Origin of the sequence: Streptomyces luteolus (assembly GCF_029968015.1) — a bacterium.
In the GTDB taxonomy this organism is placed as follows: domain Bacteria; phylum Actinomycetota; class Actinomycetes; order Streptomycetales; family Streptomycetaceae; genus Streptomyces; species Streptomyces luteolus.
In genome coordinates, this window is sequence record NZ_JASCIS010000027.1 from 1 (window position 1) to 57,671 (window position 57,671).

Consider the following 57,671-nt stretch of genomic DNA (forward strand, 5'->3'; position numbering starts at 1 on the left):
TATTTGTTGGGGAAGCCCCGCACCTGATGGTGTGGGGCTTTCCTGTTTTCAGGACCCTTTCGTTGCCCCTTTGTATTTCTGGGCCAGGTTGCCGTGGTATTCAGAGGCGACCAGAAGCCTTCAAGGTTAGGTACGCGTCCGCTAGTGCGGGAGCCAATTCGTTCGGGGGCGCGTCGACGACGGTTACCCCATGGCGGGTCAGACGTTCTGCGGTCTGCCGACGTTCTTCTTGTGCTTGTGCGGCTGCCGCGGCCCCGTACACGGCCTCCGTCCCGCCACGACCTTCTGCCATTCGTTCGACCTGAGGGTCTGAGACTGAAGCCGCCATTACTACATGGCGCTTGGTGAGGCGTGGGAGAAGAGGCAGAAGGCCCTCCTCTACGGGTGCAGCGTCCAGACTGGTGAGAAGGACGACCAACGAGCGGCGCGGAGCGGTCTGCAGAATGGTGGAGGCGAGGCCTCGAGCATCGGTTTCGACGAGCTCCGGTTCGAGAGATGCGAGGGAACTGACCAGTGCCGGAAGCAGGTCGTTTGCGGATCTCCCCTGTACGAGCGCGCGGACGCGGCGGTCGTAAGCCAGGAGATCGACGCGGTCGCCGGCTTTGGCGGCCAGGGTGGCTACCAGCAGGGCAGCGTCCATCGATGCGTCGAGACGCGGAGCGTCACCGACCCGTCCCGCGGACGTGCGGCCCGTGTCGAGGACCAGGAGGATGCGACGATCGCGTTCAGGGCGCCACGTACGGACAGAGACAGCCGAGTGGCGGGCTGTCGCGCGCCAATCAATGGACCTTGTGTCATCGCCTGGAACGTAGTCACGGAGACTGTCGAACTCTGTACCTTCGCCGCGGGTGAGAACGCTGGTGCGGCCGTCGAGTTCGCGCAGGCGTGAGAGCTTCGACGGAAGGTGCTTGCGGCTGTGGAACGCCGGTAGGACGCGCAGCGTCCAAGGCACCTTCTGGCCACCTTGACGCGAGACGAGCCCCAGCGGGCCGAAGGAGCGCACCGTGACGCGGTCAGCTTGGTGGTCGCCGCGGCGAGTGGGGCGGAGCCGGGTAGTGATCCGGCGCCGCTCCTTGGGCGGGACCACGACTCGCCGTCGTGAGTCGGTGGCGTCCGCGCCGGGGCTCCAGCTGCTCGGGGGCCAGGCGTCGCGGAGCTGCGCCCGCAGCGGGCGGTTGGAAGGGTTCGTGATGGTCAGGTCGATGTCTGCGAACTCGCCGAGGCGAACATTTGTGTCACCAGATCGAGTGAAGCGCAGCGTTCGCACTGGCGCGGCGAGGGCGTAGTCGCACATCATTGCGAGTGCGAGAGGGGAATTGACGGCGAGGATCCCCGTCCAGCTCGGCTCGATCAAGCCGACGGGGAGAGAGCCGAGAGCCGCGAGGAAGGCGGCGCGTCCGGTGGGGGGCATGAGCAGCGGCCTCAGCGGGGCACGGGGACGTTGGAGAGGATCGCGCTGATGACTGAGTCAGCGGTGACCCCCTCCATTTCCGCCTCGGGACGCAACTGGACCCGATGTCGCAACGTAGGCAGGGCCAGGGCTTTGACGTCGTCCGGGATCACATAGTCCCGGCCGGTGAGCCAGGCCCAAGCACGAGCAGTGGACAGCAGCGCAGTAGCCCCACGGGGAGAGACGCCGAGTGTGAGAGACGGCGATTCGCGCGTAGCACGGCAGATGTCGACGACGTAGCTGGTGATTTCTGGGGAGACGGATGTTTTGGCGACCGAGACGCGTGCCGCTTCCAGGTCCGCGGGGCCCGCGACGGGCTGCAGGCCGGCAGCCTGAAGGTCGCGCGGATTGAAGCCCTCTGCGTGACGCGTGAGTACGGCGATCTCGTCCTGGCGGGACGGCAAGGCGACGTTGAGCTTGAGAAGGAAACGGTCGAGCTGAGCCTCGGGGAGAGGGTAGGTGCCCTCGTATTCGACCGGGTTCTGAGTCGCCGCCACAAGGAACGGCTCGGGGAGCGGACGGGGCGTGCCGTCGACCGTGACCTGGCGTTCCTCCATTGCCTCAAGGAGGGACGACTGCGTCTTCGGTGGGGTGCGGTTGATCTCGTCGGCGAGCAGCAAGTTGGTGAACACCGGGCCCGGCTGGAAGGAGAACTCGGTGGTGCGCGCGTCGTAGACGAGTGAGCCGGTGACATCGCTCGGCATCAGGTCGGGAGTGAACTGGACGCGTTTGGTGTCGAGTTCGAGGGCCGCGGAGAGGGCTCGTACGAGAAGGGTCTTGGCGACCCCGGGGACGCCCTCGAGCAGGACGTGACCGCGGCACAGCAGAGCGACCACGAGGCCGGTGACTGCAGGGTCCTGGCCGACCACGGCCTTGGCGATCTCGGTGCGCAGGGCCTCCAGGGAGGAACGGGCGGTGTCCGCGTTCCCTGCGGAGTCTGCGATCGGGGCGCTCATGAGGTGCGTACCTCTCTTTCGAGGGCGTCGAGTCGGTCGGCGAGGGTGATCAGAGCTGTGTCGTCGGGTGGGGGAGGCCCGAAGAGCAGGGTGCGCAGATCCCTGGAGGTGTCGGGGAGTCGGGCGGAGACTGCGGGCAGCAGTGATTCGGGTGCGTGGGCTCTGGCATGGGGCACGCCGACGAGTGGTGCCAGGCGGGTGCGGGTCGCCGAGCGAAGTGCCTTCGCTGCGCGGTCGCGGGCCCTTGCCTTGCTGTAGAGGCGGGCTCTGCCTTCCACGGTCTCGGAGGCGCGGATGGTGACGGGGATGCGTTCCTGGACAAGGGGGCCGAGGCGGCGACCGCGCCACAGGGCGGCGAGTACGGCGGCGATGGAGAGCTGGAAGGCAGCCCAGTTCCAGCCGGAGGGGATGAGTTCGAAGAAGCTGCGGTCACCGCTGTCGGCCGCTGACGAGTCGCTGACCGAAGGGAGGTACCAGACCAGATGGGGACGGGAGCCGAGCAGTTGAAGGGCGAGCGAGGCGTTGCCGTGTTCGTCGAGGCGGTCGTTGTAGAGGATGTCCGGTGCGCCGAGCAGCACGGTGTCCCCGGCCCCGGCGCTGATGTGCAACAGGGTGGGGAGGCCGCCGCTCGTGTAGCAGGAAGTCGTACGCGGAAGGTCCGAGGCGTAGCGGATGCCGCCGGTGTCCGCGTTGCCGGCGCGTTGTGCCGCCGGGAGCGAACAAGCCGGCCGCAGGGTGGTCTTGTTGCTCGGCTGTTCGGCGCGTACGCCAGGGGTGAGGGTGCCGACGGAGGGTTGCCCGGGGGCTACCAGGAGAGTGCGGCCGGACGATCGCTTCGTCGCATCGTGCAGCGAGGATTGCTGCTTCTTCGTGAGCAGGTCGGGGGTCGCGATCAGGAGTGTGGTGTCCGGCCCGGCGGCGGCTTCGGCGGCCTTGCTCGTGGTCACCACGCGTGTGGAAACGCCTCGGTCGGCGAGGAGTTCGGAGACCGCGCGGCTGCCGTAGGGGTCGGCGGAGCGTGGGTCGAGCCGCCCGTGGTGGGCGCCGGAGCGGACAGCGGCGATGGCGATGCCCGCGGCGAGCAGGATGACGAAGCCGAGGAGCAGACCGCGCGTACGGGTCCACACCTGGCGGGCAGTGGTGGCGACCGAGGTGGACGCGGAGGCTCCGCTCATTCGGGGGTTCCCGGAGCCGAGGCGAGCACGGGCTCGGTGTGCTCGATGTCCTGGTCGAGGGAGGCGACCCGGCGGTATGCCTGCTCGTCGGCGCTGCGTCCGCCGTACGTGACGTCGTCGAAGTCGCGGGCGGCTGTGTGGAGCCGGTCCTTGTGGGAGGGGAGGGACCGGGCCGCTTCGGAGGCTGCCTCGTCGGCGGTGCGGCCGGGGCGCGGGTCGAGGAGGGCGCGCTCCTCGAGGGACCGCACGACGGCGCGCATCCGTTCCTGGAGTGCCTGGCTCCACTGCCCGTCCGCGGCATGGGCCTCGGCGGCTGCCCGGTGCTCGGCGGCGCTGCGCGGCCGGTCGTCGAAGACAGGCGCGGATGTCGACGGGGAGCGGCGAGGCGTCCCCAGGCGCCACCACAAAGCGCCGAGGAGGAGCAGGACCACCAGGACGAGCACCACGAGTCCGAGCCCACCGCCGGGTGTTGCTCCCGAGGCGGCGTCGAAGAGGTCGCCGACCCACTCCCAGAAGCGGTCCAACGCGCGCTGGAGGAGGCTCGGATCGTTCTCGTGGTACATGGGCCTGGACAGCTCGCGCTCCGCGGCCTCCCGTGCTGGATCGCGAGGGATCGTCACCGGAGGTTCGTCGTCGGACAGCGGCAGCGCGGCCCACACCCCGCGGAATCCCCCCGTCGTCACCGCATCAACTCCCCGATGTGGCGCCGGGGGTGTGGGGGCCGTAGTCCTGGATGCCGGCGGCGCGGGCCAGTTCCAGGTCGAGTGCCTCGCGGCGGATCCGCAGGTCGATGTAGAGCAGGACCGTGACGCCCGCCGTGATGGGGAAGGCGAGCATGGAGCCGATGACGGAGCCGATGCCCGTGATGATCAGGAACGTCCAACCGACGTTTCCGACGCCGCTGCTGAGGAAGCCGCTGAAGCCATCGCCGCTGAGGGCGACGGCCACGGCGGTGAACGGGATCAGGATGATCGACACCACGATGTTCACGAGGATCGCGGCGAGCAGCTGGATGCCGAAGACCCGCCACCACGAGCCCTGGACGAGCTTCGCGGAGCGCCCGAGGGCCTTGCGTACGGTCTGCTTCTCGAGCATCAGCGCGGGCGAGGAGAGGGAGAACCGGACCATCAGCCAGATGGCGACGATCAGTCCGCCGAGACCGCCCAGGAAGGCCAGCGAGGTGCCCGCCGCGGACGCGCCCGCGATGGCGACGAGGATGCCGGGAAGAGCACCTACCGTGACGAGGGCAGCGGCCAGGAGCGGCAGCAGGAAGGTGAGCCCGAAGAGGCGCGGGAGCTGGGGGCGTGCGTCGCGCCAGGCCTCGGCGGTCGTCACCGGCTTACCCAGGACGGCGCGGCTGGTGACCATGGTGAGCAGCGCGGTGACCAGGAAGCTGCCGAGCAGCGACACCAGGAGGATGACGCCGGAGTCGAGCAGGGTCTGGTACAGGGCGGTGGTCAGTTCCTCGACCGTGGCGCTCGGGTCGCTGAGGGCGTCGGTGGTGGTCTGAGTGTTGAGGACCAGGCCCTGCAGCAGGACGATGACGATCTCCGTGACCGTGGCTACAGCGAGGGAGATGCCGAGCACCGTGCGCCAGTAGGTGCGCATCGTGGAGACCGCGCCGTCGAGGATCTCCCCGATGCCGAGAGGACGGAGCGGGATGACACCGGGCTTCGCCGCGGCGGGCGGCGTGCCCCAGCCTCCGCCGCCCCAGCCGCCGCGGGGCTGACGAGGAGGTACGCCAGGGCCTCCGCCCCAGCCGCCGTGGCCTCCCTGGCCCGGAGGCGGAGGTGTCTGGCCGGGTGCTCCCGGGGCGGACCACTGGGCGGGCGGCGGCTGTTCCTTGGACCACTTCGAGGCCGGGCCGTCCTGCGGGGCGGTCGGCTCGGTGGGGCGGGGCGTCTCCCCGTCCGGTCCGTCGGAGGGGGCAGATCCGGGCGAGGCCCAGCCCGGAGTGTCATTCATCGTCGCTCCTTCACGGTGCACGACCGCGGTCGCGGCGGCAGGTTGGCTGCCATCGTGCCACGGTGTGCTCGTTCGGGGACCGGGTGCCGGATGAGCTGCGTACCTTCAATTGTCCGACAGGGAAAGGGCAGACTGGGCGGATGGCTGATCAGTACGCGCAATCCCACGAGGGCGGCGGGCGGATACGGACGCCTTCGATCCGTTGGGGCGAACCACCTGAAGGCCCTGCGGTGGTCCTCCTCGACCAGACGCGGCTGCCGAGCGAGGAGGCCGAGCTGGCCTGCAAGGACGTGCCGGCGCTGGTGCGGGCGATCCGGTCGCTGGCCGTGCGGGGGGCGCCGCTGCTGGGGATCACGGGGGCGTACGGGGTCGCGCTCGCCGCCGTACGAGGAGAGGACGTGGACGAGGCGGCGGAGGCGATCGCCACCGCACGGCCCACGGCGGTCAACCTGGGGCGCGGGGTGCGCCGGGCGCATGCCGCGTACCGGGCCGCGGGCGGGGCCGGGCAGGCGGAGGCTGCAGCGGCGGCGTTGGCCGAGGCCAAGGCACTGCACGCCGAGGACGCCGAGGCGAGCCGGCGGATGGCCGGGCACGGTCTGGCTCTGCTCGACGAGCTGCTGCCCGGAAACCGTCACCGGCTGCTGACGCACTGCAACACCGGGGCGCTGGTGTCCGGGGGCGAGGGCACGGCGTTGGCGGTGGCGATCGCCGCGCACCGGGCGGGGCGGCTGCGCCGGCTGTGGGTGGATGAGACGAGGCCGCTGTTGCAGGGCGCCCGGCTCACCGCGTACGAGGCGGCTCGGCATGGGATGCCGTACACCTTGCTGGTGGACAACGCGGCGGGTTCGCTGTTCGCTGCGGGGGAGGTGGACGCGGTGGTGATCGGAGCGGACCGGATCGCGGCCGATGGTTCGGTGGCGAACAAGGTGGGGAGCTACCCGCTCGCCGTGCTCGCCCGCTACCACCATGTGCCGTTCCTCGTGGTGGCGCCTGTGACGACGGTGGATCCGGATACGCCCGACGGCGCTTCCATCGAGGTCGAGCAGCGGGCGGGACAGGAAGTGACGGAGTTCATGGCACCGCGGGTGCGGGGGGTTGGCGGGGTTTCGGAAAGCCGGTCTGTGGCGCCTGCGGGGACGCAGGCGTACAACCCGGCGTTCGATGTGACCCCGCCGGAGCTGGTGACGGCGATCGTCACCGAGTACGGGGCCGTCTCGCCGGTGACCACCGACGGACTCGTGGAGCTGTGTGCCAGGTCACGTCAGGTAACGATGAGCTAATGGGATGATGTCAGTCATGAAGGGACGAGTCCTTGTCGTCGACGACGACACCGCACTGGCCGAGATGCTCGGCATCGTGCTTCGTGGTGAGGGTTTTGAGCCGTCGTTCGTAGCAGATGGCGACAAGGCGCTGGCTGCCTTCCGTGAGACCAAGCCCGATCTGGTGCTGCTCGATCTGATGCTGCCCGGTCGGGACGGCATCGAGGTGTGCCGCCTGATCAGGGCGGAGTCCGGGGTGCCGATCGTGATGCTCACGGCCAAGAGCGACACCGTGGATGTGGTGGTGGGCCTCGAGTCGGGCGCCGACGACTACATCGTGAAGCCGTTCAAGCCGAAGGAGCTGGTGGCCCGGATCCGGGCACGGCTGCGGAGATCGGAGGAGCCGGCTCCGGAGCAGCTGGCCATCGGTGACCTGGTCATCGATGTGGCCGGTCACTCCGTGAAGCGGGACGGCCAGTCGATCGCGCTGACGCCGCTGGAGTTCGACCTGCTGGTGGCGCTGGCCCGTAAGCCGTGGCAGGTGTTCACACGTGAGGTGCTCCTGGAGCAGGTGTGGGGCTACCGGCACGCGGCGGACACGCGGCTGGTCAATGTGCATGTGCAGCGGCTGCGTTCCAAGGTCGAGAAGGACCCTGAGCGCCCGGAGATCGTGGTGACCGTCCGTGGCGTCGGTTACAAGGCCGGGCCGAGCTGACATGTCCCGGGACAGTGCTGCCTCGGCGCCCGGGGAGCCGGGGAACCGCCAGGGGCGGCCGGTGAGCCCGTCGGGGCGCACCTCCCGGTTCGGGCGGCTGATCGACGGCGGTCTGGTGCTGCAGGACGGTGTGCAGGGCAGCCCGGTGCTGCGGCTGTTCACGCGTTGGGTGCGGCGGCCGCTGCTGCCGGTGATGAGGCTGTGGCGGCGCAACATCCAGTTGCGGGTGGTCGCGGCCACTCTGGTCATGTCGCTCGGTGTGGTGCTGCTGCTCGGCTTCGTCGTCATCGGGCAGGTGCGTAACGGCCTGCTCGACGCCAAGGAGAAGGCGGCACAGATCCAGGCCACCGGCGGGTTCAAGGTCGCCCAGGAGAACACGGCGAACAGCCAGGGCGCGGGGGGCGGTGGCGCCGCGAACGGCGATCTGGGGAAGCGGAACGCCGGCCTGTGGCGCTCCGAGATGGTCACGCAGCTGTCGAGTGGTGGCCAGAGCGCGTTCCACGTGGTCGCGTTGGCGGCGGGCAGCGACGCCGGACCGGGGCGTGCACCACGGGCCTCGGGCTATGTCGTAGGGCTGAAGAGCGTCCCGAACGAGCTGCGCAAGCAGGTCGACCGAGGCGACGGCGCGTATCAGAGCTTCTCGCGGATCGTGTACACGGAATCGGGGCCCGATCCGGTCGCCGGGCTGGTGATCGGCAAGCGGATGACGGACATCAACAACGATCCGTACCAGCTGTACTACCTCTTCCCGCTGACGCAGGAGGAGAAGTCGTTGAGCCTGGTCAAGGGCACCTTGGCCACGGCTGGGCTGTTCGTGGTGGTGCTGCTCGGGGCGATCGCCTGGCTTGTCGTGCGCCAGGTCGTCACGCCGGTGCGGATGGCGGCCGGGATCGCGGAGCGGCTTTCCGCCGGGCGGTTGCAGGAGCGGATGAAGGTCACCGGCGAGGACGACATCGCACGGCTCGGTGAGGCCTTCAACAAGATGGCGCAGAACCTGCAGCTGAAGATTCAGCAGCTGGAGGACCTTTCGCGGATGCAGCGCCGGTTCGTTTCGGACGTCTCTCACGAGCTGCGTACGCCGTTGACGACGGTACGGATGGCGGCCGATGTCATCCATGAGGCGAGGGTGGACTTCGATCCGGTGACGGCTCGGTCGGCCGAGCTGTTGGCGGATCAGCTGGACCGGTTCGAGTCGCTGCTCGCGGATCTCTTGGAGATCAGCCGGTTCGACGCGGGCGCTGCGGCGCTGGAGGCGGAACCGACCGACCTGCGGGACGTCGTACGCAGAGTGGTCGGTGGAGCCGAGCCGCTGGCCGAGGCGAAGGGTGGCCGGATCCGCATGGTCGGTGACGAGCAGCCGGTCGTGGCGGAGGCGGATGCGCGCCGCGTGGAGCGGGTCCTGCGCAACCTGGTCGTGAACGCGGTGGAGCACGGCGACGGCAAGGACGTGATCGTACGGCTGGGCGCTGCCGGAGGGGCGGTGGCGGTCGCGGTGCGTGACTACGGCGTGGGCCTCAAGCCGGGGGAGGCGACGCGCGTCTTCAACCGGTTCTGGCGCGCCGACCCGGCACGCGCGCGTACGACCGGGGGGACCGGCCTCGGCCTGTCGATCGCGCTCGAGGACGCGCGGCTGCACGGTGGCTGGCTGCAGGCCTGGGGCGAGCCGGGAGGCGGTTCGCAGTTCCGTCTGACGCTGCCGCGCACAGCGGACGAGGCGCTGCGGGGATCGCCGATACCGCTGGAGCCGGAGGACTCCCGTCGTAACCGCGGGCTGCACGAAGCGGGCCTGGCGGGCGGTGCGCAGGGCAAGCAGGCGACGGTGCCGGCGCAGCCGGTGACCGAGCGCGGCCGTGTGGCCGTGCCGCCGACCCCTTCGTCGCTGCGCGTGACCTCACCGAGCGCCGATCCGACGGCGTTGCCGGGCAGCGGCGCGCGTGTGGTGCCGCGCCAGGTGGGTTCGCCGGAGGGGCCGAGGGGCGGGAGTGCCATCGGCGGACCGGCTTCCGAGCGTGCTGGGGAACCGGCGACGGAGGCTGTCACCGGCCCGTCCGCCGAACCGGCAACCGAAGTGGCCACCGAGCCGGCAGCGGAGGCCGCGGCCGAATCGACGGCCATAACTGTCACCGAGCCGGCAGCGGAAGCCGCCACCGAACCGACAGCCATAGCTGCCACCGAACCGACAGCGGAAGCCGCGGCCGAACCCGCCTCCGCACCCGCACCAACCACCACACCCGCACTAACCACCACACCCGCACCAACCACCAGCAGACAACCGCAAGTTGAGGCACAGCCAGGAGCGCAGGCCGCACCGGCACCGGCGGAAGAGGAGAGCACGCGTGGGCGCTGATCGTGGACGGTCCGGCCTCTTCCGTTCCTCGCGTACCGCGGCGGTGCTGGCGTGCTCGGCGGTCGTGCTCGCCGGGTGTGCCTCCATGCCGGACAGCGGCGGCGTGGAGCACGTGGACGCCTCCCCGCAGGAGCCGCAGGTGCAGGTCTTCGCTGTGCCGCCGCAGAAGGACGCGAGCCCCTCGGAGATCGTCGAGGGCTTCCTCGAGGCGCTGACCAGCGACGATCCGGAGTTTTCGACGGCGCGCAAGTATCTGACCGAGGAGGCGTCGGAGCGCTGGGAGCCGGAGAGGTCCACCACGGTCCTGGCCGACGGTCCCAGCGCGGACTCGACGCGTACGCGGACGGACCCTGACGGCGGCGGGTACTTGTACGCGCTGACCGGCCGGATGATCGCGACGGTCGACGACGAGCACGCGTACCGCTCCGAGCAGGGGAAGTACTCGTCGCTGGTGCATCTCGTCCGGCAGGACGGTGACCAGTGGCGGATCGACGTGCCGCCGAACGGTGTGGTGCTCGCGCAGTCCGACTTCGAGCGCCTGTATCTGCCGGTCAGCAAGTACTTCTACGCGTCGCCGTCCTCGTCGGACGGTGGGGAGGCGCCGTCGGCGCCGGCGATGGTCGCCGATCCGGTGTACATCCGTAAGCGGATAGACCCGGTGACGGAGGCGGTGCGTTCGCTGCTCGACGGCCCGACCAACTGGCTGGACAATGTGGCGTCCTCCCGCTTCTCTACGGGCATCGCGCTGGCGGAGGGCACCAAGTCGCTGGCGCCCGACGATCAGAACCATCTGAAGATCCCGCTGAACGAGCGGGCCAATGCCGTGAAGCCGGACCGCTGCGCGAAGATGGCGGCCCAACTCTTCTTCACTCTGAGGGACTTGACGCCCGCGGGCATCGAGCAGGTGGAGCTGCAGCGCGAGAACGGCTCGAAGCTGTGCGCGCTTGACGCCGACCAGGCCGAGGCCAGCGCCCCGAACCGTTCGCTGAGCGGCGCGGATTACCAGTACTTCATCGACGAGAAGCACCGCCTGGTACGGATGCCGAAGAACGGTGACGAGGTGGAGCCGGTTCCTGGCCCGCTCGGCAACGGGGAGCGGGAGCTGCGCTCGGCCGCGGTGTCGCGTGCGGAGGACCGCGCGGCGGGGGTCTCGAACGACGGCCGTTCGCTGTACGTCGGGTCCCTGCTGTCCGACGAGCGGCTGGAGAAGACGGAGATCCGCAGCGAAGCGAAGCAGGAGAAGGACCGCCTGACCAAGCCGAGTTGGGACGGCCGCGGCGATCTCTGGGTCGCCGACCGGGATCCGCGCGATCAGCGGCTGCTGTGGCTGGCGCAGGGCGGCGGCGACCCGGTGGAGGTCAAGGTCGTCGGGCTTGACGATGCCCGGATCAACGCCGTGCGGGTGTCGGCGGACGGGGTGCGGGTCGCGCTGATCGTCGAGCAGGACGGCAGGACCGAGCTGAAGATCGGCCGCGTGGAGCGCCAGGGAACGTCCGAGGACCCCGAGGTGTCGGTCGTCGAACTGCGCCCCGGGGCACCGCAGATGGAGGAGGTCACGGCGATGTCCTGGGCCGGTGGCAGCCGCCTCGTGGTGGTCGGCAAGGAGGCGGGCGGGGTGCAGCAGCTGCAGTACGTGCAGAGCGACGGCTCGGTCCTCCAGGGCTCGGCGCTGCCCGCGCTCACCGGCGTGACGGACATCGCGGCTTCGGAGGACGAGCGGTTGCCGATGGTGGCGCGCTCGGAGGAGGACGGGATCGTCCGGTTGCATCCGGGGGCGAACTGGCGGCCGGTGGTCAAGGAAGGGACGTCTCCGGTCTATCCGGGATAGCCCGGCCAAGAGCCGCAGTGGCTGTGAGTGGGAGCCGCAGTAGTCGTGACCGGGAACCTCAGTAGTCGTGACCGGGAGCCTCAGTGGTTGTGAGCCGGAGCCGCAGTAGTCGTGACCGGGAGCCCCAGTTGTCGTGACCGGCGAGAGGTGCCCGCCGGGATGCACCACCCATAGCCGACTGCCCGTCAAACCCCGCGGATGCAGGCCGATTTGGCGTGCCATACGGTCCTCTCGCCGCGTCCCGCCCACCCCCTCCCGAGAGTTATCCACAGGGGTGGCAGGGAGCCGTGCGCCTTGGCACAGTGAGGGTCATGCGGGGTTGGTGGCGGGACCTCGCCGACCTGGTGCTGCCTGCCGACTGCGCGGGCTGTGGGCTGCCCCGCACGCTGCTGTGCGAGACCTGCGGGGCGGAGCTGTACGGCAGTGAGCCGCGCCGCGCACGTCCCCACCGCGAGCCGGCCGGGCTGCCTGCCGTGTACGCGGCTGCGCCGTACGCGGACGGGGTGCGCTCGGTGCTGCTCGCGCACAAGGAGCGGGGCGCCCTGGCGCTCGCCCACGCCCTGGGCGTGGCGCTCGCGGGTGCGGTGGGTACGGGGCTTCGGGCCGGCGGGGACGAAGTGTGGGGCGGCGAGAACGGGGGACACGGAGAAGACGATGGGGGTGATGCGTACGAACAGGAGAGTCCGCTTCTGCTGGTACCCATGCCGTCGGCGAGGCGGGCGGTCGCCGCTCGAGGACACGACTCGGTGCGGCGCGTCGCCCGCGCGGCCGCCCGCGAGCTGCGGCGCTCGGGCATCGCGGCCCAGGCCGTCCCGGTGCTGCGGCAGCGGCGCCGCGTCATGGACCAGTCGGGGCTCAACTCCCGTCAGCGGATGGCGAACATGAGCGGTGCGCTGGAGGTGGTACCCGGCGCGGAGCGGCTCCTGGCGGGGCGGCGCGTGGTCCTGGTCGACGACCTGATGACCACGGGTGCGTCCCTGGCTGAAGGGGCCCGGGCTCTGACCGCCGCGACTACAAGATCAGGCGCCGCCGGAAGGCGAGTACGTGTTACGGGAACGCAAGTAACGCCGCGAGCAAGGCGGGCCGGGGCGCCGCAAGCAAGGCAAGCCGGGGCGCCGCGAGCAAGGCAGGCCGGGTCGCGGGGGAGAGCCCGGGGCGAAAGAGTGGATGGAGGCACATCCGACGTCCGGTCGGGAGCGTCGAGAACGATCGAACAGCGGGGAATGTTCCCCATGCCGTTCCCGCTGGCCGCCGCGGTGATCGCCGCAGCACCTGATTCCTTCGAAATAAACCGGAACTGAGCGAGAACTTGCATCGTTGCAGGTAGTGAGAGTGCAAATGCACCTGAACGGAGGTACGCCGCAGTAGAGGGTGACGCCATCCGTCCGGGCGAGATATGTTCGGTTGTGAGGAAAGGCAGGTGCCTGACCTCGTATATCGGAATGACGGTGCACGGGTTTTCTGCAATCACCCGCACCGGTGGGGTGGAGATCTTGCCCGCGGGGGAGGAGGAGGTGGAAGTCACCGAGTCCGAGACTCCGGGGTCACCGGGGTCTGGTGCAAAAAGGGAGACGCTCCGCCCGAGTATGCGGGGCGATCCGGGAACGGAGTTCTGCGTGGACATCGTCGTCAAGGGCCGCAAGACAGAGGTGCCCGAGCGGTTCCGCAAGCACGTGGCCGAGAAGCTGAAGCTGGAGAAAATCCAGAAGCTCGATGCCAAGGTGATCAACCTCGACGTCGAGGTGTCCAAGGAGCCCAATCCGCGACAGGCCGACCGTTCTGACCGCGTGGAGATCACTCTGCGCACGCGCGGCCCGGTGATCCGGGCAGAGGCCTCGGCCAGCGATCCGTACGCTGCGCTCGACCTGGCCCAGGAGAAGCTGGAAGCACGACTGCGCAAGCAGCACAGCAAGCGCTCCACGCGCCGTGGCAACGGCCGCCTCTCGGCGGCCGAAGTGGCCGACCGGGTGCCCGGTGCGGCGACGCTCAACGGCGACGGCACGCCCGTCCCGACCGATGAGGACCAGGGCGTACCGACGAAGCGGATCGGTTCACTCGAGATCCAGGGCGAAGGCCCGATCGTCGTGCGCGAGAAGACCCACGTCGCGACACCCATGTCACTCGATCAGGCGCTCTACGAGATGGAGTTGGTCGGGCACGACTTCTACCTGTTCGTCGACTCCGAGACCAAGGAACCCAGCGTCGTCTACCGACGCCACGCCTACGACTACGGCGTCATCCACCTCAGCACGGACCCGATGGTGTCGAAGGCCCAGTCGACCGCGCCCGGCGGCTCGCTCGGCGGCTGACCCTCGATGACCACGACGACGGTGCCCCTGGAGCGCATGTGCGCCCCCAGGGGCACCATCGTGCGACCCCTTCCGGCGCCGGTGCGCCGCCGGGGCATGAAATCATGGCCGAGCAGGCCAACCCGTGGGCCACGGAAGCGGGTTGCGGCATCTTGAACAGGCCTCGGCCTTCAGGGGGAGGAACGATGGCGGGCACGTTTGGACCGTTGCGTGACGAGGATGCGGACGACGGTGTCGTAGGCATCGGAATGGAGGCCGAAGCCTCACGGAAGGAGCCCATCCGGGTCCTCGTCGTGGATGACCACGCGCTCTTCCGGCGGGGCCTTGAGATCGTCCTCGCGCAGGAGGAGGGCATCGAGGTCATCGGCGAGGCGGGGGACGGCTCCGAGGCCGTGGACAAGGCGGCCGACCTGCTGCCCGACATCGTCCTCATGGACGTCCGGATGCCCAAGCGGGGCGGCATCGAGGCGTGCACCGCCATCAAGGAAGTCGCACCCAGCGCCAAGATCATCATGCTGACGATCAGCGACGAGGAGGCCGACCTCTACGACGCGATCAAGGCCGGCGCCACCGGCTACCTCCTCAAGGAGATCTCCACGGACGAGGTGGCGACCGCGATCCGCGCCGTGGCCGACGGGCAGTCGCAGATCAGCCCCTCGATGGCGTCGAAGCTGCTCACCGAGTTCAAGTCGATGATCCAGCGCACCGACGAGCGCCGGCTCGTACCCGCACCGAGGCTCACCGACCGAGAGCTCGAAGTGCTGAAGCTGGTCGCCACGGGCATGAACAACCGTGACATTGCCAAGGAGTTGTTCATCTCCGAGAACACCGTGAAGAACCACGTGCGCAACATCCTGGAGAAGCTGCAGTTGCACTCCCGCATGGAAGCCGTGGTCTACGCGATGCGGGAGAAGATCCTCGAGATCCGCTGAGCCGTCGCCGGTGAGCCGTCCGCGGTCGGCTCACCGGCGGCGGCTCAGACGAGAGCCGCCGCCAGCGGTGCGTGCAGCTCCACGGGCGTCACCCGCTCCACGCGGACCTGATCACAGCCCACCCACTCGGCGGCCTCCCGCAGCGCCTTCGCCATGGGCTCCACGGCCTTCGGGGTGTCGAGGGAGGCGTGCTTCGCCACCAGCGTGCCGCCCTCGCGCGCCGGGTCCACACGGCCCAGGAGACGGCCTCCGGACAGCAGCGGCATCGCGAAGTAGCCGTACACCCGCTTCGGCTTCGGGACGTAGGCCTCCAGGCGGTGGGTGAAGCCGAAGATGCGCTCCGTACGCGCGCGCTCCCAGATCAGGGAGTCGAAGGGCGAGAGCAGCGTCGTCCGATGCCGTCCCCGGGGCGCGCTCGCCAGCGCCGCCGGGTCCGCCCACGCGGGCTTGGACCAGCCCTCGACCCGCACCGGCACCAGTCCCGAGTCCGCGACGACGGAGTCGAACTGCTCGTTCTTCAGGCGGTGATAGTCCGCGATGTCGGAACGCGTGCCCACCCCCAGCGCCTCCCCGGCCAGTCTCACGAGGCGGCGCAGACACTCTCGGTCGTCCAGGTCGTCGTGGAGCAGCTCGCCCGGTACGGCGCGCTCCGCCAGGTCGTACACCCGCTTCCAGCCGCGGCGCTCCACGCACACCACCTCGCCGTACATCAGGGCGCGCTCCACGGCGACTTTCGACTCGGACCAGTCCCACCACTCGCCCTTGTTCTTCGCGCCGCCCAACTCCGTCGCCGTGAGCGGGCCTTCGGCGTGCAGCTGCTTGACGACCTGGTCGTACGCCGACTGCTTCAGGTCGTGGTACCAGTGCGGGCGGGAGCGGTACGCGCGGCGGCGGAAGGCGAAGTGCGGCCACTCCTCGATGGGCAGGATGCACGCCGCGTGCGACCAGTACTCAAAGGCGTGCGTGTCCGTCCAGTACGCCTCCTCCACCGGCTTGCGGCCGAGGGCGCCGAGCCTCGCGTACGGAATCAGCTCGTGGGAGCGGGCGAGCACCGAGATCGTGTCGAGCTGGACGGCGCCCAGGTGGCGCAGGACGCCGCGCACCCCGCCGCGGCGGTCGGGCGCGCCGAGGAAGCCCTGGGCGCGCAGGGCGATACGGCGTGCCTCGTCGGCGGAGAGCTCGACGTCGGGGACGGCTGGTGCCACGGCGGAGGTCATGTCCGTACCGTAGGGCCCACCACTGACAGTCAGGGCTGACCTGCGGATTTCGCGGGCAAGTACGGGTCGAGCGGCGGCAGTTCGAGGTCCGACGGCAGCAGCGAGCCGACCCAGCAGTCGCGTCGGGTGCCGCGGTGCAGCTGGCCGGCGCGCAGCGTGCCCTCCAGGGTGAAACCGCAGCGGACCGCCACCGCGCGTGAGGCGGTGTTGCCCACCTCGGCACGCCACTCCAGGCGGTCGATCGCCGCGCGTGTGAACGCCCAGCGGGACAACGCGCGGAGCGCCTCGGTGACGTACCCGCGGCCGCGCTGCTCCTTCACCGACCAGAAGCCCACCTCGGCGGCGCCCTCGCCGCGCAACATGATCCCCATCACGGCCACCAGAACGCCCTCCGCGCGTGTGCGGATCGCGAACGTGTACTCCCTGCTGTTGCGCCAGGCCTCCGGAGCGAAGGTCCGTGTGAAGTTCTCGGCGTGTGCGCGCTCATAAGGAGAGGGAACGGTCGTCCAGCGCTGAATGGCGGGGTCCTGGCAGGCGGCGTAGCAGTCCTCGGTGTCGTCGGGGCCGAGGGGGCGCAAAACCAGGCGTTCGGTGGTGAGTGTGACCGGTTCCATCGGCCGATTCTCGACCCGTACGGACAGCGGGCGCCAGAACTTTTGCCGAGCGCACGGGCACCTACCGGGGCACTGAAGCGTTCTCCAAGAGGATGGCGGGTGGCCTTCGTCACGACGACCCTCCCGAGCCGGAGTCGTCCTCGCTTACGATGGCCGTTGCGGTGCGGCCCACCTGCTGTGCCCGAACCGCCGCCGAATCCGAGACAGAAACCGACCGAGCCAGGCCCGACCGGCAAGGAGACCAACCCTCGTGTCCGTCTTCAACAAGCTCATGCGTGCAGGCGAAGGAAAGATCCTGCGCAAACTGCACCGCATCGCGGACCAGGTCAACTCCATCGAAGAGGACTTCATCAGCCTCTCCGACGCCGAGCTGCGCGCCCTCACGGACGAGTACAAAGAGCGCCACCAGGAGTGGGTCGACAGCGACGGCAAGTCCGGAGACAGCCTCGACGACCTGCTGCCCGAGGCCTTCGCCACGGTGCGCGAGGCCGCCAAGCGCGTCCTGGGGCAGCGCCACTACGACGTGCAGTTGATGGGTGGTGCGGCGCTCCACCTCGGCTATGTCGCGGAGATGAAGACGGGTGAGGGCAAGACCCTCGTCGGCACGCTCCCGACGTACCTCAACGCCCTTTCGGGCAAGGGCGTCCACCTGATCACGGTCAACGACTACCTGGCCGAGCGCGACTCCGAGTTGATGGGCCGCGTCCACAAGTTCCTCGGCCTGTCCGTCGGCTGCATCCTCGCCAACATGTCGCCGGCCCAGCGCCGCGAGCAGTACAACTGCGACATCACGTACGGCACGAACAACGAGTTCGGCTTCGACTACCTCCGCGACAACATGGCCTGGTCCCAGGACGAACTCGTCCAGCGCGGCCACAACTTCGCGGTGGTCGACGAGGTCGACTCCATCCTCGTCGACGAGGCGCGGACGCCGCTGATCATCTCCGGCCCCGCCGACCAGGCCACCAAGTGGTACGGCGACTTCGCCAAGCTGGTCACCCGCCTGACCAAGGGCGAGGCGGGCAACCAGCTCAAGGGCATCGAGGAGACCGGCGACTACGAGGTCGACGAGAAGAAGCGCACCGTCGCCATCCACGAGTCCGGCGTCCAGAAGGTCGAGGACTGGCTGGGCATCGACAACCTCTACGAGTCGGTGAACACCCCGCTCGTCGGTTACCTCAACAACGCCATCAAGGCGAAGGAACTCTTCAAGAAGGACAAGGACTACGTCGTCATCGACGGCGAAGTCATGATCGTCGACGAGCACACCGGCCGTATCCTCGCCGGCCGCCGCTACAACGAGGGCATGCACCAGGCGATCGAGGCGAAGGAAGGGGTGGACATCAAGGACGAGAACCAGACGCTCGCCACGATCACCCTGCAGAACTTCTTCCGCCTCTACGGCAAGCTCTCCGGCATGACCGGTACGGCCATGACGGAGGCCGCCGAGTTCCACCAGATCTACAAGCTGGGTGTCGTCCCGATCCCGACGAACCGCGCCATGGTCCGCATGGACCAGTCGGACCTGATCTACCGCACGGAGAAGGCCAAGTTCGACGCGGTGGTCGACGACATCGCCGAGAAGCACGCCAAGGGCCAGCCGATCCTCGTCGGCACCACCTCGGTCGAGAAGTCCGAGTACCTCTCGCAGCAGCTCGCCAAGCGCGGCGTGCCGCACGAGGTGCTCAACGCCAAGCAGCACGACCGTGAGGCCTCGATCGTCGCCCAGGCCGGACGCAAGGGCTCCGTCACGGTCGCCACGAACATGGCCGGTCGCGGTACGGACATCAAGCTCGGCGGCAACCCCGACGACCTCGCGGAGGCCGAGCTGCGCCAGCACGGCCTCGACCCCGAGGAGCACATCGAGGAGTGGGCCGCCGCCCTGCCCGCCGCCCTGGAGCGCGCGGAGGAGGCCGTCCAGGCCGAGCACGACGAGGTGAAGGACCTCGGCGGCCTGTACGTCCTGGGCACCGAGCGCCACGAGTCCCGCCGTATCGACAACCAGCTGCGCGGTCGTTCCGGCCGTCAGGGCGACCCCGGCGAGTCCCGCTTCTACCTCTCGCTCGGCGACGACCTGATGCGCCTGTTCAAGGCCCAGATGGTCGAGCGCGTCATGGCGATGGCCAACGTCCCGGACGACGTCCCGATCGAGAACAAGATGGTCACGCGCGCCATCGCCTCGGCCCAGTCGCAGGTCGAGCAGCAGAACTTCGAGACGCGTAAGAACGTCCTCAAGTACGACGAGGTCCTGAACCGCCAGCGCGAGGTCATCTACGGCGAGCGCCGCCGCGTCCTGAAGGGCGAGGACCTGCACGAGCAGATCCGTCACTTCATGGACGACACGATCGACGCGTACATCCAGGCGGAGTCCGCCGAGGGCTTCGCCGAGGAGTGGGACCTGGACCGCCTCTGGGGCGCGTTCAAGCAGCTCTACCCGGTGCAGGTCGGCATCGAGGAGCTGGAGGACATGGCCGGTGACCGCGCGGGCCTGACCGCCGAGTTCATCAGCGAGTCCATCAAGGAGGACATCCACGCGCAGTACGACGCGCGCGAGGAGCAGCTCGGCTCGGAGATCATGCGTGAGCTGGAGCGCCGCGTGGTCCTCTCCGTCCTGGACCGCAAGTGGCGCGAGCACCTCTACGAGATGGACTATCTCCAGGAGGGCATCGGCCTGCGCGCGATGGCGCAGAAGGACCCGCTGGTCGAGTACCAGCGCGAGGGCTTCGACATGTTCACCGCGATGATGGAGGGCATCAAGGAGGAGTCCGTCGGCTACCTGTTCAACCTGGAGGTCCAGGTCGAGCAGCAGGTCGAGGAGGTTCCCGTCGAGGACAAGGCGGCGTCCCTGGAGAAGGCTCCGGTCGAGGACGCGGTGCCCGCGGGGGCCGGCCGTCCGGAGATCCGCGCCAAGGGCCTCGAGGCCCCGCAGCGCCCGGACCGGCTGCACTTCTCGGCGCCGACGGTCGACGGCGAGGGCGGTGTCGTGGAGGGCGACTTCAGCAACGACGACGAAGGCGGGGTCCGCTCGTCCTCGGACGGTATGACGCGCGCCGAGCGCCGCAAGGCCCAGAAGGGCGGCCGCCGCCGCAAGAAGTGACGCGGGGCGGCACATCGTACGTACGTTGTCGGGGCCGGGGCTCAGCGGAAGCTGGGCTTCCGGCCCCGCGGCGTTCGCGTCCCTGCGGGCGTCCGGGACTCAGGCCGGCTGGCGCTCCCCGCCCAGTTCCACGGCGGCACAGCGCCAGCGCAGGTCGGAGCCGCGCTCCAGGCGGAACGCCATGGCCCGCACCTGGTCACCGGCACCGATGCACGCGCTGGCCTCGACCACACCCGGGCTGAGCGGAAGCGCCCGGCAGGTGCGCACGACGGGACGCGGCCCGTGCGCCTGGAACGGCGCGTGCGGGGCGAGCTCGACGAGCTGCTGGTAGCCGTGGCCGACGGTGTGGTTGAGCATCCAGTGCACCGGCCGCTCACCGCTCAGCACTGCGAGCAGGCGCTCGGCGAACAGCTCGTGCGGCTTGAACCGCCTCCGCTGCGCCGGTACGGCCGCGGGCCTGCGCTGGTCGCGACGGTTGCCGGGCCTGGTCACCGCCCGCCCGCCGGGGCGGGTGCCGCCTCCGGTCCGCTGGCGGCCGGGGCCCCTGGATCCCCTGGAACCGTGTGAGTCGTTCTGTGTCACATCCATGATCATTTTCCCCGTATCTGCCGGGCCCGGAATTGCTACCGGGCAGTAGCCACGGGATTTCTTGTACGGGTACGAGCCTTGGTCGCGCAACGTGGCGTCACGCTCCGTGAAGCCCTTCCGAAAGATCACCTATCAGGGTGAGGGCCCAAGGGGCGACTGGCCTCGGAGCCGCTCACTCCGGAGACAATCCGGACGTAAGCGAAAGCTCGGTGCCTCGAACCAGCCCCCCGATGGGGGACTTCCGACCCGTATCCTGAGGGTCTTCAAGCCCACGTCCAACGACGAAGAAAGCGGCGGCCATGCGCGTCTACGTACCCCTGACCCTCCCCGGGCTCGCCGAGGCGCACAAGGCGGGCGAGCTGGGCCCCGGACCGCTGACGGCCTACGCGGTGACGCCCGCGCTGCGCGAGTGGTACGTCTCGGACGACATCGAGGAGCTGGAGTACGCGGCGCTGAACCGGGCCGCGTCCGCGTCGCTGCGGATGCTCGCCGGCAGCCCCGGTGCCGCGCGGCGCCGGGTCGTGGTGGCCGTGGACGTGCCGGACGCCGAGGCGACCGTGGACCCGGACCACGGGCTTGCCGTCAGCGCGCTCGGCGAGGTGCGCCTCGCGCGGGCCGTGCCCCTGGCGAAGGCCGCGGCGGTGCACGTCGACTCCGACGACGCCGAGGCCGACGTGCGGGCCGCGGCGGACGCCCTGGGCGCGGCGGACCAGGGGGACGACGACGCCCAGTTCACGGTGGACGGGGCGGAGGACCACGAACTGCTCTGGTTCGCCACGCAGGAGATCCCGAACATCGTGGGCTGAGCCGCGGCCGACCTGCCCCGCCCTGGTGCGGCGTGCCTCCATCCTGGCTCTCCTGGCTCTGACCAGGGCTTACGTCGAGTCGCGTCGAGTTATCCACAGGCTTGGAGGCGGATCGCGTCCTCCGGGTACCGTCTTGGGCATGGCGTCTGGGACTGGAACGGCACGCTGTTCCACGACATCGACGTGGTCATCAGGGCCACCAACGCGTCGTTCGAGGAGATCGGCCTGCCGCCGATCACGCTCGAGCGGTACCGCGAGCTGTACTGCGTACCGGTGCCGCGCTTCTACGAGCGGCTCATGGGCCGCCTGCCCACCGACGCGGAGTGGGAGGTCATGGACGAGGCCTTCCACCGGCACTACTGGATCCTGGCGGAAAGTGCCGGGCTCGCCGAAGGGGCGGGTGAGCTGCTCGCCGACTGGCAGGCGTCCGGGCTCACGCAGTCGATGTGCTCCCTGGCCCCGCACGACCGCCTGCTGCCGATCGTGCGGACACACGGCATCGAGCACCACTTCATACGCGTCGACGGCCGCGTGGGGAACTCCACCGAGGGCAAGGCCACGCACATGGAGCGGCACATCGCGGCGCTGGCCGCGACCGTCGACCCCGCCCGCACGGTGGTGATCGGGGACGCGGTGGACGACGCGGTGGCCGCGGCGCACGTGGGGGCGCTCGCGGTGCTCTACACCGGCGGCTCGCACAGCCGCGCCAGCCTGGCCGTGGCGGGCGTGCCGGTGGTGGACACCCTCGCGGAGGCGGTCCAGGAGGCCACCCGGCTCGCGGCCTGAGCGCGCGCGACGGGAGCATGCGCGACGAGGGTATGCGCGACGAGAGCCCGCGCGACGAGAGCTCGCGCGGTGACGGCTGACCGCACGGCCGACGGGGACCGCACGGCCGACGGGCCTGGAGGTCCGGCTCCTGCCGATCTACGGATCTACGCGGCAGCGGATCCTTCGGATCTACGGCGCCGCGGATCCACGGGCCAAGGTCGCCGCGGATCCACGGGTCCAGGTCCCCGCGCACCCACGGGTCCAGCTCCCCGCGCACCCACGGGTCCAGGCCCCCGCGGACCCACGGATCTACGGCGCCGCGGATCTACGTGACCGGGGCCTTGGCGCGCAGCACGTCGATGAACTCCCGCATCCAGCGGGAGATGTCCGGCCAGGCACGGGCCGAGACGAGGGTGCCGTCGACCACGGTGTCCGCGTCCCGGAACGTCGCCCCGGCCGCCTGCATGTCCAGCTCAAGGGCCGGGAAGGCCGTGACTCTGCGGCCCACCAGGCCGCCGATGGCAGCAGTGAGGAGGGCACCGTGCCCGATCTGGGCGATCGGCCTGTCCGAGTCGAAGAACGCCTTGAGGATCTTGCGGAGCTCGGGGTCGTTGCGCAGATACTCCGGGGCGCGGCCGCCGGGGATCACCAGGGCGACATAGGCCCCGGGGTCGACCTCGGAGAAGGCGAGGTCGGCCGGCCAGGTGTAGCCGGGTTTCTCGGTGTAGGTGTCGAAGCCCGGCTCGAAGTCGTGGAGGACGAGCTGCAGCTTCTTGCGGGCGGGCGCGGCGATGTGCACGTCGTACCCCTCTTCCCGCAGCCGCAGATAGGGGTGGAGCACCTCGAGGGACTCCGCCGCGTCACCGGTCACCATCAGGATTTTCGCTGCCATGGCCGCTCGCTCCCTTGGCGTGAACCATGTGGTGCGCCGGTCCGTGGTCCTGGTCGGGAGGGCGTTCGCGCGGAGCGGCGCCTGTCCTGCCAACGTGCACCGAAGGCGGCGATTTGCCAAGTGGGGGAGTGCGCTGCGGTGGGGCCACGGAGCGCGGACGCATGAACGAGGGGGTGTTGTCCCTGTCCAGAGTGTCAAAGTAATGACCGTTCTTTTGTACACATACAGCCCATGACGGGGGCCTGGTGGGGGGAGATAGCCTTGACCCGTGATCAGCGCGATATCCCTCGGGGGCAGTGCAGCCCCCGGCCCGTGCCCGGTACGTCGGCGTGCCCGGGCGATCGTCGCGCTTCGGATTCGGGGCACGCAGCCGAAAATGGCCGAGACCGCCCCTGTCACTTCTCACCAAGGCATAGCGTCGGCGGGGACCGGAAACCCCGTGTCTCCACGTAGTGCGCTTGCTCGCCACACCGGCGTAAAAATCACTTCCTTCAACGTCACGCAACGGCGCGCGACAGGAGCCAGAGGACATGCAGACCAAGCTGGACGAAGCAAAGGCCGAGCTGCTCACACGGGCTGCCCGGGTAGCTGAGAACAGCCCGGTCGGGGGGCAACTTCCGACGGGTGCCAATACGGGAGACCGTCCGGACGAGGACACAGTGCTCTCGTACCTCCAGCGCTACTACCTGCACACCGCACCGGAAGACCTGGCGGACCGCGACCCGGTCGACATCTTCGGTGCAGCGTTCTCGCACTACCGCCTCGCGGAGGAGCGTCCGCAGGGCACGGCCAGCGTCCGGGTGCACACGCCCACGGTCGAGGAGAACGGCTGGACGTGCTCGCACTCCGTCGTCGAGGTCGTCACGGACGACATGCCGTTCCTGGTCGACTCGGTCACCAATGAGCTCTCCCGCCAGGGCCGCGGCATCCACGTCGTGATCCACCCGCAGGTCGTCGTGCGCCGGGACCTCACCGGCAAGCTCGTCGAGGTGCTCCCGGCCGGGGCGCCCGACGACGCGCACGACACGCTCACCGAGTCCTGGATCCACGTCGAGATGGACCGGGAGACCGACCGGGCCGACCTCAAGCAGATCACCAACGACCTGCTCCGGGTGCTGTCCGACGCGCGCGAGGCCGTCGAGGACTGGGAGAAGATGCGCGACGCCGCGCTGCGCATCGCCGACGAGCTGCCCAGCGAGCCGACCGCGGACGACCTGCAGAACCAGGAGGTCGAGGAGGCCCGCGAGCTGCTCAGGTGGCTCGCCGCCGACCACTTCACGTTCCTCGGCTACCGCGAGTACGAGCTGAACGAGGACGACTCCCTCGGCGCCGTCCCCGGCACCGGCCTCGGCATCCTGCGCTCCGACCCGCAGCACAGCGGCGAGGACGTGCACGGCCACCCGGTCAGCCCCTCCTTCAACCGGCTGCCCGCCGACGCCCGCGCCAAGGCCCGCGAGCACAAGCTGCTCGTCCTGACCAAGGCCAACAGCCGGGCCACGGTCCACCGCCCCAGCTACCTCGACTACGTCGGCGTGAAGAAGTTCGACGCCGAGGGCAACGTCGTCGGTGAGCGCCGCTTCCTCGGCCTGTTCTCCAGCGCCGCGTACACCGAGTCCGTGCGCCGCGTGCCGGTGATCCGCCGCAAGGTCGCCGAGGTCCTCAAGCGGGCCGGATTCTCGCCCAACAGCCACGACGGCCGTGATCTGCTGCAGATCCTCGAGACGTACCCGCGTGACGAGCTCTTCCAGACCCCGGTCGACGAGCTGCGCTCCATCGTCACGTCCGTGCTCTACCTGCAGGAGCGCCGCAGGCTGCGGCTGTACCTGCGCAAGGACGAGTACGGCAGGTACTACTCCGCGCTCGTCTACCTGCCCCGGGACCGCTACACCACGGGTGTGCGCCTGCGGATCATCGACATCCTGAAGGAGGAGCTCGGCGGCACCAGCGTCGACTTCACCGCCTGGAACACCGAGTCGATCCTCTCCCGGCTGCACTTCGTCGTCCGCGTCCCGCCGGGCACCGAGCTGCCGCGGCTGTCCGACGCCGACAAGGAGCGCATCGAGGCCCGCCTCGTCGAGGCCGCGCGTTCCTGGGCCGACGGCTTCGCGGAGGCGCTGACCGCCGAGTGCGGCGAGGAGCGCGCCGCCGAGCTGCTGCGCCGCTACAGCAACGCCTTCCAGGAGGGCTACAAGGCGGACCACACGCCGCGTGGTGCGGTCGCCGACCTGGTGCGGGTCGAGCAACTCGCCCAGAGCCCGAAGGACTTCGCGCTCTCCCTGTACGAGCCCGTGGGCGCCGGACCCGGCGAGCGGCGCTTCAAGATCTACCGCGCCGGCGGCCAGGTCTCCCTCTCCGCGGTGCTGCCCGTGCTGCAGCGCCTGGGCTGCGAGGTCGTGGACGAGCGCCCGTACGAGCTGCGCGTCAGCGACGGCACGACGGCGTGGATCTACGACTTCGGTCTGCGCATGCCCAAGGCCGCCGGGAACGGGGACTACCTCGCGGACGACGCGCGGGAGCGTTTCCAGGAGGCCTTCGCCGCCGTCTGGACCGGGCTCGCCGAGAACGACGGCTTCAACTCCCTCGTCCTGGGCGCCGGGTTGACCTGGCGGCAGGCGATGGTGCTGCGCGCGTACGCCAAGTACCTGCGGCAGGCGGGCGCCACGTTCAGCCAGGACTACATGGAGGACACCCTCCACAACAACGTCCACACCACGCGTCTCCTCGTCAGCCTCTTCGAAGCGCGGATGTCGCCGGACCGGCAGCGGGCAGGCACCGAGCTGATCGATGGCCTCCTCGAAGAGCTGGACGGCGCGCTCGACCAGGTCGCGTCGCTCGACGAGGACCGGATCCTGCGGTCCTTCCTCACCGTCATCAAGGCGACCCTGCGGACGAACTTCTTCCAGGAGGCGGGCGGCGGCAAGCCGCACACCTACGTCTCCATGAAGCTGGACCCGCAGGCGATCCCGGACCTGCCGGAGCCGCGGCCCGCCTACGAGATCTGGGTGTACTCGCCCCGTGTCGAGGGTGTGCACCTGCGCTTCGGCAAGGTCGCGCGCGGTGGTCTGCGCTGGTCCGACCGGCGTGAGGACTTCCGTACGGAGATCCTCGGCCTGGTGAAGGCGCAGATGGTGAAGAACACCGTCATCGTGCCGGTCGGCGCGAAGGGCGGCTTCGTCGCCAAGCAGCTGCCCGACCCGAGCGTGGACCGGGACGCGTGGCTCGCCGAGGGCGTCGCCTCGTACAAGACGTTCATCTCGGCCCTGCTCGACATCACCGACAACATGGTCGCGGGCGAGGTCGTGCCCCCGCAAGACGTGGTCCGGCACGACGGCGAGGACACCTACCTCGTGGTCGCCGCCGACAAGGGCACCGCGACCTTCTCGGACATCGCCAACGAGGTAGCGGAGTCGTACAACTTCTGGCTGGGTGACGCCTTCGCGTCCGGCGGTTCGGCCGGGTACGACCACAAGGGCATGGGCATCACCGCGCGCGGTGCCTGGGAGTCCGTGAAGCGGCACTTCCGGGAGCTCGGCCACGACACGCAGAACCAGGACTTCACGGTCGTCGGCGTCGGCGACATGTCCGGTGACGTGTTCGGCAACGGCATGCTGCTCTCCGAGCACATCCGCCTGGTCGCCGCCTTCGACCACCGGCACATCTTCATCGACCCGAAGCCGGACGCGGCCACCTCGTACGCCGAGCGGCGCCGGCTCTTCGAGCTGCCGCGCTCGTCCTGGGCGGACTACAACAAGGAGCTGCTCTCCGCGGGCGGCGGTGTCTTCCCGCGCAGCGCCAAGTCCATCCAGCTGAACGCGCACATCAGGGAGGCCCTCGGCATCGAGTCGGGCATCTCCAAGATGACCCCGGCCGAGCTGATGAAGACGATCCTGCAGGCGCCGGTCGACCTGCTGTGGAACGGCGGCATCGGTACGTACGTGAAGTCGAGCGCCGAGTCCAACGGCGACGTCGGCGACAAGGCCAACGACGCCATCCGGGTCGACGGAGCGGACCTGCGGGTCAAGGTCGTCGGCGAGGGCGGCAACCTCGGCCTGACGCAGCTGGGCCGGATCGAGTTCGCGCGTGCGGGCGGCCGGGTCAACACGGACGCGATCGACAACAGCGCGGGCGTGGACACCTCCGACCACGAGGTGAACATCAAGATCCTGCTCAACTCCGTGGTCGCGGACGGCGACATGACGGTGAAGCAGCGCAACAAGCTGCTCGCCGAGATGACCGACGAGGTCGGCCGCCTGGTCCTGCGCAACAACTACGCACAGAACACGGCGCTGGCCAACGCTCTGGCGCAGTCGTCGAGCATGGTCCACGCCCAGCAGCGCTTCCTGCGCACGCTGGTGCGCGAGGGCCACCTCGACCGCTCCCTCGAGTTCATGCCCACCGACCGCCAGATCCGGGAGCGCCTGAACGCCGGGCTCGGCCTGACGCAGCCGGAGACGGCGGTGCTGCTCGCGTACACGAAGATCACCGTCGCGGAGGCGCTGCTCGGCACGGACCTGCCGGACGACAAGTACCTCCAGGGCCTGCTGCACGCGTACTTCCCGACGGCGCTGCGCGAGCGGTTCCTCGACCAGATCGACGCGCACGCGCTGCGCCGGGAGATCGTCACGACGGTCCTCGTGAACGACACGGTCAACTCGGGCGGTACGAGCTTCCTGCACCGGATGCGCGAGGAGACCGGTGCCTCGCTCGAAGAGGTGGTGCGCGCCCACACCGCGGCCCGTGCGATCTTCGGGCTCGGCGAGGTCTGGGACGCGGTCGAGGCGCTGGACAACGTCGTGGCGGCGGATGTGCAGACCCGGATCAGGCTGCACTCGCGGCGCCTGGTGGAGCGCGGCACGCGCTGGCTGCTCAACAACCGGCCGCAGCCGATCGACCTGGCGGAGACCATCGAGTTCTTCCACGAGGGCGTGACGCAGGTCTGGTCGGAGCTGCCGAAGCTGGTGCGCGGCGCGGACCTGGAGTGGTACCAGCGGATCTTCGAGGAGTTGACCGGCGCCGGAGTGCCGGAGGAGCTGGCGCAGCGCGTGGCCGGGTTCTCGTCGGCGTTCCCGACGCTGGACGTGGTGCTGATCGCGGACCGGATGGACAAGGCGCCGCTGGAGGTCGCCGAGGTCTACTACGACCTCGCGGACCGGCTGCAGATCACCCAGCTCATGGACCGGATCAGCGCGCTGCCGCGCAGTGACCGCTGGCAGTCGATGGCGCGTGCGGCGATCCGTGAGGATCTGTACGCGGCGCATGCGGCCCTCACCGCGGATGTGCTCGCGGTGGGCAACGGCACATCGACGCCCGAGCAGCGCTACAAGGCCTGGGAGGGGCAGAACGCCGCGATCCTGGGCCGCGCCAAGGCGACGCTCGACGAGATCCAGGGTTCGGACGACTTCGACCTCGCCAACCTGTCCGTGGCGATGCGGACGATGAGGACGCTGCTGCGTACGCACGGCTGAGTCCGTACCGCGTACCACTCGCTACCTCGACCTCGGGTAGTCCACACAGGGCGCCCCGGCCTGAAGCTCAGGCCGGGGCGCCCTGTTGTGTGCCCGGCCGTCATCCGAGTCCCCGAGTCCCCGAGTCCCCGTGTGCCCGGCCGTTGCCATCTGCCCGGTTAGACCGCTGGACCCCGAATTTCTAACAATTCACCGGTATGGCACATTTGACTCCTGTCGCCGGAACGGGCCAACCTACGCGGGCTCGCGTACCGGGCATGTCGGACAATCGAGAGGATGTTGAACGAGCGGTGCAGGTTGCCTGGAGGAACGCATGGGTTTGATCGCTGAGCGCGACACCGAGGCCCGCCCGGACGTCGAAGTCGAAGCGGACGTCTCCGTCGTCGTGATCGTCTACAACGATGAGGCCCGGCTCCCGGCCGCGGTGCGGTCCGTGCTCGACCAGACCCTGCGCGGCGTCGAGGTCGTGATCGTCGACGACTGCAGCACCGACGGCTCGTACGAGGTGGCGCGGCGGCTCGCGGCCGAGAACCCGGAGCGGGTGCGCGCCTTCCAGCTGCCGGAGAACAGCGGCGGGTGCGGCGAGCCGCGCAACGTCGGCATCGGCCACACCCGCGGCCGGTACGTGATGTTCCTCGACAGCGACGACGTCCTGGAACGCAACGCCTGCCGCAACCTCCTGGAGGCCGCCGAGCGCGACGGCTCCGACATCGTCTCCGGCCTCTGCGTACGCCTGCACCTGGACCGGCGGAGCAAGAAGCGCGACGAGTGGTACCCCTGGCTCTACGCGCGCACCCAGGTCCTGGAGTCGGTCACCGAGCTGCCGGACCTGCTGGCGTGGGACACGCTCTCCACGAACAAGATGTACCGCCGCGACTTCCTCATGGAGAACCAACTCCGGTTCCTCAGGGGGATGTTCTACGAGGACCTGATGTTCATCGCCGAGGCGTATGTCGCCGCGGGCCGCATCAGCCTCATACCCAACCAGGTGTATTTCTGGCACGTGTACGAGAAGGCGGCCGCCAAGTCGATCTCCAACCGGCGGCACGAGATGACCAACTTCGTGCACCGGATGGAGATCCACCGCCGCATCGACGCGCTCCTCGCCGAACGCGGCCTGACCGAGCTGAAGCGCGCCAAGGACGTCAAGTTCCTCAAGCACGACCTCGTGCTCCACCTGCGCGACCTGCCGTTCCGCGACGACTCCTACCGCCAGGAGTTCGCCGGCATCGCCCGCGACTACCTCACCTCGCTCGCCCCCGAGGCGTACGACGAGGTGCAGCCGATCCACGCCGTCTGCGCCTATCTGCTGCGCGAGAACGACTGGGACAACCTGCTCCCGGCCGTCGACACCCTCACCAACCGCGACAAGATCTCCGCCCCGCTCGTGGAGCGCGACGGCCATGTCTTCTGGTGCGCGGACCACCTCGACGACTCCTTCGGCCGGCACGTCCTGGACGTCACCGACCTCGGCTACCACACCAGGACCGTCGACCGGATGTTCCTGCGCAACGCCCTCACCGGCTACGAGGAGCGCGGCGGCACGGTCCGCCTCGGCGGCCGGATCGTCAACCCGCTCGGTGTGATCCCCGAGGGCGCGCGGCTCTCCGGCGAGCTGGAGTTCAGCGCCCGCCGCCGCAGCCTGCAGAGCTTCCGCTTCCCGGTGGCCGAGCTGCGCCACGAGGGCGCCTTCGTGAGCTGGGAGGCCGAGGCCGACCTCGCCGGGAGGCTGCGCCCGCTGGGCATCGTGGACGAGGTGTGGGACGTACGGCTCAAGCTGGACGTGGACGGGGTGCGGACCACGACCCGGCTCACCGCGAGCGAGCCCGAACCGGCCCAGGGACTGCTTCCGGTGCGGCCCCGGCTGACCCGGCTTGTCGCCGACCATGTGGAGCCCGAGGTGTCGCAGCGCGGCCACCTCTGCTTCCGTCTGGTCACGCGCGACCGCGTCGAGGACAAGGACCGGGTGCGCGAACTCGTCGTACGCGGCGTGCGGGGGCGCCCCGGCAAGCTCGCCAAGAGCGGGTTCCGCAGGGCCAAGGAGATCCGCAAGAACCTCACCTCGGGCGAGACCAAACTCCGCGTGTACGACGAGGTGTTCAGCCGGCTGCCCGTGAAGAAGGGCCTGGTCGTCTTCGAGAGCCAGCTCGGCAAGCAGTACAGCGACAGCCCGAAGGCCATCTACGAGGAGATGCGCCGCCAGGGCCTGGAGTTCGAGGCGGTCTGGTCGTACGCGGGATCTCCGGAGGGCTTCCCCGCCGACGCCACCCTCGCACGCCGCTGGTCGCTGCCCTACCTCAAGGCTCTGGCGCAGGCGGAGTTCTGGGTGGACAACCAGAGCTATCCGCTGAAGCTGACCAAGCGGCCCGAGACCACCTACATCCAGACCTGGCACGGCTCCGCGCTCAAGCGGATGGGCTTCGACGAGCCGGCCTGGAAGCTCAGGTCGCAGCCGCGGCAGGAGGAGCAGCAGCGGGTCCTGAACCGCTTCGACCGGTTCCTGATCCGCTCCGAGCACGATGTGCGCACCCTCGCCAAGGCGTTCCGGCTGCAGGAGAGGACACTGCTGCGTGTCGGCTATCCGCGTAATGACGCACTGGTGCACGCCAGGGAGCGCGAGGCCGCCGAGGGGCGCCGCACCCGTGGGCCGCTCGCCGCCGAGCTCGGCATCCCCGAGGACAAGCAGGTCCTCCTCTACGCCCCCACGTTCCGCAAGCAGGGCGGCCGGAGCCGGCGTTTCGAGCTGCCCTTCGACGTGGAGCGGTTCGCGGAGCAACTCGGCGACCGGTACGTGCTGCTGGTGCGCTCGCACTACCTCAACCACGTGGTGCTCCCGCCGTCCGTGCGCGGCACCGTCGTCGACGTCTCCGCCCGGCACGACGTCAACCCGCTGATGGAGCTGTCCGACGCGCTGATCACCGACTACTCCTCGGTGATGTTCGACTACGCCCTCCTGGACCGCCCGATGCTGTTCTTCGCGTACGACTACGAGGAGTACGTGCACGAGGGCCGAGGCACCTACTTCGACCTGCTCGAACGCGCGCCGGGCCCGGTCGTGCGGAGCGAGGACGAGCTGTACGGCGCGCTGGAGTCGCTGACCGAGGACGAGGCCAAGTACCAGCCGGAGCGCGAGCGGTTCGTGGCCGAGTTCGGCGAGTACGACAAGGGGACCGCCGCCCGCAGCATCGTCGAGCAGTTCTTCTCCCACTGGAGCCGGGCATGAGCACCCAGACCACCCAGACCACCCAGACCGCCCAGTCCACCCAGTCCACCCAGACCGCCCAGTCCACCCAGTCCCCGCAGTCCTTCCCCCAGCGGGACGTCTTCTTCGTCAGCAACAGCGTCAACGAGCTGGGCGGAGTCACGAGTTGGTCGCACCAGATGGCCCGCCTCTTCACCGAGAGCGGCCACCGCGTGCATGTCATCGGCATCACCGAGCCCGCCGAGCCGCAGGACATCGGCACGGACCTGCCGTACCCGACGACGACGCTCTACGACGAGCACCCGCCGCGCGTCGGCCCGGCCCGCGGGATCAAGGGGCGGCTCAACATCGCCGAGCGACGGCTGCGGGCCGCGCGCACGGCGGGCATGCACGAGCAGGCGGCGAAGCTGACCGCGCTGTTCCGGCGGGCGCGGCCCGGCGCCGTCGTGATCGTCACGCAGGTGTGGGCGATGGAGTGGGTGACGCTCGCCGACACCACGGGCCTGACGGTGATCGGCATGAGCCACGAGTCGTACGCGTACACGCGTGCCTGCTCGCGCTACGGGCGGGTGCGGAAGTTCTACAAGGACGTGGACCGGATGCTCGCGCTCACCCGGGAGGACGCCGACCTGTGGATCCGCAAGGGCGGCATGGACAACGCGTCGTACATGCCGAACCCGCTGCCCTTCATGCCCGAGGTGCCCTCGCCGCGCACCGGGAAGGTCGTCACCAGCATCGGCCGGCTGCACGACCAGAAGGGCATCGACATGCTCCTGGACACCTGGGCGGAGGTCGCGCCGCTGCACCCGGACTGGCGCTTGCGGATCTACGGCTCCGGCGAGGACGAGGAGCAGCTCAAGCAGCAGTGCACCGACCTGGGGCTTGACGGCTCGGTGGAGTGGATGGGCCGGACCGGTGATGTGCCGGGGGCGCTGCGCGGCGGCTCGGTGTTCGTGCAGTCCTCGCGCGGGGAGGGCTTCCCCCTCGCGCTGATGGAGGCGATGGCGGCCGCGGTGCCGTGCGCCGCGTTCGACTGCGCGCCGGGCGTGCACGAGATCGTCCAGGACGGCGAGGACGGGCTGCTCGCCGGGCTCGGCAACACCGGTGAACTGGCCCGCCGACTGGACACGTTGATGTCCGACAAGGAGCTGCGGGACAAGATGGGCGAGCTGGCACGGCAGAACATCCAGCGGTACACGACGGCCGAGATCGTGCGCCGCTGGGAGGAACTGTTCGCGTTCCTGGAGCGCTGAGTTCCGTCTGTGGAGACCGGCTGTGGAGACCGGGTGCCGGGGATCTACTTCCCGGCACCCGTGAACTTCTCGTACTCCCCCAGGACTTCGGCCGTCGGGCCGTCCATGCGGAGTTCGCCGCGCTCCAGCCACAGGACGCGGTCGCAGGTGTCGCGGATGGACTTGTTGTTGTGGCTGACGAGGAAGACCGTGCCGGCGGTGGCGCGGAGTTCGCGGATGCGGGCCTCGGAGCGCTTCTGGAACTTGCGGTCGCCGGTGGCGAGGGCCTCGTCGATGAGCAGGACGTCGTGGTCCTTGGCGGCGGCGATGGAGAAGCGGAGGCGGGCCGCCATGCCGGACGAATACGTCCGCATGGGCAGGGTGATGAAGTCGCCCTTCTCGTTGATGCCGGAGAACTCCACGATCCCGTCGTACCGTTCGCGGATCTGCTCGCGCGACATTCCCATGGCGAGGCCGCCGAGCATGACGTTCCGCTCGCCGGTCAGATCGCTCATCAGGGCCGCGTTGACGCCGAGCAGCGAGGGCTGGCCGTGGGTGTAGATCCGGCCGTTCTCCGTCGGGAGGAGGCCCGCGACGGCCCTGAGCAGCGTGGACTTGCCCGAGCCGTTGGTGCCGATGAGCCCGATGGCCTCGCCCTCGTACGCGGTGAACGAGACGCCCTTGACGGCGTGCACCTCGCGCACCCCGCCCTTGCCGTGCTTCTCGCGCCGGACGATGCGGTTGAGCGCGGCGGTCGCGCTGCCGCGGCCGGCTCCGGTGCCGGTGACGCGGTAGACGATGTCGACGCCGTCCGCGATGACGGTGGGCGTGCGGTGCTCTTGGCGGGTCTCCTGGCGGGTCTCCTGCCCAGGGGGGGCGGTCTCGGTCTCCGCGGTGGCCCGGGGTGCGGGCTCGGTCTCCGTGGTGGCCCGGGGTGCGGGCTCGGTCTCCGCGGTGGCCCGGGGTGCGGGCTCGATGAGGGTGTCAGCCACGGCCGTACGTCTCCTCTGCCTTCCAGAAGTAGATGAACCCGCCGACGCAGAGGACCACGGCCCAGCCGAGCGCCAGCGCCCACATCGCCCCGATGTCGTACGGGAGTTGGCCCGCGTCGAAGCTGTCGATCAGGGCGTACCGCACCAGGTCGATGTAGACGGCCGCCGGGTTGCATTCGAGCAGGACCTTCGCGAACTCCGGCACGCCCTGTTCGGGGAGCACCTTCTTGATGCTGAACATCACGCCGGAGCCGTACATCCATGTGCGCATCACGAAGGGCATCAGCTGGGCGAGGTCGGGTGTCCGGCTGCCGAGCCGCGCCATGACGAGCGCGAGCCCGGTGTTGAACGCGAACTGCAGCGCCAGGGCCGGGACCACGAGGAACCAGGACCAGGCGGGCGGCACCCCGAAGCACAGGAGGATCACGGCGAGGGCGGCCATCGAGAACAGCAGTTGCTGGAGTTGCTGCAGACAGAGCGAGATCGGCAGGGACGCGCGGGGGAAGTGCAGGGCGCGCACCAGGCCGAGGTTGCCGGAGATCGCGCGGGTGCCGGCCATCACCGAGCTCTGCGTGAACGTGAACACGAAGACGCCGGTGACCAGGAACGGCACGAAGTCGTCGATGTCCTTGCTGGTGCCGAGCAGCAGCCCGAAGATCAAGTAGTAGACGGCGGCGTTCAGGAGCGGCGTCATCACCTGCCAGACCTGGCCGAGCTTCGCCTGGCTGTACTGCGCGGTGAGCTTGGCGGTCGCGAAGGCGGTGATGAAGTGCCGCCTGGCCCACAACTGCCGTACGTACTGGGGCAGGGAGGGGCGCGCGTTGCTGACCGAGAGCCCGTGCAGAGCGGCGAGCGCTGCGGCGTCGAGGGGGGCCTGCTCGGGTGTCTCCACGGGCGCGGGTGTCTGGGGGGTGTCCAGCGTCTGACTCACTGCCGACCGGCTCCTTACGTCGGGACCAACGTCGGGACGGACCCGTATCGTCGTCGCGTCGAGAGTAGAGCGCCGCTACGTCGGAACGCAACCGTTTCGTCGTCCCGTCCTATGCTGGTCCCATGACTGAAAGCCCCGGTGGTACCCGCCGCAGAGCCCCCGCGGGCGCCGCCGTACTCCGTGAGGATGTGACCGAGGCCATTCGCGCCGCGGTCTTCGAGGAGCTCGCCGCCGTCGGCTACGCACGGATGTCGATCGAGGGCATCGCGCGCCGCGCGGGCGTCGGCAAGACGGCGGTCTACCGCCGCTGGAAGTCCAAGCTGCACCTGGTCCTCGACCTGGTCTCGGCGGTGGCGGTGCAGGGCCTCCCGGCGCCGGACACGGGCAGCCTCGAAGGCGATCTGCGGCTGCTCTACGAGGTCACGTCGCGTGCCCTGAAGCACCCGGTGGCCGGGCAGATCATCCCGGACCTCCAGGCGGAGGCGGCCCGCAACCCGGAGATCGCCGAGGCCCTGCAGAAAGCTTTGCGTGAAGGACAGCACAGCGTGGCCAGCGGCATCGTGCAGGCCGCCGTCGCCCGCGGCGAACTACGCGCCCGCATCGACGAGGACCTCGCCCTCGACCTGGTCTCGGGCCCGCTCTACTGGCGCTCGGTCGTCGTGCGGACCGACCTGCCGAAGGGCTACCTGGGCAGGCTGGCGTCGGCCACGGCCGCGGGGCTGCGGGCGCTGTGAGGAAGTAGGGGTACGGGAGTGGGGATACGGGGGTGGGGATACGGGGGTGGGGATACGGGAGTAGGGATACGGGAGTAGGGATACGGGAGTAGGGATACGGGAAAGGGGGCGCCGGTCCTGTGACCTGGCGCCCCCTGCGTACGGCCCGAACGCGGGTCGGTTCCGGTCGCGTCAGCCGCGCGCGGCCTCCGGGTGCTGGAGCACCCAGCCCGCCCACGCCGACGTGATCATCGCGCGTACGTCGTGCCGGGACTTCCAGCCGAGCTCCGCGGAGATCCGCTCGGCCGAGGCGACGACGCGCGCCGGGTCGCCGGGGCGGCGCGGGTCGACCTGCGGGGCGATGCCGTACCCCGTCACGTCGTTGATCAGGTCGATCAGCTCGCGCACCGAAACGCCTTCGCCGCGGCCGATGTTGACCGTCAGGTCGGAGCCGGGCGCCGCGGCCAGCTTGCGGGCGGCGGCCACGTGGGCGTCGGCGAGGTCGGCCACGTGGATGTAGTCACGGACGCAGGTGCCGTCCGGGGTGTCGTAGTCGGCGCCGAAGATGCGCGGGGGCTCGCCCGCGGTGAGGCGCTCGAAGACCATCGGGACGATGTTGAACACGCCGGTGTCGGCGAGCTCGGGGGCCGCGGCGCCCGCCACGTTGAAGTACCGCAGGCAGGCCGTCGACAGGCCGTGCGCCCGGCCGACCGCGCGGACCAGCCACTCGCCCGCGAGCTTCGTCTCGCCGTACGGATTCATCGGCGTGCAGGGGGTCTCCTCGGTGACGAGGTCGACGTCAGGCATGCCGTAGACGGCGGCGGAGGAGGAGAGGACGAAGCTGGGCACGCCTCCGTCGACGACCGCTTCGAGGAGGGTGCGCAGGCCCTCGACGTTCTCGTGGTAGTAGCGCAGCGGCTGCTCCACGGACTCGCCGACCTGCTTCTTCGCCGCGAGGTGGACGACGCCGGTGATGCCGTGGTCCGCGATGACGCGGTCGAGCAGCGGCCGGTCGAGGGTGGAGCCCTGGACGAGCGGCACTCCCTCGGGGACGCGCTCGGCGAATCCGGTGGACAGGTCGTCCAGGACGGCCGCCCGCTCGCCCGCCTCGGTCATGGCGCGGACGACGTGCGCCCCGATGTAGCCGGCTCCGCCGGTGATCAGCCAGGTCATGGTCATCCTGTTCCGCGTGCGATGTTTGTGGTGGTGTGACGGTAACGTGCTGGGGTTGGCCGGGGTTCCGGTGGTCCGGTGGTCCGTCCCGTGCTGTCGACTCGGGCGCCGTCGATCGCCCTTCGGGCTCGTCCTCAATCGCCGGACGGGCTCATTTTTGATCCCCTCCCCGCCCCTTCCCGAAAGACTGCCGTCGGCTGCGGGGGCTCCGCCCCCGGACCCCCGCTCCTCAAACGCCGGAGGGGCTGGGTTTGCCCGCCGGAGGGGCTGATTTGTCCGCCGGAGGGGCTGATTTGACGCCGGACGGGCTGAGTCTGACCGAGGTCAGCAGCCGTACCGCCTTCCGTCGCAGCATGCCCGCCGCGCTTCGCGTCCCGACCGAGAGGCGTAGCGCGAGGTTGCCTGAGGCGGTGGCGTACGGGCGCGCGAGCAGTACGCCGCGGCGCGGGTGCGGGCGGGCGGTGGACCGCAGCACGTCCGCGTCCTCGACCGCGCGCACCGTCGTGTCGCGCGCCGAGCCGTCGGCGAAGCGCACCCGCGCCTTCACGTCCCACACCCCGGTGTCGAGCGCGGCCAGGTCGACCAGGAGCAGCGCGGTCCAGCGGGCCCCGTCGGACTCCGGGGACCAGGCCGCCGTGCGACGGAGTCCGCAGCGGCCGCTGTCGCGGTGGCGCAGCTCGACGTCGACGGTGGTCGGCTCGGCCGCGCCCACCCTGCCGTACAGCTCGTGCAGGCGCAGCCGGAGTGCGGATGCACGTGCGCGTGGACGCAGTTCGGCGTCGACGGCCAGCGGGAGCAGCCGCATCGGGCGGACCAGGAGGTGGTCGAGGGTCACCTGGGGCAGCTGCTCGGACCAGACGGGCGTGCCGTCGGCGGCCTGTGCGTACGGCGGGACGAGGCGGGCCGGGCCGGCCGCGACCTGCTTGAGGCGGTTCAGGTCGACGGGCTCGGGGGAGGCCAGGACGACGCGGCCGATGACCCGGCCGGGGGCGGGGGCGAGCGCGAAGTCGGCGTCGTCGAAGGTCTGCAGGTACGCGCGCGTGCTGTCCCACCAGGCGCGGCGGTACTCGGCGCTGCGCTGGTCCAGCTCCTTGGTGTACATCCGCAGGCTGTGGTCGAGGAACTTGGCGCGGGCGGCGCGGACCAGCTTCTTCTCACCGGCGTCGAGGAGGATCTCGACGACCTGGCGGTGGGCCTCGACGCGCGCCCGCCAGTTCGCGACGCCCGCCCGGTCCAGGGAGAGGGAGAGCTTCGCGGCGGCGCGGCGGACGTGCCAGATGTAGACGGTGTCGGCGACGAGCGCGAGGCGTGGGGCGGCGGCGAGCACGCGTGCGGTGAACACGAAGTCCTCGTAGACGAACCGGCCGTCGGGGAAGCGGATGCCGTGCTCGCGGAGGAAGTCGGTGCGGTAGAGCTTGTTGACGCAGAGCGTGTCGTGGACGAGCCGGGTCCGCTGCTCCGGGCGGTCGATGATCGCGGGGGAGTCGTACAGCTCGGGCTGCCAGGGGACTTCGCGGCCGGAGGGCAGTTCGCGGCGGACGCAGCGGCCGGAGGCGACCTGGGTGCCGTGCTCGGTGGCGGCGGTGAGCAGGGTGTCGACCGCGCCGGGCGGCAGGATGTCGTCGCTGTCGAGGAACATCACGTACGGCGAGGTGCAGGCGTCGATGCCGTCGTTGCGCGGGGTGCCGCAGCCGCCGCTGTTGGCGCTGCGCAGGACCAGCCGCAGGCGCGGGTCCTCGGCGGCGAGGCGGCCGAGGAGTTCCGGGCTCTCGTCGGTGGAGCAGTCGTCGACGGCTATGACCTCGCGGACCGCGGTGCCCTGGCCGAGCGCCGAGCGCACCGCGTCCGCCACATGGGCCGCGTCGTTGAATCCGATGACGACGACGCATACCTGGGCCTGCTGAGACGGAGCGCTGTTCATACGTCGGAATTTTAGCCCTTACGAGGAATTGTCCGACTGGGGGGGTTTGGTGGAAGCGGTGGGCCCGAGTGGAGGGCGGGCGGAGACCGTGGAACGCCAGAGCCCCCGCCAGGACAGCAAGACGGCCGCGACGAGCAGGACGTTCCGTACGAACAGGACGAGTGTGCCGGTCCAGGTGGAGGCCATGACGTCCTCGTACAGCAGCGGATAGCCGAGCGTGCTGACCGCCGCGGCGGCCGTGACCAGGGCCGCGGCCGGGCGCTGGCTCGTCGCGCGGGAGCTGAGGCAGACCGCGGCGAGGCCTAGCAGCCAGATGAGGTACTGCGGGCTGATCACCCGGCTCGTGACGGTGAGGACGAGCACCCCGCAGAGCGCCGCGTCGAAGGGCGTGGCCTCCGTCCAGCGCCGCGCCCGCAGCCGCCAGAGCACCAGTGCCGCGCCGCCGAGCACCGTCGCGAACAGCGAGGCGTGGGCGACGGCCGTGACGTACGGACCGGTGAACTCCACCGCGCCGAAGCGGTACTCGACGTGCAGCGGCTGTCCCGCGAGCCGCGCGAACGCGAGTGCCGTGCCGCCGACCGACTCGATCTGCACGCCCCGGCCGCCCTGTTGACGCAGGAACGCGAAAGGGTTCTCGAAGGCGGCCGCAAGGACGACGAGCAGTGCCGCGGCGGCGGCGAGGGCGGAGCCCCACGACGCGCGCGTGCTGCGCCCGCGCGGGGTGCCGAGGAGCGCGAGCGCGGGCCAGACCTTCACGAGGGCCCCGAGCGCGGCGAGCACACCGGCCGCACGAGGTCTGCGCGCCACGCACAGCAGGGCGAGCACGGCGAGCGCGGTGACCTGAACGTCGTACCGGGCGAGCGGGATGTGCAGGAGCAGCGGCAGACCGCCCACCCAGAGCGCGGCCCCGGCGAGACTGCGCCCCGGACGGCGCCCCGCGCGGGCGAGCGCGACGGCTACCGCGGCGTCCGCGAGCAGCGCCAGGGCCACGAAGCCCTGGAAGTAGCTCAGCCCGGGGAGCAGCGCGGGGGAGAGCAGCACCGGGCCCGCGGCCGGTGGGTACTGCCAGAGCGGGTCGTCGAGCGGGAATCCGCCCTCGGCCAGTACGCCGAACCAGTGGAAGTACAGCTCGTGCACCTCGCGGGCGACGCCGCCGACGCCGAGCGGGTGGCGGCCGTCCCGGGCGAGCAGGACCAGCATCACGGCACGCGTCGCCGCCCAGGCCGTGACCAGGGCCAGGGGGTGTCTCTTCGATCTTTGCGGATCAGCCCGCGGCGTCTGGCGCGGTGCATCGGCGTGCGCCCGGATCGCCCTCGTACTGGACGTACTTGGGTGATGCGGGCGTGCGGCGAGGTGCCGTGCCAGGCGTCGCGGGCCCGCAAAGATCGAAGAGACAGCCCCTGGCAGGGCGCGGACGGGGGCGCGGCGGGCGGCCGGGGGTGTGGCGGGCGGCGGCTGGAGTGTTGTGGTCATCGAGGGCAGCGTAGGTCGCACAAACCATCTGAGGCGCTGTCAATCCACAGGAACGGTGAGTTAATAGCACAAACTGTGGCGCATGCACGTCACGACTCTTCGTGCGGCCCTCGCTGCCGGACCGTCCGCCACGGCCGCCGCGCCGGGCCACGTCCGCACCGCATGGGCTGCACTCACCGCCAGGCCGGCCGCCACGGCCGTGCTCGTTCCCGCCTCCGCCATGCTCGTCCTCGGCCTCTGGGGCCTGGACCGCGAATCCATGTGGCGCGACGAAGGGGTCACCCACCAGGTGGCCACCCGCTCGCTCCCCGAGATCGTGCGGCTGCTCGGCAGCGCCGACGCCGTCCACGGCCTCTACTACCTCCTGATGCACGCCGTGCTCGCCGTGCACCCCGGCGAAGTCGCCCTGCGGCTGCCGTCGGTGCTCGCCGGCGCCGCCACCGCCGCCCTCGTCGCCGCACTCGGCGTCCGCCTCGCCCGCCCCCGCGTCGGCCTCTGGGCCGGACTCCTCTACGCGGCGACCCCGCTCACCGGGTACTACGCCCAGGAGGGTCGCAGTTACGCGCTCGTCGCCGCCGGAGTCACCGGCGCCACGCTGCTCCTCGTCCGGGCCGTGCGGCAGGGCCGGGTCAAGGACTGGTGCCTGTACGGGTCCGTCGTCACCGCGACCGTCCTGCTGCACCAGCTCGCCGCACTGATCCTGCTCGCGCACGCCGTCACGCTGCTGCTCTCCTGGAAGCGGCTCGACCGGCAGGCCTGGCGCAACTGGGCCGTCTGCGGCTGCGCCGCGCTCACCGTGCTGCTGCCGCTCGCCCGGCTCACCCTCGGCCAGAGCGAGCACACGGCCTGGCTCGCGGGTTCCGAGGAGGGCAGCTCCGCCTCCCTCCTCAAGGCCTTCGCCGGGCCGACCGAACTCGTGCTCACCGCGGCCCTGCTGCTCGCCTGCGTCTCCCTCAACTCGCCCCTGGAGCGCACCGGCCGGCTCTCGCTCAACGCGGTCGCCATGCCGATGATGGTGCTGCCGCCGCTGGTGCTCCTCGCGGCCTCGCAGTACACGCCGCTGCACCACGACCGCTACCTGTTCTTCGCCCTCGCCGGTGCGCCGCTGTGCGCCGCCGCCGGTGCCGAGCGGATCGCGCGCGGCGTACGGATGATGCGCTCCCGGCCCGGTCGCCGCTCGGGCGGCGCGGTCTTCGGGGCGGCCGTCGTCGGCCTCGCGTTCTGCTGGCAGCTGCCGCTGCACCAAGGCGACCGTACGACGGAGCAGCGGCCCGACGATCCCGCGGCGGTCGCCCAGCTCGTGGCGGAGCGCATCGGTCCGGGCGACGCGATGCTCTACCTCCCGTCCGTCGGGCGGCGCACCGCGCTCGCCTACCCGCGCGAGTTCCAGAACACCAACGACATCGCCCTCGCGCGGACCGCCGCCGCGTCGGGGACGCTGTACGGCGAGGAGACGGGCCCGGCGGAACTGCGGCGGCGGCTCGCGGACCTGGAGCATGTGTGGCTGCTCGCGGAGCCGTACGCGGCGAGTGCGGAGTGGAACCCGAAGAGCGCGACCGAGCGGGCGAAACTCACCGTCGTGAACGAGGAGTTCCTGTTGCGGGACGAGTACCAGACGCGCGGCGGGGTGCTGCGGCACTACCTCCGGCGGCCGCCGGATAAGCCGGTGGGGTGGCCGCCCGCCGAGTAGGTTGCCGTGGTCCGGGGCTCGGTCCCTGGGGCTGCGCCCCAGACCCCCATCGGCCTCCGGCCTCGTCCTCAAGCGCCGGACGGGCTGGATTGTCGGCCTCCGGCCTCGTCCTCAAGCGCCGGACGGGCTGGATTGTCGGCCTCCGGCCTCGTCCTCAAGCGCCGGACGGGCTGGATTTTCCCCGGGCCGGGCTGGATTTGCCCGGGCTGGGATCGCCAGGCACACGTGCCAGTACCTCCCCCGTCTCCGGCCCCCAAGCCACCACCACCGCCTCCCTCGGTGCGTTCTGGTCGGGGGAGAGGAGGAGCCAGCGGACGTCGTACTCGCGGACGATCGCGGCGCGTTCGGCCGGGGTCGAGTCTTCGGCGAGGTAGCGGTGTACGGCGTCCTGGCGCCGTGCCCGTTCCGGTTCCGGGAGGGACGCGTCCGGCCAGGCGGGGGCGACCAGGTTGGGGCCGTAGCCGGGCAGTGAGCGGGACGGGCGGTAGCCGTCGGTGAGGACGACCTCGCCGGGGGCGATCCGCCGCGCCGCCCACGCGTACTGCGGCCAGCGCGGCGGCTGGTCGAAGCCGATCGGGTCGACCGAGCGGGGCACCACCGCACCGCCGTGGACGAGGAAGCCGAGCGCCGTGCCGACCGCCGCCGCCTGGGCGAGGAAGCGGCGGCTCGCGGGCCACGGGCGGGGCTCGGCGAGCTCCACGGCGAGCGCGAACTGCAGCGGGACCAGGGTGAGTCCGAGGATCCGGCCGTACGTGTAGTGGCCGCTGAACCAGCCGTACGCGATGACCAGGACCTCCGCCGCGAACATCAGGGCCAGTGGGTCGCGGCGGTTCCGCTGCCACCGGAGCCAGAGCGCCGGGAGGCCGATCAGGGCCAGCCAGAAGCGGGCCTCCATCTCGGAGTAGAGCTGCTCGTGGATGCCGTCCACACTCTGGTCGCCGACGAGTGAGAACACGCTGTAGTACGGCCACACCAGCGCGACCAGAATCGCCACCGCACCGGCGAGCGCCCAACACCCCACCACGCGCGCGTGCCAGTCACGCCGCCCGCCGACGACGAAGGCGAGCACGCCGATCAGCGCCGCCACCGCCGAGATCGGGTGCACGAGCAGCACGAGGCCGCACAGCGCGCCCAGTCCCGCGTACGCCCGAGGGGAACCGCCCGAGCGCGCCAGGCGGGCCGTCAGCGCCCAGGCCCAGAAGGCGAGCCCGATCCCGAACGTCGACGGGAAGGGCAGGTGCCCCGTCAGCGACATCAGGCCCAGGTACCCGGACCACCAGGCCATCCGCGTGCCCCACAGCAGCACCATGAGGACGAGGGCGAGAACGGGCGCCCACGCGCGCGTGGTGAGGGTTTTGACGGCGCGGTTCAGGCCGGTCAGCAGGACGACCAGGTTGACCGCGCCGCTGAGCTTGACGACCTGCCAGCCCGCGAGCCCGGTGAGCTGCGCGAACGCGCCCTGGACGACGGCGTACGGCGAGTAGTACGCGCTGCCGTCGCCCGGCAGTGCCGAGGTGGGGTGGGCCGGGTCGAGGAGGTCGGTCTTGAGGCGCTCGACGACGGCCGCGTGCTGGCCGAAGTCGCAGCAGATCGGCACCCGCCAGGCGGCCGCCGAGACAAGGACCCAGAAGAGGGTGCCGTAGACCAGGTAGGGGCTCGGGCGCAGGGAGCGGCGGCCGCCGAACACAGCCGTCGCGCCCCGCACCACGCGCGCGTAGTGACGGTTTTCGGTACGCGCGGGGGCCGGGGCGGTCGTGCTCACCGCAGGAGCCTGTCCGCGACCCGGCCCGCCGCCCGGCCGTCGTCGAGGTCGCAGTACGCCTGCCGGAACGTGGCGTACGCGTCCGCGTACCGGTCCGCGACCGCGTCCAAGTCGCCGAGGGCCGCGGCGAGTTCGGCGGTGGTGCGAAGGAGCGGGCCGGGCGCGCGGCGCTCCAGGTCGACGTAGAAGCCGCGCAGGGTGTCCCGGTAGTGCTCCAGGTCCGGGGTGAGGAACAGCATCGGCCGCCCGGTGTGCGCGAAGTCGAACATCAGGGCCGAGTAGTCGGTCACCAGGACGTCCGCGACCAGGAGCAGCTCGGCGGGCTGCGGATGGTAGCTCACGTCCCGTACGAAGGGGGCGCGGGCGCCGGTGAGACGGCCGGAGGCGAGCGGGTGGCGGCGGACGAGGAGGGTGTGGTCTGCGCCCAGGGAACGCTCCAACTCGGCCGCGTCCAGGGCGGGTTCGTAGCGGAAGCGGCCGCGCGCGCGGGCGAGGTGGTCGCGGTACGTGGGGGCGTACAGGACGATGCGGCGGTCCTCGTCGAGGCCGAGTTCGGCGCGGACGCGGTCGGCGACCTTCTCGCGGTCCTCGGCGAAGAACAGGTCGTTGCGGGGCGATCCGGCCTGCAGGATCTCGCCCTCGTAGTGCAGCGCGCGGGTCATGTGCGGGATGGCGTACCGGTTCGGGGTGACCAGGACGCTCCACTGGGCGGACAGGCGCGGTAGCGCGTCGAGGTGGCCGTGGTCGGCGTAGAGCGTGTCGGTGAGGTCGGTGCCGATGCGCTTGAGCGGGGAGCCGTGCCAGGTCTGCACGACGGTCTGGCCGTCCCGGCGCTCGAACCAGTCGGGCAGGTGGTCCCCGGTGACGATGCGGCGGCAGCGGGCCAGCGCCTCGTACCACTCGGCGCTGTGCCGCTCCACGCCGCGCGCGTTAGGTGGTACGCGGGTCCGGCCGTCGTCCGTGACCCACAGGTGGTCGATCTCCACGCCGCGCCGCACCAGCTCCTCGTGGACGGCCCGCGGTGAGCCGCCGTCGAACCACAGCACCGCCTCCCGGAGCGGGAGTTCACGCTGCTGTGCGTAGTGCTCGGTACGCAGCCGCTCGCGCCGGTACGCGCCCCGCTCGGCCGGGGGAAGGACCGGGCCCGATTCGATCAGGAGCCGGTCGCCGAAGCGCCGGTCGGCGGCGTACTCGCGGCCGTCGACGCTCTGCTTGCGGGGGAGTTCGGCGCAGAGCGAGGTGAGCAGCCGCACCGGCATGCCGTCGCGCGCGTGCACCTCGCCCACGTCGGGACCCGGCGCGGTCTCCCGCAGGAACGCGTACCAGCGGCCCTCGCGCAGCGGCAGCCCGCCGTGCACCGAGGCGGGCGGGAAGGCGGCGCGGAAGCGGTCGTCGGTGCGCTCGACGGGCACGGTGACCTCGTCGCCGCGCGCGCTGTGCCGCAGCACCAGTTCCGTCTCGCCCCAACTCGCCGCCGCCAGGCTGCCCTCGACCTCCAGGACACCGTCGGCCCGCCAGCGCACGGCGTCCGCGATCGGCTGCCGGGTCAGCTCGACCACCAGCTGCCCGGTGTCGTTGGCGGTCGTGCACAGCTCGCGGCCCGCGCCCGTCGCGTACCGGCCGGGCGGCAGGTCGGTGACCGCGGCGACCGACTTCAGGGAGCCGTCGGCGAGCACCAGGTTGGCCTGCCAGCGGTCGCCGGGCCGCGGTTCGACCTCGCGGGGCGCGAGGTGCGGGGCGGGCGGTACGGCCTCCAGTTCGGGCAGCGGCACGCGCGCGGTGAAGCCGGTGCCGTCGACGGTGACCGGGCAGGTGATCTCGGTGTCGGAGTGCTTGTGCTTGAGGTGCAGGCCGGTCGGCCGGAGCCCGCCGTACAGCCGCCCGGTGAGCAGCACGTCCTCACCCACGCGCGCGTGCTGCTCGATCCGGGCCGCGTACGTCTGCACCTTGAGGACGAGCCGGCCGTTGCTGAAGGCGAGGACGAGCCGGGTGCCGTCGCCGAGGTCGCGCACCACGGACTGCGCGGCCGGGCCGTCGACGGCGCGTACGGCGGCGCGGCGGAGCTGCCCGTGACCGGCGACGACGATGCCGAGCTGCCAGTTCCCCGGCCGCCAACGGCCCCTGATCTTCAGCTTCTTCGGGTCGAGGGTCATCTCGAACCCGGAGAGGTCGTAGTCGTGCAGCCGCTGCCCGGAGTCCGCGGTGGCCTGCGGGGCGGCGACGGTCCGGGTCGGGACCGTGCGCAGCCTGCCCTTGTGCCGCGAGGACTTGAGCAGCCCGGCCTTGACCGTCTGGCCCCGGCGGGCCGCCTCCAGGTTCCGTACGTACGCGTACCCGCTGATCCGCAGCCGCCCCTGAGCGTCGAAGGAGGTCTCCGACACCCGTGCCACGACCGGCAGTTCGCGCCGCTTCAGGCGGGTGAGGGAGGAGTCGACGGCGAGCGGCGGGCCGGCCGGGGTGGGGTGGGCGGCGGTGCGGCGCAGGCGGCCGCGGACGTGGAAGGCGGTCCCGCTGTGCTGCTCGCACTCCCACAGGCCGATCAGGTCGTCGAGGCGCCGCTCGCGCACCAGCTGCCACTTGACGCGCAGCTCGACCGGCAGGTCCGCGATCACGGACGGGTCGGCCTCGTCCAGAAAGGCGCCCGTGCCATCGAGGAAGGCGGAGCGGTACTCCGGCCCGCCCATCGGCAGCCCGTCCAGGAAGTACACGAAGTCGTCGCGCAGACAGGACACGTCGTACGTGCGCTTCTGCTCGGGGAAGCGCTCGGCGAGGAAGGCGCTGACGCCTCGGCAGGCGGCGATGCGGTCGGTGACGCCCTTGACGTCGCTGCGCCGCCGGGTGATCGAGCCCTCCCGGACGCGCCAGTAGTAGACGTGCTCGCGCAGCACGTCCACGGAGGAGGCGAGGAAGTGCGCCGGGATCATCACCGGGGTGTCCTCGTAGAGCTTGCCCTCGGGGAACGTGAAGGCGTGGCGGAGCCAGAAGTCCTTGCGGAACACCTTGTTCCAGGCGACCCGGTCGGAGAGCAGGGCGGGATGGCGCGTGATGTGGGTGCGGCGGGCGGCCCTGGTGAGCCACTTGTACTGCCAGGCCTGCTGGCGGCCGCGCTCGCCCAGGCGCCACACGTTCCCGGTGGCGAAGTCGGAGCCCGTGTCGTCGAGGCTGGCGAGCATCCGTGCGTACGCGTCGTGCGGCACGATGTCGTCGCTGTCGACGAAGGTCAGATACGTGGAGTCCGGCGAGGTGTGCCGTACGCCGGTGTTGCGGGCGGCGCTGAGGCCGGCGTTCTCCTGGTGGACATACCGGAAGCGCGGGTCGTCGGCCGCGAAGGCGCGGGCGATGCGGGTGCTGCCGTCGGTGGAGCCGTCGTCGACGAGGACGACCTCGATGCCGTGCTCGGGCGCGAGGGTCTGCCGCGCGACGGAGCGCAGGCACTCCTCCAGATAGTCCTCGACGTTGTAGATGGGCACGACGACGCTGAGACGTGGCTGCGCTGATCGCACGATGAGGGGCCTTTCGCAGCGGGACACCGGAGCGCACCGCCGGGCATGACGGTGCATTTGTCCCATGTGCCCCCTCGCGTCAATCTTTTTGCCGGAAGTCGCCCGAAAGGGTGGCCCTCGGTCTTCGACAGGGCGTACGCGCCTGGCTACGGTCGGTGCCCATGGTCCGTTTCTCCGTAGTCGTCCCCGTCCACCGCATCCAGGGCTACCTGCGCGAATGCCTGGAGTCCACGCTGAGCCAGGGCTTCACGGACCTCGAACTGATCGTCGTCGACGACTGCTCACCGGACGCCTCCGCCGCGATCGCCGCGGAGTATGTGCGGCGCGACCCGCGCGTGCAACTCGTACGCCTCGACGCGCGCGCGGGCGCGGGGGGCGCGCGCAACGCGGGGGCCGCCCGCGCGTGCGGGGAGTTCCTGCTGTTTCTCGATGGGGATGATGTGTTGCTGCCCGGGGCGCTCGCGGCCGTCGACCGTGCGTTGCGTGAACGGGATCTCGACGTACTGGTCTTCGACCACGAGCGGGTCGACTGGTGGGAGAGCGTGCGGGGGAGCGGGGACCGGTTCGACGGCGATCCGCTCGCCGTCACCTGCGCGGCGTGGAATCGGGTGTTTCGGCGCACGTTCTGGAGCGGTCACTCCTTGAGCTTCAGCTCCGGTGTTGAGCCGTACGAGGATGTCGTGCCGGTGCAGTTGGCGTCGTTGCTCGCCGGGGCGCGGTTGGGGCTGCTCGACCGGGCTTGCGTGCGGTGGCGCAGGCGGCGCGGGGGGAGTTCGGCTTCCAGGCCGGGTCGGGAGCACTTCGCTGTGCTTGCCAGGTACGAGGCGTTGTTCGCTGAGGTAGCTGTTCGTTCAGCGCACTCGGCGCGTGTGCGTTGTGCCCACCCGTTCCGCCCTGCGGAACGATTGCCCACAACGGCAGCGGCAGCGGCTGTAGCGCATCTGCTCGCGGTGCTGAACGACCCCCACCGCATCCGGCCCGCCGACCGCGCCGAGTTCTTTCGTCGGGCCGCTCGGCTCTGCGGGCAGGGCGGCGGCGTGTTCTCCGGCTCGTACACCGCCTTCCGGGCGCGCGGCCTGGTCGAAGCGCGGGTGCGGGCCGCCCGTGAAACCCTCGCTCGGCGCAAGAAGAAGCTGCGCGCCCAGGTCATGAAGCTGTCGTACCGCACCGACCGGCACCGCGCCCTCGACCCCCACCTCGCCGTCTACGGCGCCTACTGGAACCGCGGCCTCTCCTGCAACCCCCTCGCCGTGTACGAGAAGGCCCGCGAGCTCGCCCCGCACGTCCGGGGCGTCTGGGTCGTCAGCAGCGGCAACCGGCACAAGGTCCCGCCCGGCGTCCCGTACGTCATCGAGGGCTCGCGGCGCTACTGGGAGGTCATGGCCAGGGCCACGTACCTCGTCAACAACTCCAGCTTCCCCGGCGGCTTCGTGAAGCGCCCCGGCCAGGTCTATCTGCAGACCCACCACGGCACCCCGCTCAAGAAGATGGGCCTCGACCAGCGCCGCTACCCGGCCGCCACGCACGGCATCAGCTTCCAGAAGGTCCTCGACCACACCGACCAGTGGGACTTCAGCCTCTCCTCGAACCCGCACTCCACGGAGGTCTGGGAGCGCGTCTACCCGTCCGCGTACGAGGCGCTCGAACTGGGGTATCCGCGCAACGACGTCTACTTCGGGGCGAGTTCGGAGGACGTCACCCGGATCCGCAAGGAGCTGGGCGTCGAGGACGGGCGCACCGTGCTGCTCTACGCGCCCACCCACCGCGACTACCAGAAGGGCTTCCTGCCCCGGCTCGACCTCCCGCGGTTCGTGCGCGCCCTCGGGCCCGACGTCACCGTCCTGGTCCGCGCCCACTACTTCTACGGCGCCCGCGCCGGGCTCGAAGAGCACCCGCGACTCCTCGACGTGACCGCGCACCCGCGCGTGGAGGAGCTCTGCCTCGCGGCCGACGCGCTGGTCACGGACTACTCGTCGCTGATGTTCGACTACGCCTGCCTGGACCGGCCGATCATCACGTACGCCCCCGACTGGCAGGCCTACCGCCTCGCCCGCGGCACCTACTTCGACCTGCTCTCCGGCACCCCGGGCGACACCCCGGGCGCCGTCGCCACCAGCGAGGAGGAGCTGAGCTTCCTCTTCCAGGCCCAGGCGTGGGACACGGCCCGGACGACCGGGCTGCGCGCGGCGTTCCGGGCCCGGTTCTGCCCGTACGACGACGGGAACGCCGCCGAACGCGTCGTCCGGCGGCTGTTCCTGGCCGGGGGTCAGGCCCGCTCGTAGGGCGAAGGCACCGGGAAGTACGCCGTCAGGAAGGCCCGCGTCGCGAGCGCCTTCTCCTGCTCGTGGAGGGTTCCGTCCGGGGACTCGCCGATGCAGAACGCGGTCTTGTCGCGGCTCTGCAGGATCCGCCCGAGCCGCGCGTGCCCCGCCCGGTCGGCGATGTCGACGAAGTCGTACGTGATCTCGCCGGGCACCGCGCGGCCGGTCAGATACGCGTAGTGCTGGAACAGCGACGACACCAGGGACAGGTCGGCGCGGGAGCGGAAGCGGCTGCGGGACGTGGCGGCCAGCTCGTCCGCGTACCGCTCGGAGAGCTCGTCGAGGATGCTGCGGCGCAGGGCGTGCGGGACGTGCGGGAGGCCGTGGGTGAGGGTGCGCGCGAAGTCGCGCTCCAGGAGCGCGCGGTTGTTCTTCGCCGCTGCCAGATGGCCCTCGTCCTCGTCGGACGGCGGCTGCGCGGGCACCGGCACTTCCGACCAGAACACCCGGGGCAGGCCCGAGCTCAGGAAGAACGTGCCGGGGGTGGTCGGGCACCCCAGGAACACGTCGTCGTTCAGATACAGGAAGTGCTCCGACAGCCCCTCGATGCGGTGCAGTTGGGCCTCGACGGCATGGGGGTTGAAGGTGGGGAGGCTCGCCGCCGGGTCCGGGAAGATCTCCCGGTGGTCGACGACCGTCAGGCCCGGGTGGTCGGGGTCGAGCCAGCCCGGGCGCCGGCCCGCCGTCACCAGCCAGACGTGCCGGATCCAGGGGGCGTACTGCGCCAACGACCGTAGGGAGTACCGGAGTTCGTCGCGGTTGCGGAAGCGCACGGCACCGCTGTCCGCCGACTCGCCCGCCGACTCGCCCGCCGTCCCGCGCGCCGCTTCCCGGCGGGCCGGCCGGCGCGGGTCGGAGTCGTCCACCCAGGTGTAGACGGCGTCGACGGGGAAGTCGACGTCCCGCGTCAGGCGCTCGGCGAAGACCTGGAGGGTGGGGTAGCGGCGCCCGGCGACGGTCAGCTCCGCCGAGGGCGTCAGGTCCGGCAGCTCCGCGCCCGCCAGGGTCGAGCCGAAGGGCGCGCGCCACGGCCCGCCCTCCCGCCCCCTCGGCTCCCTGGTCCAGAACGCCACCGTGCAGCCCTGCCCCGCCCCGTACCGCAGGGACCGCGTGGACGTGGTGACCGGCCGGAAGACCTTCACCCCGGCGACCTCGCCCACCGCGTCCAGGCGCTCGGCCAGCACAGGCCCGGGGGCGGCGCCGCGCGGCCCGAGCAGCTCCGCGTAGACCGCCTCGCCGGAAGCGGCCTCGGCCAGGGCCTTCAGGGCGAGGCCGCGGTGGTCGGCGTCCACGGCGAGCGTGTGCGTCGTCGCGCCCGTGCGCACCAGCACGTACGGGACGGCGTACGACTCCAGAGCGGACGCGGCGAGTTCGAGGTTCCGGTCGACGGCGGCGGGCAGCGTCAGGTCGTCCCGCTGCTCGGCGAGACGGCCCGCGGAGCGGACGAGGTGCTTGGCGGCGCCGCATTCGAGGATCTCGTTCTCGCGGGCGGACTCGTCGGGGGGCGGCGGGGCGCTGAGCGCGTACGGGGCGGTGGCGCGGAAGACGCCGCCGCCCGAACTGATCGCGGCGGCGACCCGGTCGGCCCGCTCGGCGAGCCGCTCGGGACGGTCGCGGCGGGCCACGAGCCGGGTGTAGAGCTCCTCCCAGAGGCCGGTGACCCGGACGGAGGAAAACCGTCCGTACACGCCCCGGCGCGCGGCGATCCCGTAGCCGTTGCGGGTCTCCGGGTCCCCCATCAGGGCGCTCAGCGCGGCGGCGAGCGAGTCGATGTCGCCCGGCGGCACGAGCAGCCCGTCGACCTGGTGCCGGACGATCTCGGCGGGCCCGGTCAGCACGTCGTACGCGACCACCGGGACCCCCGCCGCCAGGGCCTCCAGGAGGACCGGCGGGAACGCCTCGTCGTGGTCGGAGGTCAGCACGCTCAGCCCTGCCTTGGCCCACTCGGCGGCCATGTCCCGGCAGGGGCCGAGGAGTTCGACCCGGTCCTGGAGACCCGAACCGTCGATCAGACGGCGCAGCTCCTGCTCCCGTCGGCCGCCGCCGAAGATCCGCAGGGTCCAGTCGGGGTGGGCGTCGGCGATCCGGGCGAACGCGCGGATCGCGTGGTCGACGCGCTTCTCCCCGGCGAGCCCCGCGGCCGCCACGATCACCCGGCCCTCGCCGTCGGCGCTCGGCCGGAACCCGTCCGGGACGGCGTGGGGGATCACCGCGAGCTCGGGCGCACTCGTGCCCAGGGACTCGGCCAGCCACAGGCGGGTGCGCTCGGTCAGCGTGACCAGGGCGTCGAGCCGGGGGCCGTGGAGGAGCAGCGGCTCGACGGAGGCGTCGCGGCGCTGCGAGGGGCGGTGCTCCTGGTGCACCGTCACGACTCGGGCCGGTGCGTATGCCACCGCCGCGGCCATCAGTGCCGGGGAGGTCGTCACCAGTACGTCCGTGTCGAGGACGGGAAGCGCCGCCGCCAGTTCGACGTCCGAGAGCCGGTCGAACGTCGGCTCCCAGGCGGGCTCGACCAGTTCGCTGGGCAGCGCGGCCAGGGTACGGCAGGCCTCGTCGTCCAGGCGGGACTCGCGGACCGGCCGCTGGGGGCTCGCGGTCCGGTCCACCAGGTAGCGCACGGGCAGTTCGCGGGCCTCTGCGAAGAACGGCTCCGGACGCGTCCGGAAGACCGACAGCACCTCCACCTCATGGCGCGCGGCGAGGTGCCTGGCCTGGGTGTGGACGGCGAGTTCGGTGCCGCCCATCTCGTCGCCACGGGTCAACAGGTACGTGATCTTCATCGGCCCTCCGTCAGTTCGAGGCAGGTCACGGCGAACGCGCCGGACTTGGTGAAGTGGGCGTGCGCCCGGACGAGCGAGCCGCAGGGCAGCGCGTAGACGCGGAACGGCGCCGGGAACGCGGTCGCCGGGTCGCGTACGTCGGTGAGGCGGCGGGCGAGCGGCAGTTCGTCGCGGGCCGCCCTCCGGTCGGCCGCCCGGCCGCCCCCGTCCCGGACGAGCCGGAACTCCCACACCCACTGCCCCGACCCGGCCCCCGCCATCCCGCCGAGCGGCAGGTCGAGGCCGAACTCGCCGCCCCGCCAGGTCACTTGGGCCGGTACGACGACGCCGTCCCGGCGCCGTACCGCCTCCGCCCGCCAGCCCTCGGGCGGTGCCGCGACGAGGCGGCCGTGCACCGTGCCGCCGTCCCCGCGCGGCTCGAAGCGGGTCAGCTCGGCGTGCGGCAGGGGCCGGGTGACCTGGAGCGCGGCCCGGCCGCCGGGGCAGCGCACGAGCCGGATCAGGGCGCCGGTGCGGGCGTCGGGCGCGTGCCGCAGCGTCGGCGGCGAGGGCTGCGGCGCGGGCTGTGGCGATGGCGGCGGCGATGGCGGCGGCGATGGCGGCGGCGATGGCGGCGGTGCCTCGGGGGCGAGGGCGAGCCCCCGCCGCCGTACGCGGCCCTCCGGGCCGGTCGTCACGACCGTCAGCCGCCAGACCCCGTCGGCCAGACGCAGGCCGGAGGCGTCCGGTTCGGCGCCGGGGCCGCGCAGCGTGGCGGTCGCGGTGAGCAGCCGTCCGCCGCCCGGCGCGAGGCGTTCCACGGCGAGCGGCACCTCGTGACGCACGCCGCCGCGGGAGAGGACGAGCAGGGCGCGGCCCACCGGCTCCGGCGGGTCGAGAGCGAGGTTGAACGTCCGGCTGTCCCGGAGCGAGAGGTGCGCGGGAGGCGGCAGCAGGGCCCCGCGCCCACGGGAGCGGCCCGCGACGAGCCGCTCCAGACGGAACCGGTGCGACCGGCTCCGTACGACGAACCCAAGTCGATGCATTCGCCTACTTTGCGCTTTTTGCTCCGTTCACGGCGTTATGGTCGCGCCATGTCTGCTGAAACGGTCTCTGTCTCCGGCTGGGGCCGCACCGCCCCCACCAGCGCCCGCATCGTCCGCCCGCGCACGTACGAGGAGGCCGCCGAGGCCGTGCTCGGCTGCGGGGCGCGCGGCGGGATCGCCCGGGGCCTCGGCCGCGCCTACGGGGACGCCGCGCAGAACGCGGGCGGCGCCGTCCTCGACATGACCGGGCTCGACCGCATCCGCACCATCGACGCCCAGTCCGGCACGGTCGTCTGCGACGCCGGGGTGAGCCTGCACCGACTGATGGAAGTACTGCTTCCGCTCGGCTGGTTCGTGCCCGTCACGCCCGGCACCCGCTACGTCACCGTCGGCGGGGCGATCGGCGCCGACATCCACGGCAAGAACCACCACGTCTCCGGCTCCTTCGCCCGGCACGTCACCGCCCTCGACCTGCTCTCCGCCGACGGCGCGGTGCGCACCCTGCGGCGCGGCGAGCCGCTGTTCGACGCCACCGCCGGGGGGATGGGCCTGACCGGCGTCGTGCTGCGCGCGAGCGTCCAACTGCTCCCGGTCGAGACCTCGTTGATGTCCGTCGACACCGAACGCGCCGCCGACCTCGACGACCTGATGTCCCGCCTCGCCGAGACCGACCACCGCTACCGCTACTCGGTCGCCTGGATCGACCTGCTCGCCCGCGGCTCCGCCCTCGGCCGCTCCGTCCTCACCCGCGGCGAGCACGCCCCGCTCGACGCGCTGCCGGACCGGGCCCGGCGCGACCCGCTCGCCTTCCGGCCCGGCACGCTGCCCGCGCCGCCCGCGTTCGTCCCGGAGGGGCTGCTCGGCCGCACCACCGTCGGCCTCTTCAACAAGCTCTGGTACCGCAAGGCACCCCGCTCCCGCTCCGGCGAACTCCAGCGCATCTCCACGTTCTTCCACCCCCTCGACGGCGTCCCGCACTGGAACCGCATCTACGGCCGCGGCGGCTTCGTGCAGTACCAGTTCGTCGTCGGGTACGGGGCCGAGGGCACCCTGCACCGGATCGTGCGGCGCATCTCCGAGCGCCGCTGCCCCTCCTTTCTCGCCGTCCTGAAGCGCTTCGGCTCGGCCGACCCGGGCTGGCTCTCCTTCCCGGTGCCGGGCTGGACGCTCGCCCTCGACATCCCGGCCGGGCTGCCGGGGCTCGGCGGCTTCCTGGACGAGCTCGACGAGGAGGTCGCCGCCGCCGGTGGCCGGGTCTACCTCGCCAAGGACTCCCGGCTGCGGCCCGAGCTCGTCGGCGAGATGTACCCCGACCTGGGCCGATTCCGTGCCCTGCGGGCCGAGTTGGACCCCCGCGGGGTCTTCACCTCCGACCTCGCGCGGCGCCTCGCGCTCTGATCCCTTCCGCTCTTCGAGGAGAACCCGAACATGAAGGACGCCTTCGGCACCCCGCAGTCCCTGCTCGTCCTCGGCGGCAGCTCCGAGATCGCCCTCGCCACCGCCCGCCGCCTCGTCGCCCGCCGCACCCGCACCGTCCACCTCGCCGGCCGGCCCGGTCCGGCCCTGGAGTCCGCCGCCGCCGAACTGCGCGACATGGGCGCCGAGGTGCACACCCACGCCTTCGACGCGCTCGACCCCGACCGCCACGAGGAGGCCGTCGGCAAGCTCTTCACGGAGGGCGACATCGACCTGGCGCTGCTCGCCTTCGGCATCCTCGGCGACCAGGAGCGCGACGAGGGCGACCCGCTCGCCGCCGTCCGCGTCGCCCAGACCAACTACACCGGCGCCGTCTCCGCCGGGCTCGTCTGCGCCGCGGCCCTCAAGCGGCAGGGGCACGGCTCGCTCGTCGTGCTCTCCTCGGTCGCGGGCGAGCGGGCCCGGCGCGCGAACTTCATCTACGGCTCCAGCAAGGCGGGCCTCGACGCCTTCGCCCAGGGCCTCGGCGACGCGCTCCACGGCTCCGGCGTCCACGTCATGGTCGTACGCCCCGGGTTCGTACGTTCCCGGATGACCGCGGGCCTGCGGGAGGCGCCGCTCGCGACTACGCCGGAGGCGGTGGCGGAGGCGATCGAGGGCGGGCTGCGGCGCAGGGCGGACGTGGTGTGGGTGCCGGGTGCGCTCCGCTGGGTGATGTCCGGTCTCCGGCACGTACCCCGACCGGTCTTCCGGCGTCTGCCCCTGTAGGGCGCTGCGCTTCTTTCCCCTCCCCGCCCCTTCCCGAAGTCTTGCCAGACGGGCCTCCTCAATCGCCGGAGGGGCTGAAAATTCAGCCCCTCCGGCGATTGAGGAGCGGGGGTCCGGGGCGGAGCCCCGAAGCTCCGCAGGATTTCGGGAAGGGGCGGGGAGGGGATCAAATCCCGCCCGTCCGGCGATTGAGGACGAGCCCGGAGGGCGATCGGCGGCGCGCGAGTCGACGGTGCGTGACCTCGTCCCCCGCCAGCCCGTTGATGACCGCAACGCAACCGAGTTGAGGATGAGGCCCCGTGCACAGGTCCGCGTACGAGCAGATGGCGCTCTGCATCGAGGAGTACATGCCCACCGACCGCAGGCAGCGGGTCGTCGACCTCGGCTCCCGTATCTCGGACGGGCAGAAGCTCACGCACCAGGAGCTCCTGAAGGGGCGGGACATCGACTACTGCGGGGTCGACGTGTGGGACGGGCCCAACGTCGACCGCGTGATGCCCAAGCCGTACCGCGTTCCGGTGAAGTCGAACAGCGCGGACTTCCTGCTCTCCGGGCAGGCCTTCGAGCACATCCCGTTCTTCTGGGCGTCCATGCTGGAGATCGCCCGCGTGCTCAAGCCCGGCGGCACCGCCTTCGTCACCGCCCCGTCCCGCGGCCACGTCCACGACCAGCAGGACTGCTGGCGCTACTACCCGGACGGCTTCAGGGCCCTGGCCGCGTACACGAAGCTCGAACTCGTCGAGGCCTTCACCGACTTCCCGCCGAAGAAGGGCATCTGGCACAGCTACCAGAGCATCGACGCCAAGCACGCCTACTGGGGGGACACCGTCGGGGTCTTCCGCAAGCCGCAGCAGTATCCGCGCGTCACCATGACCTTTGTTCGGGCCACCACCCGCTGGTGGGCCAACCGCGTCGGCGGTGTCGAGGGCGTCCCGCTGCCCGAAACGCTGGCCAGGCGCGCGCAGTGCGGCAGGCCCGCCGCCGTGCCCGAGCCCGCACGGCCCGCGGCGCCCAACAACCCGGCCCCACACGCACGGTAAGGGATCGTTGACGAAACGTGACATCGGTGGCGGCGCGCGCGTATCGTCCCGCCGCATGGCATGGCGAAAAGCAGTGAACGGCGTACTGAAGCAGCTCACCGGATACCACCTGTCCCGGGCGACCGCCCCCGCGCCGCGTCCGGCCGGGCCCGCCGCGCAGGCCCCGGCGCCCAGGGCGAAGCCGAAGTCGAAGCCGAAGAGCCCGGTGTTCCCGGACGACTACGACGACGAGGCGAAGGCGATCATCCGTGAGGTGAAGCCGCGCACGATGACCTCGCCGGAGAAGCTCAACGCCTTCATCCTCGCCATCCGGCACGTCGTCAGCCACGACATCCCCGGCGACATCGTGGAGTGCGGTGTCTGGCGCGGCGGTTCGATGCAGGCCTGCGCCAAGACCCTGCTCTCGCTCGGCGCGACCGACCGCCACCTCTACCTCTTCGACACGTACGAGGGCATGACCCCGCCCACCGAGGAGGATGTGCGGCGCGACGGGAAGCACGCGCGGGAGCTCCTGGAGGTCCAGGGCAAGGACCGCCCGATCTGGGCCGTCGCCGACCTCGACGACGTCAAGTCCGGCTTCGAGAGCGTCCCTTACCCCGAGGAGCGGATGCACTACGTCGTCGGCAAGGTCGAGGAGACCGTCCCGGAGCAGGCCCCCGAGCAGATCTCCATCCTGCGCCTGGACACCGACTGGTACGGCTCCACGAAGCACGAACTCGACCACCTCTACGACCGGTTGTCGCCCGGCGGCATCCTGCTCATCGACGACTACGGCTACTGGCAGGGCTCCCGCCAGGCCGTAGACGAGTTCCTGGAGCGCACCGGCGAGCGGCTCCTGCTGCTCCGCATGGACGAGGGGCGGATCGCCGTCAAGCCGTAACTCAAGCCGTAACAGGCCCTTCGCACAGGCGAGTTGAGTCGGTCCCGGTCACACGGTGTGAGCGCCGTGGGGTCGGGATCGGCCTGTTTTCACTCGAACGGCCGTCATGGGGTGACTGTGCGAAGCGCCACCTTGTTGTTAACCCGTAGGCCTGTAAAAGGGCTTGTCTGTGTAGCCCTGCCGCCCGGAAGGATCGTGTGCACCGCATGGCACCCCGCCTCAGCGTCGTCGTCCCCGTCCACAACGTCGAGGATTACCTCGGCGCCTGCCTGCAGTCGCTCGCGGGCCAGACCATGACCGACCTCGAAGTGGTCATGATCGACGACGGCTCCACGGACGGGAGCGCCCGCATCGCCCGCGAACACGCCGCGCGCGACCCGCGGTTCAGACTCGTCCAGCAGGAGAACGCGGGCCTGGGCGCGGCGCGGAACGCCGGGGCGCGGCACGCCAGGGGCACCCATCTCGC

The 57,671-nt window shown here is 71.0% G+C and carries 39 protein-coding genes (1 of these 39 running past the window's edge); 21 read left to right on the forward strand and 18 right to left on the reverse strand.

All coding sequences use genetic code 11. The annotated features are described in order from the left end of the window. Window positions 1–100: 100 nt before the first annotated feature. From QIT00_RS24480 to QIT00_RS24500, 5 genes are read right to left on the reverse strand one after another with little or no spacing between them, the layout of a single operon-like run. Complete coding sequence (locus QIT00_RS24480; RefSeq protein ID WP_282537537.1) at window positions 101–1,411, reverse strand: DUF58 domain-containing protein; 1,311 nt, start codon at window positions 1,409–1,411, stop codon at window positions 101–103. 11 nt (window positions 1,412–1,422) lie between these two features. Continuing rightward, window positions 1,423–2,406: an AAA family ATPase gene (locus QIT00_RS24485; protein ID WP_282537538.1), complete on the reverse strand. Its 984-nt coding sequence runs from the start codon at window positions 2,404–2,406 to the stop codon at window positions 1,423–1,425. Continuing rightward, window positions 2,403–3,581, reverse strand: coding sequence for a DUF4350 domain-containing protein (locus tag QIT00_RS24490; RefSeq protein ID WP_282537539.1), 1,179 nt, complete (start codon window positions 3,579–3,581; stop codon window positions 2,403–2,405). The genes QIT00_RS24485 and QIT00_RS24490 overlap by 4 nt, the downstream gene beginning before the upstream one ends. Continuing rightward, window positions 3,578–4,264, reverse strand: a complete 687-nt coding sequence (locus QIT00_RS24495; protein WP_282537540.1) for a DUF4129 domain-containing protein — start codon at window positions 4,262–4,264, stop codon at window positions 3,578–3,580. Before QIT00_RS24495 ends, QIT00_RS24490 begins: the two co-directional genes overlap by 4 nt. A 4-nt stretch (window positions 4,265–4,268) precedes the next feature. Then, on the reverse strand, window positions 4,269–5,546 hold the full coding sequence (locus tag QIT00_RS24500; protein WP_282537541.1) for a hypothetical protein: 1,278 nt from the start codon (window positions 5,544–5,546) through the stop codon (window positions 4,269–4,271). Window positions 5,547–5,686: 140 nt separating this feature from the next. Between QIT00_RS24500 and mtnA the strand changes: the two genes are divergently transcribed. From mtnA to QIT00_RS24535, 7 genes are all read left to right on the forward strand, one after another. Then, on the forward strand, window positions 5,687–6,826 hold the full coding sequence (mtnA, locus tag QIT00_RS24505) for an S-methyl-5-thioribose-1-phosphate isomerase (protein ID WP_282537542.1): 1,140 nt from the start codon (window positions 5,687–5,689) through the stop codon (window positions 6,824–6,826). Window positions 6,827–6,830: 4 nt separating this feature from the next. Further along, window positions 6,831–7,520 (forward strand): two-component system response regulator MtrA, encoded by a 690-nt coding sequence (gene mtrA, locus QIT00_RS24510; RefSeq protein WP_282537543.1) that lies wholly within the window; start codon window positions 6,831–6,833, stop codon window positions 7,518–7,520. Window position 7,521: 1 nt separating this feature from the next. Next, window positions 7,522–9,867 carry an MtrAB system histidine kinase MtrB gene (mtrB, locus tag QIT00_RS24515; RefSeq protein WP_282537544.1) on the forward strand — a complete coding sequence of 782 codons (2,346 nt, stop codon included), beginning with the start codon at window positions 7,522–7,524 and terminating at the stop codon, window positions 9,865–9,867. Continuing rightward, window positions 9,857–11,695, forward strand: a complete 1,839-nt coding sequence (locus tag QIT00_RS24520) for an LpqB family beta-propeller domain-containing protein (protein ID WP_408909845.1) — start codon at window positions 9,857–9,859, stop codon at window positions 11,693–11,695. The genes mtrB and QIT00_RS24520 overlap by 11 nt, the downstream gene beginning before the upstream one ends. Window positions 11,696–12,006: 311 nt before the next feature. Then, complete coding sequence (locus QIT00_RS24525) at window positions 12,007–12,996, forward strand: ComF family protein (RefSeq protein ID WP_282537545.1); 990 nt, start codon at window positions 12,007–12,009, stop codon at window positions 12,994–12,996. 315 nt (window positions 12,997–13,311) lie between these two features. Further along, window positions 13,312–14,004 (forward strand): ribosome hibernation-promoting factor, HPF/YfiA family, encoded by a 693-nt coding sequence (hpf, locus tag QIT00_RS24530; protein WP_374991243.1) that lies wholly within the window; start codon window positions 13,312–13,314, stop codon window positions 14,002–14,004. A 185-nt stretch (window positions 14,005–14,189) separates the two neighbouring features. Further along, window positions 14,190–14,936 carry a response regulator gene (locus QIT00_RS24535; RefSeq protein WP_282537547.1) on the forward strand — a complete coding sequence of 249 codons (747 nt, stop codon included), beginning with the start codon at window positions 14,190–14,192 and terminating at the stop codon, window positions 14,934–14,936. Window positions 14,937–14,980: 44 nt separating this feature from the next. Here the strand turns inward: QIT00_RS24535 and QIT00_RS24540 are convergent, their stop codons facing one another. Beyond that, a complete protein-coding gene (locus QIT00_RS24540; RefSeq protein WP_282537548.1) occupies window positions 14,981–16,153 on the reverse strand; it encodes a winged helix-turn-helix domain-containing protein in 1,173 nt (390 codons plus the stop codon). Window positions 16,154–16,182: 29 nt separating this feature from the next. Beyond that, the gene (locus tag QIT00_RS24545) at window positions 16,183–16,767 is read right to left on the reverse strand and encodes a GNAT family N-acetyltransferase (protein WP_282537549.1); all 585 of its coding nucleotides are present in this window, start codon (window positions 16,765–16,767) and stop codon (window positions 16,183–16,185) included. Window positions 16,768–17,017: 250 nt separating this feature from the next. Here QIT00_RS24545 and secA point away from each other — a divergent pair, with 250 nt between their 5' ends. Next, entirely contained in the window at window positions 17,018–19,864 is a 2,847-nt protein-coding gene (secA, locus tag QIT00_RS24550; RefSeq protein WP_282537550.1) for a preprotein translocase subunit SecA, read from the forward strand. 99 nt (window positions 19,865–19,963) lie between these two features. On the opposite strand, the gene QIT00_RS24555 is transcribed toward secA, so the two are convergent. Next, window positions 19,964–20,452: an Rv3235 family protein gene (locus QIT00_RS24555; RefSeq protein WP_282537551.1), complete on the reverse strand. Its 489-nt coding sequence runs from the start codon at window positions 20,450–20,452 to the stop codon at window positions 19,964–19,966. A gap of 299 nt (window positions 20,453–20,751) precedes the next feature. Between QIT00_RS24555 and QIT00_RS24560 the strand changes: the two genes are divergently transcribed. Together QIT00_RS24560 and QIT00_RS24565 are read left to right on the forward strand one after the other, a co-directional pair. Beyond that, entirely contained in the window at window positions 20,752–21,258 is a 507-nt protein-coding gene (locus QIT00_RS24560) for a DUF6912 family protein (RefSeq protein WP_282537552.1), read from the forward strand. A 111-nt stretch (window positions 21,259–21,369) separates the two neighbouring features. Next, window positions 21,370–22,044 (forward strand): HAD family hydrolase, encoded by a 675-nt coding sequence (locus QIT00_RS24565; RefSeq protein WP_282537606.1) that lies wholly within the window; start codon window positions 21,370–21,372, stop codon window positions 22,042–22,044. Window positions 22,045–22,351: 307 nt separating this feature from the next. On the opposite strand, the gene QIT00_RS24570 is transcribed toward QIT00_RS24565, so the two are convergent. Continuing rightward, window positions 22,352–22,918 carry a DJ-1/PfpI family protein gene (locus tag QIT00_RS24570; RefSeq protein WP_282537553.1) on the reverse strand — a complete coding sequence of 189 codons (567 nt, stop codon included), beginning with the start codon at window positions 22,916–22,918 and terminating at the stop codon, window positions 22,352–22,354. A 530-nt stretch (window positions 22,919–23,448) separates the two neighbouring features. Between QIT00_RS24570 and QIT00_RS24575 the strand changes: the two genes are divergently transcribed. The 3 genes from QIT00_RS24575 to QIT00_RS24585 all read left to right on the forward strand — a co-directional run bounded on the left by QIT00_RS24575 (window position 23,449) and on the right by QIT00_RS24585 (window position 32,838). Next, window positions 23,449–28,383: an NAD-glutamate dehydrogenase gene (locus QIT00_RS24575; protein ID WP_282537554.1), complete on the forward strand. Its 4,935-nt coding sequence runs from the start codon at window positions 23,449–23,451 to the stop codon at window positions 28,381–28,383. Between the two features lie 313 nt (window positions 28,384–28,696). After that, window positions 28,697–31,606 (forward strand): bifunctional glycosyltransferase/CDP-glycerol:glycerophosphate glycerophosphotransferase, encoded by a 2,910-nt coding sequence (locus QIT00_RS24580; protein ID WP_282537555.1) that lies wholly within the window; start codon window positions 28,697–28,699, stop codon window positions 31,604–31,606. Further along, the gene (locus tag QIT00_RS24585; protein WP_282537556.1) at window positions 31,603–32,838 is read left to right on the forward strand and encodes a glycosyltransferase; all 1,236 of its coding nucleotides are present in this window, start codon (window positions 31,603–31,605) and stop codon (window positions 32,836–32,838) included. Before QIT00_RS24580 ends, QIT00_RS24585 begins: the two co-directional genes overlap by 4 nt. Window positions 32,839–32,882: 44 nt before the next feature. Here the strand turns inward: QIT00_RS24585 and QIT00_RS24590 are convergent, their stop codons facing one another. Together QIT00_RS24590 and QIT00_RS24595 are read right to left on the reverse strand one after the other, a co-directional pair. After that, the gene (locus QIT00_RS24590; protein ID WP_282537607.1) at window positions 32,883–33,635 is read right to left on the reverse strand and encodes an ABC transporter ATP-binding protein; all 753 of its coding nucleotides are present in this window, start codon (window positions 33,633–33,635) and stop codon (window positions 32,883–32,885) included. A 166-nt stretch (window positions 33,636–33,801) separates the two neighbouring features. Continuing rightward, window positions 33,802–34,740 (reverse strand): ABC transporter permease, encoded by a 939-nt coding sequence (locus tag QIT00_RS24595; protein ID WP_282537557.1) that lies wholly within the window; start codon window positions 34,738–34,740, stop codon window positions 33,802–33,804. Window positions 34,741–34,862: 122 nt separating this feature from the next. Here QIT00_RS24595 and QIT00_RS24600 point away from each other — a divergent pair, with 122 nt between their 5' ends. Beyond that, window positions 34,863–35,474: a TetR/AcrR family transcriptional regulator gene (locus tag QIT00_RS24600; RefSeq protein ID WP_282537558.1), complete on the forward strand. Its 612-nt coding sequence runs from the start codon at window positions 34,863–34,865 to the stop codon at window positions 35,472–35,474. Between the two features lie 171 nt (window positions 35,475–35,645). On the opposite strand, the gene galE is transcribed toward QIT00_RS24600, so the two are convergent. The 3 genes from galE to QIT00_RS24615 all read right to left on the reverse strand — a co-directional run bounded on the left by galE (window position 35,646) and on the right by QIT00_RS24615 (window position 39,747). Beyond that, window positions 35,646–36,626: a UDP-glucose 4-epimerase GalE gene (gene galE, locus QIT00_RS24605; protein ID WP_282537559.1), complete on the reverse strand. Its 981-nt coding sequence runs from the start codon at window positions 36,624–36,626 to the stop codon at window positions 35,646–35,648. A gap of 229 nt (window positions 36,627–36,855) precedes the next feature. Continuing rightward, window positions 36,856–38,547: a glycosyltransferase family 2 protein gene (locus QIT00_RS24610; protein WP_282537560.1), complete on the reverse strand. Its 1,692-nt coding sequence runs from the start codon at window positions 38,545–38,547 to the stop codon at window positions 36,856–36,858. Window positions 38,548–38,565: 18 nt separating this feature from the next. After that, on the reverse strand, window positions 38,566–39,747 hold the full coding sequence (locus QIT00_RS24615) for a glycosyltransferase 87 family protein (protein WP_282537608.1): 1,182 nt from the start codon (window positions 39,745–39,747) through the stop codon (window positions 38,566–38,568). A 355-nt stretch (window positions 39,748–40,102) separates the two neighbouring features. Between QIT00_RS24615 and QIT00_RS24620 the strand changes: the two genes are divergently transcribed. Beyond that, window positions 40,103–41,710, forward strand: coding sequence for a glycosyltransferase family 39 protein (locus tag QIT00_RS24620; RefSeq protein WP_282537561.1), 1,608 nt, complete (start codon window positions 40,103–40,105; stop codon window positions 41,708–41,710). 154 nt (window positions 41,711–41,864) lie between these two features. Here the strand turns inward: QIT00_RS24620 and QIT00_RS24625 are convergent, their stop codons facing one another. Beyond that, complete coding sequence (locus QIT00_RS24625; RefSeq protein ID WP_282537562.1) at window positions 41,865–43,472, reverse strand: hypothetical protein; 1,608 nt, start codon at window positions 43,470–43,472, stop codon at window positions 41,865–41,867. Further along, window positions 43,469–46,942: a bifunctional glycosyltransferase/CDP-glycerol:glycerophosphate glycerophosphotransferase gene (locus QIT00_RS24630; protein ID WP_282537563.1), complete on the reverse strand. Its 3,474-nt coding sequence runs from the start codon at window positions 46,940–46,942 to the stop codon at window positions 43,469–43,471. The genes QIT00_RS24625 and QIT00_RS24630 overlap by 4 nt, the downstream gene beginning before the upstream one ends. 194 nt (window positions 46,943–47,136) lie before the next feature. Between QIT00_RS24630 and QIT00_RS24635 the strand changes: the two genes are divergently transcribed. Next, the gene (locus QIT00_RS24635; protein WP_282537564.1) at window positions 47,137–49,257 is read left to right on the forward strand and encodes a bifunctional glycosyltransferase/CDP-glycerol:glycerophosphate glycerophosphotransferase; all 2,121 of its coding nucleotides are present in this window, start codon (window positions 47,137–47,139) and stop codon (window positions 49,255–49,257) included. Here QIT00_RS24635 and QIT00_RS24640 read toward each other — a convergent pair. After that, entirely contained in the window at window positions 49,242–52,076 is a 2,835-nt protein-coding gene (locus QIT00_RS24640) for a stealth conserved region 3 domain-containing protein (protein WP_282537565.1), read from the reverse strand. The genes QIT00_RS24635 and QIT00_RS24640 overlap by 16 nt on opposite strands. Next, window positions 52,073–53,101 carry a hypothetical protein gene (locus QIT00_RS24645; RefSeq protein WP_282537566.1) on the reverse strand — a complete coding sequence of 343 codons (1,029 nt, stop codon included), beginning with the start codon at window positions 53,099–53,101 and terminating at the stop codon, window positions 52,073–52,075. Before QIT00_RS24645 ends, QIT00_RS24640 begins: the two co-directional genes overlap by 4 nt. 48 nt (window positions 53,102–53,149) lie before the next feature. Between QIT00_RS24645 and QIT00_RS24650 the strand changes: the two genes are divergently transcribed. The 5 genes from QIT00_RS24650 to QIT00_RS24670 all read left to right on the forward strand — a co-directional run. Continuing rightward, complete coding sequence (locus QIT00_RS24650) at window positions 53,150–54,499, forward strand: FAD-binding protein (RefSeq protein WP_282537567.1); 1,350 nt, start codon at window positions 53,150–53,152, stop codon at window positions 54,497–54,499. 30 nt (window positions 54,500–54,529) lie between these two features. Continuing rightward, window positions 54,530–55,285: a decaprenylphospho-beta-D-erythro-pentofuranosid-2-ulose 2-reductase gene (locus QIT00_RS24655; protein ID WP_282537568.1), complete on the forward strand. Its 756-nt coding sequence runs from the start codon at window positions 54,530–54,532 to the stop codon at window positions 55,283–55,285. Window positions 55,286–55,584: 299 nt separating this feature from the next. Further along, the gene (locus QIT00_RS24660) at window positions 55,585–56,325 is read left to right on the forward strand and encodes a methyltransferase domain-containing protein (RefSeq protein WP_282537569.1); all 741 of its coding nucleotides are present in this window, start codon (window positions 55,585–55,587) and stop codon (window positions 56,323–56,325) included. Window positions 56,326–56,380: 55 nt separating this feature from the next. Further along, window positions 56,381–57,205: a TylF/MycF/NovP-related O-methyltransferase gene (locus tag QIT00_RS24665; RefSeq protein WP_282537570.1), complete on the forward strand. Its 825-nt coding sequence runs from the start codon at window positions 56,381–56,383 to the stop codon at window positions 57,203–57,205. A 206-nt stretch (window positions 57,206–57,411) separates the two neighbouring features. Continuing rightward, on the forward strand, window positions 57,412–57,671 hold the 5' portion of the coding sequence (locus tag QIT00_RS24670; RefSeq protein WP_282537571.1) for a bifunctional glycosyltransferase/CDP-glycerol:glycerophosphate glycerophosphotransferase. 3,319 nt of this gene lie beyond the right edge of the window; the window shows 260 of its 3,579 coding nt (coding positions 1–260); the start codon lies at window positions 57,412–57,414; its stop codon lies beyond the right edge, outside the window.

What these genes read in the sequence shown, in the direction of transcription:
- QIT00_RS24620 (WP_282537561.1), top strand. Translation starts at nt 40,103, where the DNA reads ATGCACGTCACGACTCTTCGTGCGGCCCTCGCTGCCGGACCGTCCGCC.
- QIT00_RS24500 (WP_282537541.1), bottom strand. Translation starts at nt 5,546, where the DNA reads ATGAATGACACTCCGGGCTGGGCCTCGCCCGGATCTGCCCCCTCCGAC.
- QIT00_RS24560 (WP_282537552.1), top strand. Translation starts at nt 20,752, where the DNA reads ATGCGCGTCTACGTACCCCTGACCCTCCCCGGGCTCGCCGAGGCGCAC.
- QIT00_RS24555 (WP_282537551.1), bottom strand. Translation starts at nt 20,452, where the DNA reads ATGGATGTGACACAGAACGACTCACACGGTTCCAGGGGATCCAGGGGC.
- QIT00_RS24600 (WP_282537558.1), top strand. Translation starts at nt 34,863, where the DNA reads ATGACTGAAAGCCCCGGTGGTACCCGCCGCAGAGCCCCCGCGGGCGCC.
- QIT00_RS24535 (WP_282537547.1), top strand. Translation starts at nt 14,190, where the DNA reads ATGGCGGGCACGTTTGGACCGTTGCGTGACGAGGATGCGGACGACGGT.
- QIT00_RS24525 (WP_282537545.1), top strand. Translation starts at nt 12,007, where the DNA reads ATGCGGGGTTGGTGGCGGGACCTCGCCGACCTGGTGCTGCCTGCCGAC.
- QIT00_RS24575 (WP_282537554.1), top strand. Translation starts at nt 23,449, where the DNA reads ATGCAGACCAAGCTGGACGAAGCAAAGGCCGAGCTGCTCACACGGGCT.
- QIT00_RS24635 (WP_282537564.1), top strand. Translation starts at nt 47,137, where the DNA reads ATGGTCCGTTTCTCCGTAGTCGTCCCCGTCCACCGCATCCAGGGCTAC.
- QIT00_RS24610 (WP_282537560.1), bottom strand. Translation starts at nt 38,547, where the DNA reads ATGAACAGCGCTCCGTCTCAGCAGGCCCAGGTATGCGTCGTCGTCATC.
- QIT00_RS24615 (WP_282537608.1), bottom strand. Translation starts at nt 39,747, where the DNA reads ATGCTGGTCCTGCTCGCCCGGGACGGCCGCCACCCGCTCGGCGTCGGC.
- QIT00_RS24570 (WP_282537553.1), bottom strand. Translation starts at nt 22,918, where the DNA reads ATGGCAGCGAAAATCCTGATGGTGACCGGTGACGCGGCGGAGTCCCTC.
- mtrB (WP_282537544.1), top strand. Translation starts at nt 7,522, where the DNA reads ATGTCCCGGGACAGTGCTGCCTCGGCGCCCGGGGAGCCGGGGAACCGC.
- galE (WP_282537559.1), bottom strand. Translation starts at nt 36,626, where the DNA reads ATGACCTGGCTGATCACCGGCGGAGCCGGCTACATCGGGGCGCACGTC.
- mtnA (WP_282537542.1), top strand. Translation starts at nt 5,687, where the DNA reads ATGGCTGATCAGTACGCGCAATCCCACGAGGGCGGCGGGCGGATACGG.
- QIT00_RS24545 (WP_282537549.1), bottom strand. Translation starts at nt 16,767, where the DNA reads ATGGAACCGGTCACACTCACCACCGAACGCCTGGTTTTGCGCCCCCTC.
- QIT00_RS24580 (WP_282537555.1), top strand. Translation starts at nt 28,697, where the DNA reads ATGGGTTTGATCGCTGAGCGCGACACCGAGGCCCGCCCGGACGTCGAA.
- QIT00_RS24650 (WP_282537567.1), top strand. Translation starts at nt 53,150, where the DNA reads ATGTCTGCTGAAACGGTCTCTGTCTCCGGCTGGGGCCGCACCGCCCCC.
- QIT00_RS24485 (WP_282537538.1), bottom strand. Translation starts at nt 2,406, where the DNA reads ATGAGCGCCCCGATCGCAGACTCCGCAGGGAACGCGGACACCGCCCGT.
- QIT00_RS24645 (WP_282537566.1), bottom strand. Translation starts at nt 53,101, where the DNA reads ATGCATCGACTTGGGTTCGTCGTACGGAGCCGGTCGCACCGGTTCCGT.
- QIT00_RS24540 (WP_282537548.1), bottom strand. Translation starts at nt 16,153, where the DNA reads ATGACCTCCGCCGTGGCACCAGCCGTCCCCGACGTCGAGCTCTCCGCC.
- QIT00_RS24490 (WP_282537539.1), bottom strand. Translation starts at nt 3,581, where the DNA reads ATGAGCGGAGCCTCCGCGTCCACCTCGGTCGCCACCACTGCCCGCCAG.
- mtrA (WP_282537543.1), top strand. Translation starts at nt 6,831, where the DNA reads ATGATGTCAGTCATGAAGGGACGAGTCCTTGTCGTCGACGACGACACC.
- QIT00_RS24665 (WP_282537570.1), top strand. Translation starts at nt 56,381, where the DNA reads ATGGCATGGCGAAAAGCAGTGAACGGCGTACTGAAGCAGCTCACCGGA.
- QIT00_RS24480 (WP_282537537.1), bottom strand. Translation starts at nt 1,411, where the DNA reads ATGCCCCCCACCGGACGCGCCGCCTTCCTCGCGGCTCTCGGCTCTCTC.
- QIT00_RS24585 (WP_282537556.1), top strand. Translation starts at nt 31,603, where the DNA reads ATGAGCACCCAGACCACCCAGACCACCCAGACCGCCCAGTCCACCCAG.
- QIT00_RS24655 (WP_282537568.1), top strand. Translation starts at nt 54,530, where the DNA reads ATGAAGGACGCCTTCGGCACCCCGCAGTCCCTGCTCGTCCTCGGCGGC.
- QIT00_RS24640 (WP_282537565.1), bottom strand. Translation starts at nt 52,076, where the DNA reads ATGAAGATCACGTACCTGTTGACCCGTGGCGACGAGATGGGCGGCACC.